The sequence below is a fragment of the Streptomyces roseus genome, assembly GCF_001044425.1.
Taxonomy (GTDB): domain Bacteria; phylum Actinomycetota; class Actinomycetes; order Streptomycetales; family Streptomycetaceae; genus Streptomyces; species Streptomyces roseus.
Genome location: NZ_LFML01000056.1, coordinates 1 through 57,294, shown reverse-complemented (window position 1 = coordinate 57,294; position 57,294 = coordinate 1). Strand labels below are relative to the sequence as shown.

Genomic DNA, 57,294 nt, shown 5'->3' with positions numbered 1-57,294 from the left:
GGTTGGACAGCACCCACGTGGTCGGCGCCCCGACCGGGCGCATCGAGTCGAGCGAGTCGTCGATCGCGGCGCGCAGCGCCTCGGCGTCCCACCCGGTGCTCAGGTAGTGGAAGTTGAACGCCTGGTGCAGCTCGTCGGGGCGCAGGTAGAGGGCCGTGCGGTCCGCGCTCGGGGTCCAGGCCTCGGCGACGCCGATGCGGTCGCCGGCGTACTCGTCGAGCACCTTGCGCCAGGAGCGGTAGATCTCGTGGACCCCGTCCTGGTCGAAGAAGGGCAGCACCTGGTTGCCGAGCAGCTTGAGCTGCTCGTCGCGGCCGAGGTCGGGCAGGCCGGGGGCCTTCACCAGGCCGTGGGCCACGTCGATGCGGAAGCCGTCGGCGCCCAGGTCGAGCCAGAAGCGCAGGATGGAGCGGAACTCGTCCTGGACGGCGGGGTGTTCCCAGTTGAAGTCGGGCTGCTCGGGGGCGAAGAGGTGCAGGTACCACTCGCCGTCCGCGACCCGCGTCCACGCCGGGCCGCCGAAGATCGACTCCCAGTCGTTCGGAGGCTCGGAGCCGTCGGCCCCCCGCCCCGGCCGGAAGTGGAAGCGCTCGCGCAGCGGGGTGCCGGGGCCCTCCCGGAGCGCCTGCTTGAACCATTCGTGCTGGTCGGAGCAGTGGTTGGGGACGAGGTCCACGATGATGCGCAGGCCCAGCCCGTGGGCTTCGCGGATCACGGCGTCGGCGTCGTGCAGGGTCCCGAACATCGGGTCGATGGCCCGGTAGTCGGCGACGTCGTATCCGGCGTCGGCCTGCGGGGAGGCGTAGAAGGGGCTGAGCCAGACGGCGTCGACGCCCAGCTCCTTGAGGTACGGCAGTCGGCTGCGGATGCCTTCGAGGTCCCCCATGCCGTCCCCGTTGGAGTCGGCGAAGCTGCGCGGATAGACCTGGTAGATCACCGCTTCTCTCCACCAGCCGGGCGCGGTGCCGGTGGTGGTGGGAAGGCCACTGTCCGAAGGCAGTGCGTCGGCGAGGTGCTGGGTCATGTCGTCCTTGGAGAGATCGGGCCGGGGGTGGGAGGGGGCAGGCAGGGTGGTCGGCCCTGGCTCGCGGAAGGGGGGTCAGCCCTTGGTCGCGCCTGCCGTCATCCCGGCGACGAGGTGACGCTGGGCGAAGAGGAAGAAGATGGCCGCCGGGATGGCGATGAGGACCGATGCGGCGCTCATCGCACCCCAGTTGGAGGTGTACTGCGTGACGAAGGTCTGCAGGCCTCCGGCGAGGGTGAGGTGTTCGTCGCCGACCATGAAGGCGGAGGCGTACGCGACCTCGCCCCAGGCGGTGATGAACGAGTAGAAGCCGGTGACGGCGAGGCCGGGCTTGGCCAGCGGCAGGATCAGGCGCCAGAAGGTGCCGAAGGGGTTGAGCCCGTCGACGCGCCCGGATTCGTCGATCTCGACCGGGATGTTGTCGAAGAACCCCTTCATCATCCAGGCGCAGAACGGCACGGCGATGGTGAGGTACGTGATGATCAGCCCGAGCGGCTGGTTGAGCAGTCCCAGGTCGCCCATGAGGTTGTAGAGCGGGACGATCAGGATGGCCATCGGGAACATCTGCGTGATGAGCAGGGTCCACATCAGCGGCTTCATGCCGGGGAACTTGAACCGGCTGACGGCGTAGCCGGTCGTGGCGGCGATGAACACGCCGAGGACGGTGGTGATGCCGGCCACGAGCACGGAGTTGCCGAACCAGGTGAAGAAGGAGGTCGACTCCACCAGGTAGCGGTAGTTCTCCAGGGTCGGTTCCTTGACGAAGTCCGTGGAGATGGCGTGCTTCGCGGGCTTGATCGAGGTCAGCAGGACCCACAGCACCGGGAAGACGGCGATCACGGACGCCACGATCAGGGTGGCGTGCAGTGCGGCGGAGGCGAGCGGGGAGCGCTGCCCCCTGATGCGTGTGCGCGGGGTCGTCACGGTCACCACACCTCTCCCTGCTTGCGCAGCGAGCGCCGGTAGACCAGCGCGAAGATCATGAGCAGGGCGAGGATGAGCACGCCCCAGGTGGCGGAGCCCGCGAAGTCGCGGGGGCTGGCCACGAACGCCTCCCGGAAGGCCTGGGTCACCAGGATCTCCGTGGAGTCGCCCGGTCCGCCCCGCGTCAGCAGGAAGATCACCGGGAACATGTTGAAGGTCCAGATGGTGGAGAGCAGGATCACGGTCATGCTCACCGCCCGCAGTCCGGGCAGGGTGATGTGCCTGAACCGCTGCCAGGCGGTGGCGCCGTCCATCTCGGCGGCCTCGTACAGCTCGCCGGGGATCGACTGCAGCCCGCCGAGCAGGGCGACCATCATGAAGGGGACGCCGAGCCAGACGTTGACGGCGACGACCGAGAACTTGGCCCACGTCGGGTCGTCGAGCCACGGGACCGCGGAAATGCCGCCCCCGTCGAGGATCTTGTTCAGGATGCCGCTGTCGCGGTTGAACAGGAACCGCCAGGCGAAGACGGAGACGAAGCCGGGGACGGCCCAGGGCAGGATGAGCGCCATCCGGTAGGCGGCGCGGCCCCGGAAGTCCCGGTTGAGCATGTTGGCCAGGGCCAGTCCGAGCGTGAAGGTGATCGACACGCACAGGACGGTCCACACCACCGTCCACACCAGCCGCTGCAGGAACACCGGGTCGGCCAGGACGTCGGCGTAGTTGTCGAGGCCGACGAACGTGTACGTGGCCTCAATGTGGTTGGCGCCGATCGTACGGCCGACGTTGCGCTCGTTGGCGTCGGTCAGCGACAGGTAGACGCCGCGGGCGAGCGGCCAGCCGATGATCACGCCGAGGACGAGCACCACCGGGGCGACCATGGCCCAGGCGTACCAGTGGGTGGCCAGGGCGCGCCCCAGGCCGCCCCGCTTCGCGCTGTCAGTCCTGCGGCTCCGGCCGCGGGCCGCGACGGAGTCTCCTCCGTCGCCGCCCGCGGCCTTCGCCACCGACTGGCTGGTGTCAGCAGCCATCGCTCCTACTACTTCCAGCCCTTGAGGATCTTGCGGAACTCGACGCCGGCCGCCTTGGCCGCGTCCTCCGGGCTCGACGCCCCGGTGATCGCCTTGGTGTACTCGACCTTCAGCGGCTCGAAGAGGGAGCCGTTCTCCGGGATCCAGGCGCGCTCGACGGCCTTGTCCACGGCCGGCTTGAAGAACTGGACCATCTCGCTGGACTTGACGTCCGGCTGCTCGTAGGCGGCGGTCCGGGTGGGGAGCAGGCTGAGCTCCTTGGTGGACTGCACCTGCACGTCCTGCGAGGTCATGTACTCGACGAAGGCGTGCGCGGCGGCGCGGTTCTTGGAACCGGCGTAGACGGCGAGGTCGTGGCCGCCCTGCGGGGCACCGGCCTTGGCGGAGCCGGCCGGGACGGCGGCGACGCCGAGGTTGGCCTTGTCCTTGAACTGGTCGCCGGCGTAGGTGTCGGCGACGGCCCACGGACCGTTGATCATCATCGCGGCCTCGCCCGACTTGAAGGCGGTCTGCATGTTGGTCCAGCCGTCGGTGGCGTTGGTGATCGCCGCGCCCGAGGTGACCAGGTCGCGGGCGGTCTTGAACGCCTTGACGCCGGCCGGGTTGTCGACGGTGACCGTCTTGGTCTTCGCGTCGACCAGGTCGCCGCCCTCACCGTAGATGAGCGGGAGGAACCAGTACGAGTCGTCGCCGCGCAGGTAGAGGCCGGCCTTGCCGGTCTTCGCCTTGATCGCGGCGGAGGCGGTCTTCAGCTCCTCCAGGGTCTTGGGGGGCTGGACGCCGGCGTCGGCGAGCATCTTCTTGTTGTAGAAGAGGCCGAGGGTGTCGATGACCTGCGGGACGGCGTAGGTCTTGCCCTCGTACTTGCCGCTGGCCGCGGCCTGGGGCAGGAACTCGGCGTCGACCTTCTTGGCCGTCTCGGCCGGCACCTCGTCGAGGTAGCCGAGCGAGGCGAAGTCGGCGACCCAGCCGACGTCGGCGCGGATCACGTCAGGGGCTTCGGAACCGCTGCTGAAGGCGTTCTTGACCTTGTTCTGCGCGTCGCCGTACGGGACGTTGACGTACTTGACGGTGACCTTCGGGTGCTTCGCGGTGAACGCCTCGGCGATCTTCTGGAAGCTGGCCTTCTCGGCGTCGTTCGAGGTGTCCCACCACGTGACCGTGCCGGAGAGCTCCCCGCCGGCCTTGGTCTCGTCGCCGCCCTTGTCGTCACCGCCGCAAGCCGTCGCCGCGAGCGCCAGGGTCGCGACCAGCGCGGTGGCCGCTATGCCACGCCGCATATGAACTCCTTCGATGATCCCGGCCGCGCCCTCGCGGTCCCGAGTTGCAGGGAACGTAACAAGCCTGAAAGCCGACCGAAAGAGCTTGCGGCAATTTTCTGCAAGCACGGCCGATCGTTACATCCGTGTGTCCTGACGGTTGCCGCCGCTTGCTGGATGTTCGAACTTCCTTCGGGGCATCAGGCCCGCAACCAGGGGGCATGTACGCGCGTTGACCCCGATATGACCCATGAGCTGACCGCCCCCCGGCTTGCAAGCGCTTCCAGCAAGGAGACCGCAAGCGGCGGCGGCTGGTGGCGCGATGCCGTCATCTACCAGGTGTACGTCCGGTCCTTCGCCGACAGCGACGGCGACGGCATCGGCGACCTCCAGGGGGTGCGCGCCCGCCTGCCCCACCTGGCCCGGCTCGGAGTCGACGCCGTGTGGCTCACCCCCTTCTACGTCTCCCCGCAGGCCGACGGCGGCTACGACGTCGCCGACTACCGGGCCGTCGACCCCCTCTTCGGGGACCTGTCCGACGCCGACGAGCTCGTCCGCTCCGCCCACGCCCTGGGCCTGCGGGTCATCGTGGACGTGGTGCCCAACCACACCTCCGAGCGGCACCCCTGGTTCCGGGAGGCCCTCGCCGACCCCGCGGCCGGGGCCCGCGACCGCTACCACTTCCGCCCCGGCCGCGGACCGGGCGGGGAGCTCCCGCCCAACGACTGGGAGTCCGTCTTCGGCGGCCCCGCCTGGTCCCGCACCTCCGACGGGGCCTGGTACCTGCACCTCTTCGCCCCCGAGCAGCCGGATCTGAACTGGGAGCACCCCGAGGTGGCCGAGGAGTTCTCCTCCGTCCTGCGCTTCTGGCTCGACCTCGGCGTCGACGGGTTCCGCATCGACGTGGCCCACGGCATGGTCAAGGCGCCCGGTATGCCCGACATCGGCCGCGGCGCCCAGGCCACCTTGATCGGCACCGAGCCGCTCCCCTTCTTCGACCAGGACGGCGTGCACGAGATCCACCGCTCCTGGCGGCGGCTGCTCGACTCCTACGAGGGCCCCCGCATCGGGGTCGCCGAGGCCTGGGCCCCGACCTCCGAGCGGCTCGCCCTGTACGTGCGGCCCGACGAGATGCACCAGGCCTTCAACTTCCGCTTCCTGAACTGCCCCTGGGACACCTCGGCGATGCGGACCGTGATCGACGAGTCCCTGGCGGCCACGGCCTCCGTCGGCGCCACCACCACCTGGGTGCTCTCCAACCACGACGTCGTACGCCAGGTGACCAGGTACGGGGGCGGCGCCCGGGGCCTGGCCCGCGCCCGGGCCGCCGCGCTGCTGATGCTCGCCCTGCCCGGGTCGGCGTACCTCTACCAGGGCGAGGAGCTCGGCCTGCCCGAGGTCGCCGACCTCCCCGACGGCCTGCGCCAGGACCCCGCTTTCCTGCGCTCCGCGGGGCAGGACGGGCTGCGCGACGGCTGCCGGATCCCGCTGCCCTGGTCCGGCGAGCGGCCCCCGTACGGGTTCGGGCCGGCCGGCAGCTGGCTCCCGCAGCCCGCCGACTGGGCCCCGCTCAGCGTGGCCGCCCAGACCGGCGACCCCCACTCGACGCTGGAGCTGTACCGCGCCGCCCTGGAGCTGCGCCGCGCGCTGCCCGGCCTCGGCTCCCCCGACGCCGGGCCGCTGACCTGGCTGCCCGCGCCCGAGGGCGTGCTCCTCTTCACCCGGCCCGGGTTCGCCTGCACCCTCAACAGCCGCTCCGAGCCGCTCGAACTCCCCGCGCCGGGGCGTCCCGTCCTGTCCAGCGCGCCGGTGGAGACCGACGGCCGGACCGTGCTGCTGCCGCCGGATTCGTGCACGTGGTGGGCGTTGTGAGCCGGGGACCGGTACAGTCCAATCCCGTGACCGCACGGCTAGCCGACATCGCAGCCCAGGCGGGGGTCAGCGAAGCCACAGTCAGCCGCGTGCTCAACGGCAAGCCCGGTGTGGCCGCCGGCACCCGTGAATCGGTGCTGGCCGCGCTCGACGTGCTCGGCTACGAGCGCCCGGTGAAGCTGCGCCAGCGCAGCGCCGGGCTCGTCGGACTGATAACCCCCGAGCTGGACAACCCCATCTTCCCGGCGCTCGCGCAGGTCATCGGCCAGGCGCTGACCCGGCAGGGGTACACCCCGGTCCTGGCCACGCAGACGCCCGGCGGGTCCACCGAGGACGAGCTGACCGAGATGCTGGTCGACCGCGGGGTCTCCGGGATCATCTTCGTCTCCGGGCTGCACGCCGACACCACCGCCGACATGGGCCGCTACGACCAACTCCGCGGGCAGGGCGTCCCGTACGTCCTCATCAACGGGTTCTCCGACAAGGTGCAGGCCCCCTTCGTCTCGCCCGACGACCGCGCCGCGATGCAGCTCGCCGTGACCCACCTGACCGCGCTCGGGCACACCCGCATCGGGCTCGCGGTCGGACCCAAGCGGTTCGTGCCCGTACTGCGCAAGATCGAGGGCTTCCGGCTCGGGATGAAGGAGCGGCTCGGTCTGGACGAGGCCGAGGTCGAGGAGCTCGTCCAGCACTCCCTGTACACCCTGGAGGGCGGGCAGGCCGCGGCGGCCGCGCTCATCGCGCGCGGCTGCACCGCCGTCGTCTGCGCGAGCGACATGATGGCGCTCGGGGCGATCCGGGCTGCCCGGCAGCGGGGCCTGCGGGTGCCGCAGGACGTCTCCGTCGTCGGCTTCGACGACTCTCCCCTCATAGCGTTCACCGATCCGCCGCTGACCACCATCCGGCAGCCGGTGCAGGCCATGGGGCAGGCGGCGGTCCGTACGCTCCTGGAGGAGATCGGCGGTACGCCCGCCCCGCACAGCGAGTTCGTCTTCCTCCCCGAGCTGGTGGTCCGCGGATCCACCGCCTCCGGTCCGCAGCAGCGCCGGGGAGCGTAGGGGAACGCAGGGGGACGTAGGGGAACGTAGGGGATCACCTACTCCCCAGGGGTGAGCGGCTGCGCCGGAGACCGTCCGGAGGGATGATCGGAGGCGGGGGCGCATCTGGCAGACTCTTTCCCCATGGGTGAATCGAGCGTGAAGACACTGGAAACCCGGACGGAAGTGTCGTCATCCCGCGTGGTCGGCGATGGGGCCCGTCCGGGCGATCAGCGCGCTCTCCTGCCCCGGCTGCGCGCTCCGCGCCGGCCACGCATCTGGTTCGAGATCCTGCTCATCGGGGTCAGCTACTGGACGTACTCGCTCATCCGCAACGCGGTGCCCGAGCAGAAGGCGGACGCCCTCGCGAATGCCGACTGGCTGTGGGACCTCGAACGCACCCTCGGCATCGCCGTCGAGCACTCGGTCAACCACGCCGTCAACTCGGTGACGTGGCTGGTCGTCGGCATGAACTACTACTACGCCACGCTCCACTTCGTCGTCACCATCGGCGTCCTGGTGTGGATCTACCGCTTCCACCCGGGTCGTTACGCGGCGACGCGGATGGTCCTCTTCGCGACCACGGGCGTGGCCCTGCTCGGCTACTACTTCTTCCCGCTCGCGCCGCCCCGGCTGATGAACGGGCAGGACTTCGTGGACACCGTGCTGGTCCACCACACCTGGGGCTCGATGGCCTCCGGCAACCTCAAGCACATGTCGAACCAGTACGCGGCCATGCCCTCGATGCACATAGGGTGGTCGCTCTGGTGCGGGCTGACGATCTTCGCGGTCGCCTCCGCCCCGTGGGCCCGGATCCTGGGGCTGCTCTACCCGGTCGCCACCCTCGTGGTCATCGTGGCCACCGCCAACCACTTCTGGCTGGACGCCGCGGGCGGCATGCTCTGCCTCGCGTTCGGCTACACCGTCTCGCGCGCCTGGTACGGCGCGCTCCCGCACCGGCTGCCGCGCGAGCCGCGGGCCACCGACGCGCATCCGGCCACGGCCGCGCTGCTGAACCGGTTCCGCGGGGCCTGAGCCGCCCCGGCGGGCCCGCCGCAGCGGATCGCGCGGCTCCCTGCGGCTCGCGATGTCAGTGGGTGTTGTTAGCGTGCGCCTCGCCAGCAGGAACGATCAAGGAGGCGGCGTGCGGGACGTGGAGCGGCACGAGGTCGGCGAGCACCGGATGACCGAGGCCCTGGAAGACGTCCCGGGACGTGCCTACGACCACTGGTACGAGCTGCGGTACGGCGGCGGGCTGTCCCTCAAGGGGCTCCACGAGACCCGTCAGGACCTCCTCGACCACGTCGGCGCGCGGTCGCTGGCGGACCCGGAGCTGACCGGAGCCGTCGCCCGCCGTGCGCTGCTGACGGCGGCCGAATGCGCGTTGGGGGAGCTCTCCCTCGGCTGCTTCCCGAACGGCGACTTCGAGGTGCCGTTCCCCCTCCTCCACGAGGAGCTCAGCAGCACGGACCTCTCCTTCGGCGGCGACGCCGTCGACCGGGCGCCTACGGCCCGCACCTGGCTGGACGCGTTCGCGCTGTGCGTGGCCTGCGGGGTGGTCCGGGAGCGGAACCGGGCGATCGGGCTGCTGCTGCGCAACGACTACGCCCCGGCGCTGCGCGACGGCGTGCCGTACTCGCCGCTCGACTCGCACTCCGACCCGGCCGAGCTCGCCGAGATGGACGCGCTGTGCCTCTACCTGACGCCGGCGGCCGGGCACCTGCCGCCGGACTGGCCGCAGGAGACCCTGCGCAAGCCCGACGCCGCCGAGCGCGCCGAGGCCGCCCGGCGGCTGGACGGCTTCGAGGTGCTCACCGCGGACCAGCGGCTGCTGCGCGTCCTGCTGGACGACGACCAGCCCGCCTTCGAGCGGGCCCTGGCCGGGATACTCGCCGGTTTCCGCGAGGGCGCGGCCGAGGACGCACCCGCCCGCTCCCTCCTCCCGGTCGCCACCATCGCGTTGGCCGCGCTGGCCGTCCAGGTCCACGGCTGGCGGCTCGGCGTCACCTCCGCCTACCTGCCGCAGAGCCTCCTGCACGCCTGACCGCCGCTACGCCTCCTCGCGGTGCGTGATCCGGCCGCCCGACATCGTGAGCCGGATCGGCGCCCCGGCCAGCTCGTCGGGGGCCGCGTCCACCGGGTCGAGGGCGAAGGCCGTCAGGTCCGCCCGGAAGCCGGGCGCGATACGGCCGGCCACCCGCTCCTCCCCCGCCGCGAGCGCCGCGTGCGAGGTCATTCCCTCCAGGGCCATCAGCCCGGTCAGGGCGGGCCCGGCGGCGGCCGCGCCGAGCGGGCTGCGGGCGGTGGCCAGGACCCGGCGGGCGTCGTGGTGGGCGATGGGCCAGTCCGAGCCCAGAGCCAGCACGGCTCCCGCCTCGCGCAGGTCCCGGCAGCGCCAGGCCCGCGCCGCCCGGTCCGGGCCCAGCCGCTTCGACCACTCGTCGCTGTGGTCGGCCCGGGTGTACGCGGTGTGCGGCGGCTGCATCGAGGCGATCACCCCGAGCTGCGCGAACCGTCCCAGCTGGTCGTCCGGGACGGTCTCGATGTGCTCGATCCGGTGCCGCATCCGGGCGCGGGCGCCCAGCGAGGCCACCGTGTCCAGGACGTGGCGGACGGCCGCGTCGCCGATGGCGTGGGTCGCGGTGCGCACCCCGGCCGCGTCCAGGGTCCGTACGGCCTGCGAGTAGGCCTCGGGATCGGGCCAGAAGGCGTCCGTGCCGCGGCCGTGGCAGTCGGCGTGCTCCAGCCAGGCCGTGCCGCCCTCGACGGTGCCGTCCATGAAGAACTTGACGCCGCCGACCTGCCAGTGGCGGCCGTGCAGCCCCTGGAGCCCGATCAGCTCCGCCAGGTCCTCGGGGGTGGCGCCCGGCATGCACCAGGGCGCCGGCCTCAGCCGCAGCGGCAGGTCGCCGTCGTACTCGACGCCCGCGAGCAGGGCCGGTACGTCGCCGTCGCCGAGGTCCATCACGTGGGCCCCGGTGAGTCCGGTGGCGGCCATCTCGCCGAGCAGGGCGGTGAGCCGGGCGCGCCGCTCGGCGGCCGAGGGCTTGGGGGCGAGGGCGCCGACCAGGGCCATCGCGGCGTGCTCGACGAGGTGCCCGGTCGGGCGGCCGTCCGGGCCGCAGACGATCTCCGAGCGCTGGTCGAAGGTGCGCGGGCCGGTGATGCCCGCGGCGGCCAGGGCCGCGCCGGAGGCGAGGGCGGAGTGGCCGTCGTACAGGCGCAGGAAGGCGGGGGCGCCGGCCAGGGCCTCCTCGACCAGGGTCTTGTCGACGGGGCGGCCGCCGAAGGCGTTGTGGTCGAGGCCGTGGCCGAGGACCCAGCCTCCGAGGCGGGGCGCGGTGCGCAGGGCCGACCGGAGCCGGTCGAGGTCGCGGACGGCCGAGAGGTCGGTGCCGGCGGCCATCTCGATGCCCCAGATGGGGTGGCTGTGGGCGTCGGTCAGGCCGGGGGTGAGGGTGGCGCCGCCGAGGTCGAGCACCGTCGTACCGGGGCCGCGCCAGTCGCGTACGTCGGCCTCGTCGCCCACGGCGAGGATCTCGCCGCCGAGGACGGCTACCGCGCGGGCCTCGGGCCGGGCGGGATCGAGGGTGCGGACGCGGGCTCCGGTGAGGACGGTGTCGGCAACGGGCACAGCGCTTCTCCTTGGGTGTCCGGCGCGGAGGTTCCGGCATCGGGCTCGGCGGCGAATCGGGCGTAGGTCTCGGGGCGGTGGGTCTTCAGGCGCTGCGCGAGCCCGAGCCCGGCCAGGAACACGGCGGGGACGAGGGCGACGAGCACGGTGTTCACGGTGGTGGAGGCCATGGTGAACAGGTCCACCTTGGAGACGACGAGGCAGATCGCGACGGCCAGCAGCACGGCGGCGGCGACCGGCGCGACCACGGTCCGCCAGGGGCCCTCGGTGTGCGCGGTGCGCCGGAAGTGGACGGGTACGGCGATCGCGGCGAGCAGCATCAGCGCCATGAGCCCGATCATGCCGGGCGTGTTCACCCAGAGCAGCAGTTGCTGGTAGGGATCCGCCCCGGCGAGCGCGAAGGCGAGGACGATGACGGCGCCGAGGCCGGTCTGGGCGAGTCCGGCGAGGTACGGGGAGCGGTGGCGCGGGTGGACCCGGCCGAGGGCGGCGGGCAGTACGCCCTCCTCGGCGAGGGCGAGCGCGTAGCGGTTGATGGCGTTGTGGAAGGCGAGGAGGGAGGCGACGACGCTGGTGACGATGAAGAGGTGCATGAGGTCGGCCGCCCAGGGGCCCACGTACGTGGTGATCGCGGCGAAGAAGAGGCCGCCGGGGTCCTCGGCGGCGGCCGCGAGGACTTCCCCGGCGCCGAAGGCCTGGATGACGGTCCAGACGATGAAGGCGTAGAAGAGGCCGAGGAAGGCGACGGCGATGTAGGTGGCGCGCGGGATGGTCCGGTCGGGGTCGCGGGCCTCACGGCGGTAGATGACGGTGGACTCGAAGCCGGTGAAGGCGGCGAAGGCGAAGGCCAGGACGGCGGCGGTGCCGGGGACGAGCACCGCGCCGGGGGCGAAGGAGCCGGCGGACAGTCCGTGGGCGCCGCCCTGGAGGAGGACGCCTCCCGCGAGGAGGACGAGTATCCCGGTCTCGGCGACGAGCAGGACGCCGAGCAGCTTGGCGCCGAAGTCGATGGAGCGGAAGCCTCCGTACCAGATGAGGGCGAGGCCGGCGAGGGAGACGGGCAGCCAGGGGACGTCGAGGCCGCCGAGGGCGTGGGCGGTGTCGGCCGTGGTGGTGCCGAGGAGGCCGTAGACCCCGATCTCCATGCCGTTGTAGCCGACGAGGGCGAGCAGGGCGGCGCCGATGCCGACGCGCTTGCCGAGGCCGCGGGTGATGTAGGCGTAGAAGGCGCCGCCGCTGCGGACGTGGCGGCTCATCGTGGTGAACCCGACGGCGAAAACGGCGAGGGTGAGGCCCGCGAGGAGGTACCCGGCGGGGGCGCCGATCCCGCCGAGGAGGATCGCGACGGGGGCCACGCCGGCCATGACGGTGAGGGGGGCGGCGGCGGAGACCACGAAGAAGGAGATGTCGGCGGTGCCGAGCGCGGCGCGGCGCAGGGCGGGTCTGTCTGCTGGCTGATCCGGCATTTCGGGCATACGGCAGTGCACCCTTCGGGGAGACCGGGGAGACCAAAACCTAAAGGCTTTAGGTTTGCGGCAATGTAGCCTCCGGTTTTGGCGTACGGGAAGACACACGGCGGGAGAAACCGATGGCACGGCCGCGCACCCCCCTCCTGGACCGGGAGCGGATCGCCGCGACCGCCCTGCAACTGCTGGCGGAGCACGGCGAGTTCAGCGTCCCGCAGATCGCGCGGGCGCTCGGCGTGCAGACCGGGTCGGTGTATCACCACGTGGACGGCCGGGCGGGGGTGGTGGAGCTGGTGCGGGAGCTCGTGTGCGACCGGATCGCGGACGGGACGCTGGACCTGGAGCCCTGGGACCGGGCCCTGGAGGCCTGGGCGCGTTCGTACCGGGCCGCCTTCGCCGCGTACCCGCGGGCGATCCCGCTGCTGATGACCACGCCGGTGCGGGCCCCGCGGGTGCTGGCGCAGTACGAGCGGGCGGTCGGCATGCTGCTGGCGGCGGGGTTCACCCGCGAGCGGGTGATGCCGCTGTTGACGGCGCTGGAGAACCTGGTCCTGGGCTCGGCCCTTGACCTGGCCGCCCCCGAGGCGATGTGGGAGCCCTCCCCCGACACCCCGCTGCTGGCCGACGCCTTGGAGGCCGTCGGCCCCGGCCGCGCGGAGGCGGCCTTCGACGTGGGCCTGGCCGCGTTCCTGACGTACGCGCGCGCCTTGCTGGGTGGGGCGGGCGGCCCGGCCTGAGGCGGCGGTCAGCGTGCCGCGCGCGGACCCCGCCCTCTCCGCAGCAGTCCCCGCTGGGCAGGGGTCAGGGGCTCCGGTACGGGCCGGTCCGTGCTCGCACCCGTCCGCGCCAAGGCCTGGATGAGGGTGCGTACATAGGCTTCGTCGCCCATCCCGGCGAGGGCGAGCGCGAGCTCCTAGACGTTCCCGAGCCGCGTGGCGAAAGCCTCGGCCAACCGATCGGCGTGCGTGGAAACGGCGGAGCCGGCCTGGGCCACCGCCCGGGCGGCGTCCCAACTGTCGTGCACGTGGGCGCAGACGGCCGTGACGACGACTTGCCAGCACTTCGGATCCGGCCGCCGGTAGCGGTACACGGCCTTGAAGGCCGGACCCACTGGTCTCACTTGGACGCGTACGTGACGAACCCGTCCCAGGCGGCGGGGGCGACGGCCAGCCGGCCGCCGCCGGGCCGCTTGGAGTCCCGGACGAGGACGGTCCCGGGGGTCTGGGCGACCTCGATGCAGTCGGCTCCATCAGCGGTGCTGTAGCTGCTCTTGGTCCAAGCCACTTCGACGCAGTCGGGTCCGTCGTTGGTGCTGTAGCTGCTCTTGACCCACGTCAGCGCGGAGACGCCCTCGGCCGACTGCTTGATGCTCATGTCTCCCCCAGTACCTTCTCGATGAACGTCAGAGATTCGCGAGGCGTCAGAGCCTGCGCTCGGATCATGCCATAGCGCATGTCCAGGACCTGGACCTCTTTGGGCTCGGTGATCAAGCGGCTGACCAGCTGAACTTCGTTGTGTCCGACCGTCGTTCCATCCTTGAGGCGCATGATCTTCAGTGATCCCGCGAGACCGGCGTGCTCCTCCACCGCAGTGGGCATCACCTGGATCTCTACGTTGCGCAACTGGCCGACCTCCAGCAGGTGCTCCAGTTGGCGGCGCAGCACCATCTTGCCCCCGACAGGCCGTCGGAGAACAGCCTCCTCCTGTACGACGGTCAGCAACGGGGCCGGATGTCGGCGGAGGATGTCGTGGCGCGCCACCCTCGCCGCCACCAGACGCTCGATCTGATCCTCCGAGTAGGCCGGACGCCTCACCGCGTAGAGGGCACGGATGTACTCCTCGGTCTGAAGCAAGCCCGGGACCACGCCGTTGTCGTACGACCCGATCTCCACCGCCTCGGACTCCAACTTGGCCAGATCCCGAACCTTCTTGGGATAGCGGGCCTTTTCGACGTCCACCTTCATCGCGGCGATCTTCCCACCCGCGCCGAGAACCGCGTCCGCCTTGTCCAGGTACTCCGGACGCGGAATTCGGATGCCGCTTTCGATCTTGCGGTTCAGGTCCGCCCCGTAGCCCATCCGTTCAGCGAATGCGGACCGGTCGAATCCGGCGGCCTCCCGCCACATTTTCAACTGGCGTCCCACCGCCGCGACGACCGCCCCGGATTCGTCCTCCGGATCGAGTGCCCAGCTCGACTCGTCGGTGCCCTCTGCGCTCACTGCCACCTCCGCCTGCCTGCAACTCCTCCCAGGCTAAGCACGGATGCACACGTCGAGGCACGGGAATCGGAAAGTCCGATTTCACCGGATCGAGGTTTCCACGGTCCGGTGGGGCGATAGCCGGTGACGCTCGACGTCTAAAGACAAACAACCGGGGGAAATGACCTCTCCCCACCTCCCCCACCCCTCTCACTCGGACGGGTGAATCACCCCAACCCGGCTGGCGCATATGCCAATCCGTCGGGCACGCTTGCCCCCGACAACCCCATAACGCAATTCGGCCCTCGCTCGGGACGCCAATCCCGCCGAGGGCCTGACCAAGAGAAGGCTAGAGCCCCTTCCCATGGCTGATCAGCAGTTTAGCGCGCCCTCGCGCGTCTCGTCGGGCATCCGGCACATCAATCAGGACCACCGCCGCGGTTACGTCAAGATCGGCAACCACCTCGCCCAGCACCGCGAGTTGAGCATGGGCGCGATCGGTCTGGCCACGCACATCCAGTCCCTCCCGGCGGGCGCGAAGGTCACCATCAAGGCCCTTGCCGAACGCTTCCCCGAGGGGGAAGTCCGCATCGCGGCCACCCTGCGCGAGCCGGAGGAGCACGGCTACCTGGCCCGCTACCACGAGCGGCTCCCCACCGGCCGGATCGTGACCTGCACGGTCTCGTACAACAACCCGCCCGCGATGGCGGCAGCGGCGCGCGAACGGCGCGCCGAGCCCATCGGCACCGAGCCGAAGCCGACTCCCGAACCGGACCCCGAACCCGAGCCCGAGCCCGAAGCGGAGCCGGACCCCGCCCCGGCCGCCGTCTCCGAAACAGAACTCCAGGCCCGCGAGTTGCTCGCCCGACTGCGGCTGCGCGACCCCCGGCTCGTGCTGTCCGAGCGGGACACCGTACGGCTGGCGCCCGCCGCAGGCGTCTGGCTGGAGCGGGGGCTGACGGCGAGCGCCGTCATCGACGCCCTGACCCGCTCGCTCCCCACGACACCCATCCACTCCCCGGCAGCGCTGACCGCCCACCGCCTGCGGGAACTCCTGCCACCCCGGCTGCCGGACCCCGGGCCGCCCCGCCCCGTACCGCCCGACCGCGAGATCCACCCGCTCCGCACCTGCGACGGCTGCGACCGCGCCTTCCACTCCCCCGTCCCGGGCCGCTGCCGCGACTGCCCACCCGCCGACGCGCACGCGGCGTAGCCCGGGCATTCAGCGCCCGGCAAGCCAGACGGCCGCGAGGGCGGCGGCGAGGCCGAGGTGGGAGGTCACAAGCAATCCCCAGTCCAGGGGACCCATGCGCCACCGGCTACGGGCCATGAGCCGCCACTCGTACACCAGGGAGCCGATGGCGAGGACCAGCAATGGAACCCACAGCAGGGCCCACCAGGACCAGACCTCGCCCAGACGGAGAACGGCGCATGTCACGCCGAAGAAGAGGGCGGTCAGAACCCATCCGGGCTTCTGCTGATCTTCGGCACGCGCTGGAACTGAGGGAGTGTCCACGTCGTGTGTCCTCTCGGGTTCGCGGGGGAGGGCAAGCCTGCGGGGCGTGCCGCAACCACGGCTGCGGCACGCCCCTTTGGGTCAGAGCTCAGCGCACATCAGTGGAAAAGCTGCCAGATGGTGAGTAGGTCACCGCCCAGGCCGGCAGCGGTCAAAGGAGCCTTCCAGTACCAGGCCAGACCGTCGTACCAGGCCTTGAATTCGCTGTACGTGCCGGCGACGGCCTTGGCGAAGCCGGGGATCTTCTTGAACAGCTTGACGATGCCGTCGAACTTGCCGGCCGCGGCGCTCTCCCCGTTCGCTATCTCGACCAGCTCGGCGCGCTCGGCCGCGCTGTACTCGATGGGGGAGTTCAGCAGGGCGGTGGCCATCGATCGGACCAACTGCTGCTGTTCCTGCGTTGCCGCGGTGAAGGTCGGGGCAGCCGAGGCGGTGCTCGCCTGCGCCACGGTACCGCCGAGGCCCAGGGTCAGCGCCGCAAGTACGGCGACGCCGCCGATGCGCATGGTGTTGCGATTCACGTAGTCTTCCCTTTGTGTCATGCACAAAGGGGTGCGGAGATCAGGTGCCTGTTCGTGAAGCCGTCGGCTTGGACACTTTCGGCCCGAACCGCGCCTGGCTCCGCTCCCCCGTGCGAATTGCCATGTATGCGCAGCCGGTTGGACTGGTCAGGTACGACCGGTGCACGTTCACGAACGTAATGCAGCTACCCGATCTTGCCCAAGGGCTTACGGGGCACGAGGCGGGTCACAGGCTGCATTTCGGTCATTCGTTCCACTTCGGAAGGCGCTTTCCCCGCCCCTCGAAAGCGGCCCCAAACAGCGGCGATCCGCTGAGCCTGAGCACCGCTGACGACTCGCGAGCCGCTCGACAGAAGGCTTGAAATACCGAGGCATCGGCGTGTCCCGGTTGGCAGGGGCGAACCTTGCCTCGCGCGGACCCGCTGACGATTCGCGGACCACTCATGCCGGAACAGCTCGACTACAGGCCTACGCCCCGTAGAACAGGTCGTCCACGACCGCGCGGGCGCGGCGCGTGATGCGGCGGTAGTCGTCCAGCAGTTCGCCGGCCGTGCCCTCCGCGTAGCCCAGGTAGCGGCCCACCGCCCCCAGTTCGCGGGCCTCCGAGGGGAAGGTGTCCCCGGCGCGGCCGCGGACCAGCATCACCGCGTTGCGGACCCGGGTGGCGAGCACCCAGGCCTCGTCGAGGATCTGCGCCTCCTCGGTCGGGATCAGCCCGGCCGCGTGCGCGGCGGCCAGGGCCTCGCGGGTCCGGGTGGTGCGCAGGCCCGGTTCGGCCCAGGCGTGCCGCATCTGGATCAGCTGCACGGTCCACTCGACGTCGCTCAGGCCGCCGCGGCCCAGCTTGGTGTGGAGCGTGGGGTCGGCGCCGCGCGGCAGGCGTTCGGACTCCATGCGTGCCTTCAGGCGGCGGATCTCCCGTACGGCGTCCTCGCCGAGACCCTCCATCGGGTAGCGCAGCGGGTCGATCAGCTCGATGAAGCGCGCCCCGAGCTCGATGTCGCCCGCGACCGGCTCGGCACGCAGCAGTGCCTGGCTCTCCCAGGTCAGCGACCAGCGCCGGTAGTACGCGGCGTACGAGGACAGCGTACGGACCAGGGGACCCGAGCGGCCCTCCGGACGCAGGTCGGCGTCGATGAGCAGCGGCGGGTCGGCGGTGGGGAGTTGGAGCAGGCGCCGCATTTCGGCGATGACGGTCTGGGCGGCCTTCGCGGCCACCTGTTCGTCGACGCCCCCGCGGGGTTCGTGGACGAACAGGACGTCGGCGTCGGATCCGTAGCCGAGCTCGTGGCCGCCGAAGCGTCCCACGCCGATGATCGCGAAGCGGGTGGGCAGCGTCTCACCCCAGTGGTGGCTGACGGCTGCGCGCAGCGCTCCGGCGACGGTGGCGGCGGTGAGGTCGGAGACGGCGCCGCCGACCCGGTCGACGAGGGCGCCGGTGTCCTCTTCGGCCGGGCTGTCCTCCGTACCGTAGGAGCGGATGATGTCGGCGGCGGCCGTACGGAACAGCTCGCGGCGGCGGACCCCGCGGGCGGCCACGACCCCGGCCTCCGCGCTGTCGGCGCGGCCGACGGCGGCGAGCACCTCCTGCGCCAGGGCCTCGTGCGTACGGGGCGCGAGCCCGCCGGGGTCACCGAGCAGGGCGACGGCCTCGGGGGCGCGCATCAGCAGGTCGGGGGCGAGCCGGCCCGCGGACAGCACGCGGGCGAGGTTCTCGGCGGCGGCGCCCTCGTCGCGCAGGAGCCGCAGGTACCAGGGGGTCTTGCCGAGGGCGTCGGAGACCTTGCGGAAGTTCAGCAGGCCGGCGTCCGGGTCGGCGGAGTCGGCGAACCAGCCGAGCATGACCGGGAGCAGGGTGCGCTGGATGGCGGCCTTGCGGGTGACGCCGGAGGCGAGGGCTTCGAGGTGGCGCAGGGCCGAGGCCGGGTCGGCGTAGCCGAGGGCTTCGAGGCGCTGGCCGGCGGCGCGCGGGGAGAGCCGGGTCTCGCCGGGGGCGAGCTGGGCGACGGCGTCGAGCAGCGGCCGGTAGAAGAGCTTCTCGTGCAGGCGCCGGACGACGGAGGCGTGTCGGCGCCAGGCCTTGTTGAGCTCCGCGACGGGTTCGGTGCGCAGGCCCAGCGAGCGGCCGAGGCGGCGCAGGTCGGCCTCGTCCTCGGGGACGAGGTGGGTGCGGCGCAACCGGTACAGCTGGATGCGGTGCTCCATGGCGCGCAGGAAGCGGTACGCGTCGTTCAGCTGGGCGGCGTCGGTGCGGCCGACGTAGCCGCCGGCGGCGAGGGCGTGCAGGGCGTCGAGGGTGGAGCCGGAGTGCAGGGTGGCGTCGCTGCGGCCGTGGACGAGCTGGAGCAGCTGGACGGCGAACTCGACGTCGCGCAGGCCGCCGGGGCCGAGTTTGAGCTCGCGGTCGACCTGGGCGGCGGGGATGTTGTCGACGACGCGGCGGCGCATCTTCTGGACGTCGGCGACGAAGTTCTCGCGCTCGGCGGCGTGCCAGACCAGCGGCGTTATGGCGTCGATGTACTGGGCGCCGAGGTCCGCGTCGCCGGCGACGGCACGGGCCTTGAGGAGGGCCTGGAACTCCCAGGTCTTGGCCCAGCGCTGGTAGTAGGCGAGGTGGGAGGCGAGGGTGCGCACCAGCGGGCCGTTGCGGCCCTCGGGGCGCAGGTTGGCGTCGACGGGCCAGATGGTGCCCTCGATGGTCGTCTCGGAGCAGATCCGCATGAGGTGGGAGGCGAGACGGGTGGCGGCCTGGATGCCCTTGCCCTCGTCGGTGCCGGGGGCGGTCTCGGCGACGAAGATGACATCGACGTCGGAGACGTAATTGAGCTCGTTGCCCCCGCACTTGCCCATGGCGATGACGGCGAGCCGGCAGGCGGCGGCGTCTTCCGGGGCCGCGGCGGACGCGATTCGCAGGGCGGCGCGCAGGGTGGCGGTGGCGAGGTCGGCGAGCTCGGCGGCGGTCTCGGCGACGTCGATGGTGCCGCAGACGTCGCGCGCGGCGATGGAGAGCAGGCAGCGGCGGTAGGCGACGCGCAGGGCGACGGGGTCGTGGGCCCGGGCGAGCCCCTGCTCGAACTCGGCGAGCCCCGGGTGCAGGTCGGCGGCCTCGTACGTGACGAGCGCGTGCCAGTCGCGGGGGTGGCGGGCGAGGTGGTCGCCGAGCGCTTCGGAGGCGCCGAGCACGCCGAGGAGGCGGTCGCGCAGCGGCTTGGCGCTGACGAGGGTGTCGAGGAGCGCGGGCCGTTCGTCCTCGCTCTGCGCCTCGGCGAGCCGGACGAGCCCGAGGAGGGCGAGGTCGGGATCGGCGGTGGCCCCGAGGGCGTCGAGGAGCACCGGATCGGTGCGTACGGAGGCCAGCGCGTCGGAGTCGAGCAGCCGGGCGGCGGCCGAGGGGTCGGTGAAGCCGCTGCGCAGCAGCCGCATGAAGGTACTGCTCCTGCGTCCCGGGACTGTCATCCCGCCGCCTCCCGCGTACGTCGCCGTCGCTGTTGTTGCCGCTGCCGCTGCCGCTGCCATTGCCTCGGCCATTGCCATTGCCATTGCCCCGGCCACGGCCACGGCCCGTGCGGGCCTGGGGCGAGCCTAGCCGGAGCAGGCGTTCGACTCACCTGCCCGACCGGGCACGTACCATGATCCCGATTATCGGATTATCTGCATAAATACGGACGCTTTACCTCCGCTCCGGCCCGACACCCGAAGGACCTCCATGCCCGAACGACCCCCCTCCCAGGGTCACACCCCCTGGCCGGGAGGACCGGGCGGAGACCCCCTTGCCGATCCGGCCCCGGGCGCCGCACCGGCCGCCGCACCGGGCGGCCGGCGCGCGGCGAGGCGGGCCCGGGCGGCCGAGGCCGCGGGGCAGGCCCGGGCGGCCGAGGGCGCGGGGCGGCGCCGGGACGAGCGCCGGGACGCGGCGGGGTCCGCACCCGCCGGCCGGCGCGCGGCGAGGCGGGCCCGGGCCGCCGAGGCCGCGGGGCAGGCCCGGGCCCGCGCCCGGGCCCGGGTGGTCAAGGGGATCGCCGCGGCCGCCGCGGTCGCTGCGGGCTGCATGCTCCTGCTCCGCGGCGGCGAGGCCCTCGGCGGCCTCGGCAAGACGGGCGGCACCGCCGGCATCAGCGGCCTCGGCGGCGACCGGCGCGGCCCCGCCCCGGCGGGCGCCGTCGACGCACCCGATCCCGGCCGCGTCCTCCAGATCGTCGCCCACCCCGACGACGACCTGTACTTCATGAACCCCGACCTGCGGTACTCCATAGCCGCCGGCCACCCCGTCACCACCGTCTACCTCACCGCCGGCGAGGCGGACGGCATCAACGCCACCGAGGGCAGGCAGAGCACCACCGCGCCCAACAAGCCCGCCTACGCCGAAGCCCGCCAGAACGGCATCCGCGCCGCCTACGCCAAGATGGCCACCGGTGACCGCACCAGCGCCTGGAAGCGCACCGTCGTCCCCACCAAGGGCGGCGGGCAGGCCGAGGTCGACATCCTCGTCGCCAAGCCCGAGGTCAACCTCATCTGGCTGCAACTGCGCGAAGCCGGCACCGTCTACGACAGCGCCCCCGACAGCCTCCACGGCCTGTGGGACGGCAAGATCCCGGCGCTCGGCGCCCAGCTCTCCTCCGCCACACCCGTCAAGCAGCGCTTCTCGTACTCCAAGGACCAGGTCGTCCGCACCCTCGTCGGCGTCCTGGAGCAGTACGGGCCGACCACCGTCCGCGCCCAGGACCCCACCCCCGGCCGGTTCCCCGACACCAGGAAGTACACCGACCACCAGGACCACTTCTACGGCGCCCGCTTCGTACAGGCCGCCCTCGCCGCGTACGCGAAGGACGTCGACGCCAAGGACCGCCCGCACTTCGCGGTGCAGAACTACGTCGGCTACTTCAACGGCTCCCTGCCCAGCGCCCTGGACCCCGACGAGGCCAAGGAGAAGCTGGACATACTCGGCACGTACGCCTGGCTCGACAAGCAGAACCACTGCGGCAGCGACGCCGGCTGCGGCGACCTCAAGGTCGCCGACCACCCCGCCGGCAACGGCTGGACCTCCACCGTCAACTACGCCCGCGGCACCGGCACCTCCTGGCTGACCTCCGACAAGGAGCACGGCCTGTGGGCCTTCAAGGTGCTCGACGGCCAGGTCGCGCTCTGGCACCGCTCCGGCCCCATCGGCGCCTGGAGCGGTCCGCTGCTGCTGCCCGGCACCGGCATGGACCCGGGCGTGGCCACCGTCACCCTTCCGGACGGGCGGATCGCCGTCTTCGGCACCCGTACGTCGTTCGGCGCGCGGCCCGCCGAGTACCGGCGCGAGGTCGTGTACGGCGTCCAGAAGGGACCCGGGGCGCAGGAGTTCGGGGACTGGCAGTCGCTCGGCACGCCCGAGACCGCCGACGAGATCTGGACCTCCGACATCAGCGCCCCGGCCGTCGCGGTCGACGGCTCCGGGCAGCTGGCGGCGTACGTCCGCGACGGCGCGGGCTCGCTGCGCGGCCGGGTGCAGTCGGCGAACGGCGGCTGGGGGCCGTGGGCCTCGTACGGCGGCTCCGGCCTGCACGGCACCCCGGTCACCGCGACGGACGGCGCCGGGCGGCGCATGGTGTTCGCGGCGACGACCAAGTCGGTGGTGGGCTGGGTGCAGCCGGCGCCGGGCGCCCCGCTGGGGCGGGCCACCCCCACCGGGCTGCCGGACACCACCCTCCCGCTCACCGCGGAGGGGCGCGAGGGCGGGGTGCGGCTGTGGTTCCGCAAGCCGGGCTCGGGCAACGTCCGTACCGCCCTGGTGACGGGCGAGGGCGGGCTGAAGGTCAACCACCTCACCGACCTCGGCGGCCTCCAGGGCTTCGGCTCGGTGACGGCGAGCGGGCACGTGCTGGCCGGCCGCTCGGCGGGCGGACTGCTGGGCTCGGGCCTGGGGCCCGGGCGGCCGTGGGAGCGCTCGCCGCTGATGTTCGTCGGGGCGCCGTCGTCCACGACGACCGGCCGGAACCTGGTCAGCCTGGCGGTGGTGGGGCTCGACGCGCGGCTGTACGTGACCTCGTCGGCGGACGACGCGGACGCGCACCTGGCGCCGTGGCTGCCGGTGGGTCCGCGCAACGCGGGGCGCTGAGCGCGTCGTCCGGGATTCGGGCCTCGGGCTCCGGACTCCGGGCGCCGGGCCTCGGGCCGCGCGCGACCGCGCGTCCACATCCCGGGCGCGTGCACCGATCCGAAACGCACCCGGCACAATCACATCCGGTCGTTTCCGGAAAGCAGGAGTCATCGAGCACATCGGTGAACCAAGTCCCCCGATTTGGCCTCTCTCTGACTGAGCTGCTTGAGCCGAACCGACCGAACTGCCGTTCTTCCCGCCCGGAACGACCCAAGGCGTAACCGATGCCGATTGCCCGTCGCCGCTTCCTCCTCGCTGCCCTCCTTCCCGTCCTCACCGTCGGGGCCACCGGCGTGCTCGCCGTCGCGACCGGCCAGCAGACGTCGGCGGAGGCCACCGCCACCCCGGAGCGCAACCCGGACGCCGCGGTCGTCGCGAGCACCACGTCCGGATCGGTCGTCCAGGTCGTCGCCCACCCCGACGACGACCTGTTCTTCATGAACCCGGACCTCAGCCGCTCGCTGACCGCGGGGCTCGCGCTCACCACCGTCTACCTGACCTCCGGCGAAGCCGACGGCCGCAACGAGGCCAACGGCTCCGGCCTCAAGGACCCGGAGCAGCCCGCCGATCGCGCCCACTACGCGGAGGCCCGGCAGAACGGCATCCGCGCCGCCTACGCCGAGATGGCCACCGGCGACCGCACCGGCACCTGGAAGCGCACCGTCATATCCACCGCGGGCGGCGGGCGGGCCGAGCTCGACGTCCTCATGGCCCGTCCGCAGGTCAACCTCGTCTGGCTGCAGATACGCGAGGCCCGCAATCCCACCGCCGAGAACCCGGACAGCCTGCGCGGCCTGTGGAACGGCAAGATACCCGCGCTCGGCGCCCAGTTGACCTCCGGAACCCCGGTCAAGCAGCAGTACTCGTACACCAAGGACCAGGTGGTCCAGTCGATAGCCGGGCTGCTCGCGCTGTACAAGCCGACGACGAGACGCATGCAGGACCCGACGCCGGGCCGCTACCACGACACCGGCAAGTACACCGACCACCAGGACCACATGTACGGCGCGCGGTTCGTCCAGGCCGCCACCGCCGCTTACGCCGCCCAGGTCACCGACCGGCCGCGGTTCTCGGTGCAGAACTACCTCGGCTACCACAACGGCACCCTGCCCCACGCGCTGGACCCGCAGACGGCCGAGACGAAGACCGGCTTCCTCAAGACGTACGCCTGGCTCGACCACCAGAACTACTGCGGCAGCCCCTCCGGCTGCGGCGACCGCAAGGTGGCCGGCAGCCCCACCGGCCGCAACTGGGCCCAGTCGCTGCGCTACGCCCGCGCCGACAACACCTCCTGGCTGGTACCGGGGACCGGCGGCCGGCTCTACGCCTTCGCCGCCCTGGACGGGCAGATGGCCTTCTGGACCCGGCCGGGCGCGAACGGCCCGGCGGCCGGTGCCTGGACCGGCCCGACCCTCCTCCCCGGCACCGGCATCGACCCGGGCGCGAGCACGGCCCGCCTCCCGGACGGCCGCGTCGCGGTCCTCGCCACCCGCACGGTCCTGGGCCACGGGCCGGCGGACTACCTGCGCGAGATCGTGTACGCCGTCCAGGCCGCGCCCGACGGGCCTTTCGGGCCCTGGCAGTCCCTCGGCACCCCCGAGGGCGCCGACGACGAGGGCACCTCCGCGATCAGCGCGCCCGCGGCGGCCGTCGCCCCCGACGGGCGCCTGACCGTCTACGTCCGCGACTCCCGCCGCACCCTGCGCGCCCGCGAGCAGCAGCCGGACGGGGTCTTCGGCTCCTGGCAGCGCCTGGGCGGCGAGGACCTGCAGAGCGACCCGGTGACGGCGGTGGACGCCGCGGGGCGCCACCAGGTGTACGCCGCCACCACCAAGTCGGTACTGGCCTGGACGCAGCCCGCCCCGGGCGCCCCGCTCCAGGGGCCGTTCCCGACGGGCCTGCCGGCCACCACGGTCCCGCTGTCGGCGGCTGCCGAGGGCACGGGCGTCCGGCTCTACTTCCGGCGCCCCGACTCGGGGGTCGTCCGTACGGCCCTGGTCACCGCGGGCTCCGGCAAGCCGCAGGTCTCCAGCGTCACGGAGGCCGGCGGCCGGGCGGGCTACGGCGCGGTCGGGGTCGCGGGCCGCCTCCTGTCGGGCCGCGCGGACACGGGCACGATCGGCACGACGGGCCTGGGCGGCCCGCCGGCATGGACGGAGTCGCAGATGCTGTACGCGGGCGCCCCGGCAGGGGTCCTGGAACCGGCGGGCTCGACGACGACGGCGGTCCTCGGCCTGGACGCGCAACTCCACATCACGACCACCCTGCCCACCACCCCCACCCCCCGCACCCCGTGGCACAAGGCGGTCCCCCCGAAGTGACCGGGCGGCCACTCAGGGCGCGGCCGAACGGGTTCTACTCAGTCAGGTCGTCAAGAAGGCCGCCACCCCTGTACAGGGGTGGCGGCCCTTAGCTTGACGTCGCGTTCACCAACAGTGACCTGCCGGTACGTCACGGACAGCGGCTAGTCGGCTTGGGCCGCTGCCCCAGCCCCTTTCACAACGCCAGCGATCATCACGACTCACTCCGGCAATACACTACTTACCAGTACCGAGTTCGACGACGATCGAGCCCTTCGCCGGAAGGCTGGTCGGCGGGCTGTCTCCATACCAGGCGTATTCAATACCGGACAGATAGCCGCTAGCGACCCAGACCAAGATTTCCCCGAAGAGCTCCCCGTAACCGTCATACACCGTCGCCTCTACCGGGACGATACCGGAGAACGCTGACGGGGCTGGCGCCACACCGCCCTGCACCCGAAGATCGATACTGGCGGAGTTTTCTCCCCACTTCCCCACGACCTCCACGAAGGAGATCTGCTCCCTCAACTCAGGGGAACCTGGAAATTCCAGTGCCAGAATCTCTTCCAGAACTTCCCTTTCAGTCCGACTCAAAGGGCGAGGCCCGAAGATTGCACCCATGGAACTCCTCTTCTCCAAACAGAGACGACCGAATTAACGCTCGGAGGCATCGTTGGATCACTTAGGGAATTTTGCCTGAATGAAAGCCGTTCCCAATCTCGGAACCCCCTTCACCACAGCCCCTCTAATTGTCACAATTTCTCCAGCTATTTCTCGATCCACTTCATATTTTCCTGCACTGGGTAGATCCGTGGCGCCCTTCAGGCTGTCCAATATGGCGCGCAGCGCTTGCTCACGCCCACCAGTTTTCGCCACGATATCGCTGAAGCCATGTTTTCCCGGGTCGATCACATGTTCAAGGTTCGCTGCAGTATTCCAGCTCGACCATGCCTCATCCAGGATTTCCGGTGTAATGCAACCCGGGTCCGTGTTGTGAACAAGCACCGGCGTGCTGCCGGCCATCACGTAGTAGGTGTGGAGGTCGTCGACCGTGAGGTCGTAAGCGGATTGCAGACCAGTCCAATGGCTCGTCTTGTCGACCCGAATTGCAGCACCAACGGGTGTCCGGAGGGAGTCGCCGACTCGGAGGTCCCTCGCATCGACCCACTGTCGACGATCCTCCACCCAGTAGGGGTGGCTGTCGGTCGAGGTTACAACCGATCCGTCGGTCAACGTGACATCGGTGAAGTTCCGGTCGTCCGGGGTGTGGATGGTGCGGGCCACAGCGCGAGGGCCGGATTCACCAGTCGTTGGGTCGGCCGCGGCGAGAAGATCGCCTGCCTGAATCCGCTCAATGGGTCGAGTGGATCCGTCGGCCAAGAGGATGTTGGTGCCGGCCGGGAAGCTGTGGGGAACTGCCGCGACCAGGCAGGCCACGTTGCGGCGCGCCTTACGGGCGTCCCGCAGGAAGTCAACACCGTCGTCGATCTTGGTGAGCAGTTTGAGTCGGCCGACGGGGAGCGCGCTTGCCGCGGCCATGATGCAGTTCAGGCCGGTGGGGTTCTGAATGCAATCCTTGATGTCGTTGGCGCCGGTGAGTTCCCAGACGATCGCGTTGATCGTGGGGTCGATCGGGATCTGGATCGTGGAGTTGTCCGGGTCTCGGACACAGGCCATGATCGGAGCCATGGTTTCGCGGGTGGGGTGTGGGACGCAGATCCGCTTGGGCTTGGCTTGCTGCTGCCGCTTGCGTTCCTCTTCGGCTTGGCGTCGGGCTTCGGCTTCTTCTTTCTCCCTGAGGACTAGGACGGCCTTCCAGGCTTCCTTGGCCTCGCCTTCAGCCGCTTCCTTGCTCTTGCCTGCGGCGAGCGCCGAATCGCGTGCGGCCTTGGCGGAGGAATTGGCCTCATCGGCGGACCGTCGGGCGTAGGCGGCGGAGAAGGCGGCCTCTGCCGCACTGTTCTCTGCTGCGGTGGCGTCCTGGTCGGCCTGGTTGGCGGCGGTGCGGGCGGTGGCGGCGGACTTGGCCGCGTTGGTCGCGGATGCGGTGGCTGCGTCGGCGGAGGCCTGCGCGTTGACCGCGTACTGGCCGGCGGTAATGGCTGACTTCTTGGCCTCGCCCGCGGCGGTGTCGGCCTCCTCCTTGGCCGCCCTGGCTCGGGCGGCCGCTTCGGCTGCGAGCCAGCGGTTCTCCATCGCCTTCTCGGCCACCTGCCGGCCCTCGGCCAGGAGGCGTTCCACGAGGTTGATGTGGTTGCCGGCGAGGTCGTCCTTGCGCTGGGCCATGAACTGCCCCGTGGCGACGAACTCGTGGAGTAGCTCGGGGGATCCCGCCAGGGCGATCTTCGCCGCGGCCTTGACCTCGGGACCACCGGTGCTGGTCAGGGTGGCGGCGATGACCTTCTCGTCGGTGACGCGTTCGCCGTACTGGGTGATCTGGAGGAAGGTGGCGAGTGCCTTCGGATTGCCGTTTGCGAGGGCCTTCTTGGCCGCGTCCTTGACGCTGGGGCCGCCGGTGCCGGCGAAACGGGCGACATCCACCTTCATGTCATCGAGGCCGGCAGTGTACTGGCCCTCGGCCTGGAAGGCCTCGATCTGTGCGGGGGTGCCCTTCAGGGCCTCGGCAGCAGCAGTCCGCACCGAGGCGTAGGGGCTCTGGCTGCTCAACTGAACGACGCGCTGACGGACGTCCTGGTAGGCGGCCTCTTTCCAGCGGGTGCGCAGGTAGTCCAGAACGTCCTGGTCCGTGCCTGCGAGCGCGCGGGCGGCGGCTTCCTTGTGCCAGGAGCCCAGCAGTTTCATCGCCTGCATGGCCAGCCGACGGCCCTTGGCCGCGGTCGCCTTGGCGTCCACGTCCGGGCGGGCCGCTTCCTGGGCCAGCGCGGTCGCGGTCTCGTTCAGAGCCAGCGCCTGGACCTGAGCGGATGCCGAGGCGGAGATCTGCGCGTCACTGCCGGCCTTGATCGACCGGGCACGCTCGATGGCAGCATCGGTGCGGGTCTGCAGGTCCGCGGCTTCGGCTTCGCGGGCGAGGTCGAAGGTTTCCTTCGCCTTATTCACCGCCGCCGCCGCTGCCTCGGCGGCGGTCTTCGCCGCGTCCGCGCTCTTTTGCGCTTGCGCCGCGTAGAGGGCGGCGACCCCCGCCTGACGGGCGGCTTCTTCCGCATAGTTGGCCGCGTTGTTGGCATGGGTGGCGGCACTGTTGGCCGCGTCACGCGCTTCGTAGGCTGCCTTCGCCGCGCGCTGCGCCAAGGCGGCGGAACGGTCTGCCGCCGCGTCGGCGGCGTTCGCGTGACGGCGGGCCTCGGCCGCGGCTTGGCGGGCCTCGTCCGAGTGCCCCCCTGCCTCATCCGCGTAACGGTTGGCTTCGTCCGCCGCGTCGGCGGCTTCCTTGGCATCGGCCGAGGCGCCCTTGGCGGCGGTCGATGCCTGACCGGCTGCTGCCGAGGCCTTGCCAGCCTGGTCAGCGGCCTTCGCCGACTCGGTCGCGGCCTGGGCCGCGGCCCGCGCGTTCGCTGCGGCCTTGCGTGCCGTCTCCGCGTCACCCGCGTTCCCGGCAGCCGCGATCGCGGCGTTGTAGGCCTTGTTCGCCGCGTCTGAGGCAGCCGCAGCAGCCGAAGCGGTCTGCGTCGCGGCCAGGGCTGCACGACGCGCGGCACGATTGGCCGCGTTCGCCGAACCGATGGCCTGCTGCGCCGCCGAAGCCGCCGCACGAGCGGCATCCGCGGCCTGCTTGGCCTTCACTGCCGCCCGCTGCGAATCACTCTTCGCTGACTGTGTCTCGGCCGCGGCCTTCCTCGCGAGCTCCTTCGCCTTGTCCGCGGCGTCCACCGCACTCTTCGACGCCTGCTCGGCCTGCGTCTTAGCGTCGTCCGCCTGCTTACCGGCTTCCTTCGCCCGCTCCATCAACTCCGCGATGGTGGCATATTCCTGGTCCCTGTTCCGGGCGACGAACTGCCCGATTTCCAGGAACTCGACGATGTCGTCCGGCGAACCCTTCAGCGCGACCTTCGCCGCCGCCTTCACATTCGGGCCACCCGTATTGGTCAACCGGGCCACATCCACCCGATTGTCATCCTTGCGCGCCTCATACTGCCCCGACGCGAGGAACTGCTCACGATCGTCCGGAGTCCCGAGTAGAGCAGCCTTTCCAGCATCGCGGACCCCGGGCCCACCCATGCCCACGATTCGAGCTATGTCGACCTTGCGATCTTCGTCCAGTGGAGCTTCGTAGCCGTAGGCGAGGAACTGCTCTAGATCAGCGGGGGACTTGGTCCAGACAGTCTTTGTGGCCTCCCGAACCCCCGGCCCACTGACGGACATCAGTCGAGCAGCATCGACCCGGTTGTCGTCATACTGGATAGCGGGAGCCTCATCCAGGAATTTACGGATCGCGTCGTCGCCGCCCAGAAGAGCCTGCTCGGCAGCCTCCTTGACCCCTACACCGCCGGTCTCCCAGTAGCCGACGATCTGCCGCCGCACATCGACTGACGGCAGCGGAGCATCAACTGCCAACGCAGTGGGCGCACCAAGAAGCCCCGACAGTAGACCGGCAGCCAGAAGCGTATTCAACACACGCCTTTGCTGCGAAATACGTTTGAATACTCCCGGACCAGACATCCGAGAGGCACTTTGCCGTTTCACGGCAACCCCCCATTATTTTTGGTGACCGAGCAGCCCGAAGAGAAACCTCGGCCAAAGAGACTCGACATCTCACCACACTGACACTCCAGCATATGCCCCGAGTTGGAGCCGGACGATCGTACATGCACGGTCAACTACCCGGCAATCACGGGGTGCCTGTCAAACCGCCACCCACCGCTTGGATCGCAGCGCCTCGCCTACCGGAAGGCCACCACTCGCGAGAAGACCAACCCCGGCCGGAAATGGCGCTGATCAGTTGGATGGTTGTACGGACGAAGGGGTTTGCCAGTGAGACATGAACCACTCTCGGCGGAGGCAGAGGGTGATCCATAATGTGATTCAATCTGAATGAAACTGACGGGGCTTTACGTCCTGTCCTCTGGCATGTTTTGAAAGGGCCATAATGGCTATATCCCTTCCACGTAAGGCCCTGTTCGTGGGCCTGGCCTCGGTGCTCGCGGTGCCCACGGCGGCCGTCGGCGTCGCGTACGCCGCGACCGGTGGCGACATGGCTTACGCCGTCGAGGACTTCAGCTACCCGGACGCGGCGAAGATCCAGGCCGAGAAGGGCATCGTCCTCAAGCGCGGTGACGGCAACATCGTCCTTACCTCCTGTGACGGCAGCCAGGACCTGATGGTCAACACCCGCTCGGGACAGAAGGACTACTGCTTCGACGTCAAGGGCAAGCCGGCTACCTGAGCCTGTCCGTCCCCGACGCCTTCGGTATCTGGACTGCGGCGTACCCGGTGAAGAACACCATCTCGGCCCCCGACGGCACGAAGACCGTGGTCGACGCCCCCGCCAACGACTTCACCAGCTTCGGCGAGGCCACGAGCGCCTCGGTCCGCTCCACGCTCATTGAAATTCGCGCCACGGGCGAGGGAGTCAACCCGCCTGCGCCCTCCGGGGACATGAGTCTCGCCTTCACCGGCAAGCTCACCATCGGCGACAGCGCACGCTCGTGCACCGCCGCGTTGGTCGACCCGTACTGGGTCCTCACCGCCAAGCACTGCTTCGCCGACAACCCGGCGGACACCAGCACCGTCACCGCCGGCGCGCCCAAGGACAAGACCACCGTCACCGTGGGCCGCACCGACCTGGCGACCTCGGGTGGTCACACCACCGAGATCACCGAGCTCGTCCCCCACGCCGACCGTGACCTCGTGATGGCCCGCCTGTCCAAGCCGGCCACCACCGTCACGCCTGTCGCGCTCTCTGCCACGGCGCCCACCGCCGGGGAGACCCTCACCGCCGTCGGCTTCGGACGCACCAAGACCGAGTGGGTCCCCTCCAAGCTCCACTCGGCCGGCTTCACCGTCGGGACCCTCACCCCCACCGACTTCCCGATCACGGCCAAGACCCCCACCGACGCCACCATCTGCCAGGGCGACGCCGGCGGCCCCGCCGTGCGCACCGAGAACGGCAAGCCCGCGCTCGTGGCCATCACCGGCCGCTCCACCCAGAAGGGATGCCTCGACAGCGCATCCACCACGGCCGGCGCATCCGACGTTCGCGTCGACGGCGCCCAGAACTGGGTCAAGCAGGTCCGCCTCACCACTGCCTCGATCAAGAACGGCACGAGCAACCGCTGCCTGTGGGTTCCGTGGCAGACCGCAGGTAACGACGCGGTCGTGAAGCAGTACGACTGCACTCCGGAGTACGTCGACCAGCTCTGGAAGGTCGAGCCGGTCACCGGCGGGAACTACCAGATCCGCAACGTCAACAGCAACCGCTGCCTCTGGGTCCCCTGGCAGACCCCCGACAACGGCGCCGTGCTGAAGCAGATCGACTGCGACTCCAAGTTCGCCGACCAGCTCTGGAAGCTCTGACACCACACCCCGGTGGCTGCCCCGGTTTCAAGCCGGGGTAGCCACCGGGGCAGCGCAGCACGCCGGCCCCCGCGGCGAGAGCGAGACGCTCCTCTACGCGGACGTCTCCTGCGAACTACGGTGCAGCGGATTCATCAGCCGGCGCAGCAGAGGGACGAGTGGGCGTTCCACGAGGCGGTGGAGGAGCCAGGCGATCAGCACGACGCCCGCGATGAGACCCAGCAGCGTGGGCCACGCGCCCCACTGCTCGTTCCAGTGCCAGATCACCCGGACGCCCAGGGAATGGTGGACGAGGTAGAGCGGGTAGGTGATCGCGCCCGCGACGGGCAGCCAGCGCCACTGGATCCAGTCCAGTTTGCCGAGTGCGATCAAGCCCATCAGCAGGTACATCACGGTGATCGCGGCGAGGCAGACCTTCCAGTTGATGCCGTGCCCCTCGCCCTCCATGATCGCGGGCAGGCGGTGCTGTACCAGCAGCCAGGACAGGGCCAGGATGCCCAGGGTCTCGCCCTCGAGCCGGCCCGCGCGGCGTACCAGGTAGAAGGCCATGCCGGCGATGAAGAACGGCGCCCACTTGGGGACCAGGAGCTGGTCCAAAAGCGCGATGCCCGACGCTGGTGCCAGGACCGACCCCAGGGCCCAAATCCAGCAGAAGGTGGCGACCCGGCGATGGGTGGTGCCGCGCAGGACGACGAACGAGAAGATCAAGTAGAAGCAGAGCTCGATCCAAAGCGTCCAGTAGACGTTGTCCACGCTGTTCACGCGGAGCGGCTCCTGGAGCATCGTGAGGTTGGTGAGCATCTGGCCCACGGTCACCCTCGGCTCACCCGGAACGTGCGGGCCCAGGCGGGCGGCGGCTGAAGAGAGCACGACCGCGGCCCAGTAGAGAGGGAACAGCCGCAGGATCCGGCCCTGCCAGAACTGCTGGAGTGACTTGCCCCAGGCGGACATGCAGATGACGAAGCCGCTGATCATGAAGAAGAAGACCACGCCCAGCCAGCCGAACTCGGCGACCTTGTGGAGCGTGGGGAACAGCTCGACGGCGGTCCGCTGCCAGGGGAACCGTGCCCGAGCCGGCCAGGTAGTGGAACAGGACCACCGCCAGCGCCGCGAGCAACCGCAGACCGTCCAGCACGGCTATTCGCGGCGCCCGCGCGCCAGTGGCTCCGGGCAGCGGCAGGGAGTGGGCACCCCTCGGGAGCAGCCGACGGCGGACAGGGCTGGGCACCCCCAGCGGAGCATGGCCCGGCACCAGTACACGGTCCCCGTCGAGGACGGGTTTGTCCGACATGACACCTGTGAGAGTTCCTGCGGTGTCGCGACACCGGTACGTATCGGGCGCACAGAGCCCCCGGAATGTTACCAATGCCGCTCACACTCGCCGGACCGGAGCGTCATACGGCCCCGAAGGGGCCCTGCTCCCGGTTAGAGGACCGGGAGGTTCTTGCGGAGTTCGAAGGCCGTGACCTCCGAGCGGTATTCCTCCCACTCCTGCTTCTTGTTGCGCAGGAAGTCATGTCCGCCCCAGCCCGCCAGGCCAACTCTCCGCCAACGCCTTCCCAACCAGCATCTGCGGGCCGTCAGCGGCCATTGCTAGTCACCTCCGGCCGCCCTTCGACGGCCCACGGACGGCCCCATAATTGCCGACCACGCGTCACACGCAGAGATGAAGAGTCCCTGTCAGGCGGCCCGGTCATTTGCAATCGTCCAGGTGATCGCGGGCCGCATCGAGCAGGATTAAGGCTGGGGCATGGTGCGGACCACGGACAGCCAGTCACGACGGCGAGCGCGACGGCTGATCACGCACGCGTAAGTCTCGCTGCGCCCCACCAGCCTCAGCCACGCTACTGGTTTACGGTGTTGACCAGAGCCACCCAACCGCGGCCGCTCCGTGGCAGCCTGGACCCCACCAGTGGGAAGGACTCCCACTGGTGGGGGCGATGATCACTTACGGAGGGCCCTTACTTCGTCGCGCACGGCGCGAACGGACCGGATCGCAGTGATCAACTTTTGGGAGAGCGCCGGGACCTGGTCGAAGAGGTGTCCCACGACAGTGAACCCCCCGACAACCGTTGCAGTCCCGACCGTCACCCATCCCGCCAGTTCCATGTAGCCCCTTTCGAAGCGGAGATCGGTCTAGGCACCAGGGGCTACTGGCGCCCTCGCTCGCAGCACCTGGCATTACCTAGGCAGCACCGATCCCGCTTCCGAACTACACGGAGTTGCAGGTGACTTGAGTCTACCTACTGCGACTACATCTGTCTCTGGAGGGCCACAGCCCGCCACCGTGCAGCGTCATCGCGTGAGGGCGAGGCGAGGTGTACGTTCCGAGCAGGTGCAGCGCGAGGAGGATGACCAATGTCCCAATATACGGATGATGATGTTGAAGGGGATGGCTTCTATACAATTATGAGGAGCCTTGAAGATTCCTGTGATGCGCAGTCAAGCGAGGCGCTACCCACCCTGGGCGAAAAAGCACCCAAGTTGCACACCACCCTCGGGACCTTGCTTTCTCTTTTGGATAGAGCGTCCAGCTGCTATTGGGGGTGCCAGGGCGGCGATCACGCAGTTGAATACCTGACTGGCGGGGTATGTAATTCTGCCCGTGCCGCTCTCCGCCTAATGTGCATGGGTTTTTACGACGAGGCCCTTACCGTATCTCGCTCGATCGCGGAGAGGGTGAACTTGGTATCCCTGTTTCTCTATGACCCAGACACACTGACTGAATGGCGAAGCGCCGACGAGAGGGTTCGTCGTCGCAAATACTCCGCTGTACAGGTCCGGCTGCGTCTGGAGCAGGGAGATTGGAGCGTGCCAACCGACCAGGACAGATACTCAAAGTTGAGTGGATACGGAGCTCACCCTGGCCACAGCCCGCAACATTTTATTCCTCATGGCCCACCCGCGGCTGGCGGACTCTACAGCGAAATCGGCCTATTGGTCTCTCTAAATGAGATCGGTCGCAGCGTGATTCTGTACGCTGGAATCTGCAATGGCTCAATGAATCTTCCCAAAGAAGTCTCGCAGCGCTTGCGTGACGTAGCCGTAGAAGCCGCTCACCAGCTTGGAGGAGCCAACCTTGACGGAATGGACGAGTACTGGGAGAAAAATGTGCCTAAATAGACTCCGCCATGCGGCGCAACCGCCCCCTCCCGGCCCAGCACACTACGCAGCCTGCCTACCTACTGGTGTACGAATCGTGGATTTAAGGCTGCCCGCACGGGGTGGAATTCGGTCAGCCGCGGCTCGGGCCCGTTGGCGAGGCAGACGGCCGAACCTTCAGAGTCCACGGCTCTCCATTTCCTTCCACTTTCTCCTAACAGGAATCAAGGTGTTCATTACACCTCCAGAGTCAATTCCCGATATTTCACCGCATCTAGCTTCTCCACTTGACCCCCGTTCCACGAAGCAGACCGTTTCCGCTTGACGGCCGTCGCGAGTGACAGCGAAAACCGACAGCACCTCCATTCGGTCCAACCGGTCCCGCGCAGGGAATAGAACTGTGCCGAGCTCCTTTTCGCGGTCAGTCTGCAGTGCCATCCACATCTCACCGATAACTAGGACGCCATCGGCTCTCGTGGACTCAACTAGGTCGGCCAGCCTCTCAAATGAGAGGATCTTCACCCTCTGGCTATCAAATCGCATCGCCTGAATGGTCAGGAGAGATTCACCCTTGAAGCAGAAAGCGAATGTTCCGTGTTCGCCATCCCTTTCCATCACCTTGCGTGCAACAGCCATCATCCCCGGCACGCGCGCGATGGCGTCCCCGTCGGGAAATTCTGGAATCTTGTATCGCTCGATAGACGCTTGAATTTTCGCCTCATCGATCTCAAGCTCTTCTGAAACACCATCCAAAATCACTCCATCAGGCACTGAGAAGTGACTGGCCAGTTCAGACTGCGCAGTGTGCATGCAGTTGAGCTTTCCCGATGCGTCGGTGAGACTGGAGTCTACGCACTCCTCGTAGCTTCCTTCGACATCACAACGGGGAACTCCAGCCGCCAAGTGGCCTGCGCGCAGCAAGTCGTTTAGGTGCATGTAGCATGCAGCGGCTGCGTCCAATACCTCCCAAGCATTGAGTGCTCCGTCTACCCAGCGCCTCCTAATCGTGATGGTCCCGAAGGGAGGCATGCCGCGCGAATTTTTGATTGCTTCAATAATCTCGCTCACGCTCATACGAGGCGGGAAAGTGGCTTTAACTTCCTGCCGATTATGCCAGTTTCCGATCCACGTCACATGGCATGAACTATTGAGATCGAGGTCGGATTCATGAACGATCCGATTGCGCGACTTTTTAGCCCAACGCATCACATCGGTTTTGGCGGCCTGGTCGTCGTATTCCGAAAACCAATCTTGAAATTTCGGAAGATTCGACTTGTGCTTGAGGAGTAGGCTGGTCACGCTTCGATGTGTTTGCAGGAAGGTATTCAGAGCCAGCCTGAAACTATCCGGGCAAAAATAGGATTCCTGCAATGCATGCCATTGAGCATGGCAGTCCATCAGGCGCTTATGTGCCTGGGGCATCGGACAGGGCGGAAGCAAGTTTGACGGCATAATTGAAGTAACCTATCTGCGGCGAAGCAGTGGATCGATTATCGTGGAGTGGTCCAATATCAGGTATACGACCAGGTTGGCCTAGGTTCTCAGTGGCTTCCGCGGCGGCCTCGCCATCCTCAGAACAATCGCGGTGCGTCATTTCCGGCACGCCGTGCGCGATTGTCGCAATCATCCCGCCTCCACTTGCCCACTGAGATGCTCCGGCTCCCCTGCCGGCACTACCAGTTACCGCGCAGGGTAGACGACTAGCGTCCGGGTGATGCTGACTTTGCGGGCCCTTCGCACACTGAGGCCGTACGGCCGCTCCGGGAGCGACCGTTCGTAGTACAGCCGTCTGCTTGATGTCTCGACGCCCGCGCCGGTGTGGCTCCGTACAGGTGTGGAGCCGACCATCCCGACTACGACGTAGCCTTCCTCTGAGTTTGGGCTGCTGCTATGCGGGACGGCCCCCAGGCCGGGCTGGAGCGGGGCGGAAAGGGACCGGAGACCCCCAGGGACCGTCCCGCGTGCGGTGAACCGGAGCGAACCGCCTTGCTGAGGTGGGGGGACCCGGCATCAGCCCTCTTTCGCCAGGCAACCACGTGCGAAGCTGGAGCGCGCGGACGTCGACAGGCACCACCGCGCACGAGGCGGAAGAAAGAGGAGGAGGCGTGTCGAACCCGAGCCCACGCGGGACGTTCTTGACGATCGCGGAAGTCTTGCGGGCGAGAATCGCGGAGGGGGCCTACCCAAACGGCCTTCCATCCGAGGCTGAAATCGGGAGCGAGTTCGGCGTGGCACGCACGACGGTCCGTCGCGCTCTTCGCGCTCTGGAGAAGGCTGGCGCGGTAGCCACCGTCGCTGGCGTTGGTCGGCAGGCAGCTGGCGGCTCACAGGTAGCTCCGTACAAACAGATCATGACGGACCTGTTGGACCGCATCCGGACGGGCGAACTGCCCGCAGGCGCTCGTCTCCCCAGCGAGGCAGAACTCGCCGAGTCGTACGGAGTCGCGCGGGGAACTGTCCGTCGCGCCCTGCACGAGCTGGAGGCTGCAGGGCATGTTCAGGCTCAACACGGGGTCGGGCGGTTCGTGCGTCCGGCGTCCTAGACCGCGACATCTTCGGAGGTACTCAGATGCACTTGGCCAAGTGGGCTCACGACCTCGCAGAGGCCTTGCTCGCCGAAAGTTTGCCGACGCGTTGGGCCCACTCCCAGCGCGTCTACTCGCAAGCGCTGACGCTGGCCCCGGCTCTGGGGGCGGATGCTGAGCTGCTGGCCGCAGCGGCCATCGCGCACGATGTCGGATACGCGCAGGTCGCCATTGACACTGGACAGCACATGATCGATGGGGCTCGGTACCTCCGCGACGTGGTTGGTGCCGACCCGCGACTGTGCAGTGTCGTGGCCTTCCACACCTCCTCCCCGTGGGAAGCCGCGGAGCTGGGGCTTGATGAGGCACTCGCGGAGTTCGGGCCCGCAGAGCCAGCCCTCGTCGATGCCATCACCTACTGCGACCTGACCAGCAGTCCAGTGGGTGCACTTGTCGACCCGGCCGAGCGGCTGAAAGAAGTGCTGGACCGGTACGGTCCCGATCACGTCGTATTCCGGGCTGTATCCGCTGCTCGACCGGAGCTTCTGGCTCGGGTTGCTCGGATCCGCGAGCGTAGCCATGGTGTCCAGCCGTCACTCATCAGCTGATCGTCGTCACCGGGGAGCCTCGGAATCCCTCCTCCAAGCGTCGGCGCGTGGTGGGCGATACGTCCAGCGTGTCGAGCTCCGCCCTGGGGACCCATCGAACCTCCAGGGATTCCGAACTCACCTTGATCTCCCCGCTGACGGGGCGAGCACGGAAGCAGAGGGAGAATTCCTGTCGGACCTCACCGTCCGCGAACGCGATGACGTGTCCCGGGTCGGTGAAGATGCCGACCAGGCCGACGACTTCCGTCAAGATTCCCGTTTCTTCCAGGACCTCGCGGACCACCGTGCCGGCGATGTTCTCACCGATCTCCTGGACACCGCCCGGCATACCCCAGCGCCCGTTGTCAGACCGGCGCTCCATCAGCACGTCTCCGGCATCGTTGACGACGAACGCCGTCACGGCGGGCACGATGCTGTTGGCTTTCGGCGCGTCGGGGTCGTTGAAGTAGTCAGTGCGGTTGCCCATGGTCACCTCTCGGCGGGAACGGCTTCGGACCAGACCTTGTCGAAGCTCTGCTGATACGTGGAGACCAACTCGGCGCCGGCCACCTTACGCAAGTGGAGAACTGGGGTAAGTGGGGCGCTCACCCCGTACACCTGCGTGTTCACCAGCCACTCGTCATCGGACCGGTAGAGCGAGTTGTGCAATGTCGACCGGTGCAGGCGGAACTCGATGCCAGGAACTGAGTACAGAGGGCGATAGAGCTTCATGACCTCTCGAACCTTGTAGGCCACGCCCTCACCGATCTCTTCTTCCTCCCCTCGGCGCCGAATCTCCGGGCTTTCAGGGTCGCCGAGCAGGATGCGAGCACGCACCCCGCTGGCTGCTTTCAGTCGGAGCAACTGGGCCCAACGGGGATTCTCGGCGAGGAACACCCCCGCGTGCACCAGCACGCCGATCTCGCGCTCCGCGCGCCCGAAGAGCTGCAGCCAGAGGTCGGCCGGCACGTAGGAGCGATGCGGATAGACCTTGAGGACCTCGGCGTCCGCGGCGTCCTGGCGTTGGCCATCGGGGAGGCCGTCAGGCCAGAGGTAGCCCTCGTCCTCCCGGAGCAACGCCGAGATGGCAAGACGATGGCGACGGTAGGGCGCTCGGCCTTTGGTGATCCATCGCTCCACCGTCTTCGGGTCCACCCCAAGACGCTCAGCCAAGGCATCCGTCGTCACGCCTTGCGTCAGCATCGCGGACCTTAACCGCTCGTTCGCCATGTCTCCCCCGGGGGACGTCTAGGGACGCGCTCGCCCACCAGGACGGTACTCAGGACGTCCCAAGTCGTCCAGTGACGTGGTGACTTCGTCCCACCCTTCGGCGGCACTCTGATGACACATCGCACGGCGGATCGGCTGGAGCCCGGAGCTTGACAGCCCCAACCAGAACCGCCACTGTGAGATACACGTTCAAGCATGTATCTCATGCGGGATGGGCGGTACTTCGCGCTGACCTGCATGGATTCCTGCTCTGAGCTGTGTGCACGGATGCGGCCTGCCTTGGTACGGGGCCGCTGCCGAGGGCGGGGACGCTGCAATCCCGCTAAAGGCCAGGGGACAGAGCTTCGGCTCGACTGGCGAGGTGGCCCGGTGACCGCGAGCAACGGCCGGCGTGTGGGGACGTGGTCCCCCTTGCAGTGCAAGACCTGTGCCCATGAGATCCGGAGGTTCGAAGTGATCCGCTTAAGACCCTTGGCCGCTGCCGCGCTGGACCGGTGTGGCGGCTTTGCCCTCCGCGTCACCTGACCCGCCGCACGTGCTGCGGCCGGCTGCCTCCCCCGCCCGTCCACCGTCGCCCTCGGCGTACGGGCGGGGTCGCAGGGAGCCGGAGTCCTTCCGGCTTCACCAACGACGTGCAGCCCCGGCGCGGGAACGCCGGGGCTGCTGTTCGGGCCCGTTCCTGTGTGAGAGGAGCAAGACCCAATGAAGTTCATCGTTGCACGTCAGAACCCCGTTACCGTCCTGCCGTCGGATCTGGAGCCGACCGACGCCGAACTGGCAGCGATCGAAGTGGAGATGCCCGTCGTCTCGGCCGAGGTCGAACTGCTGGACGCGCTCATTGCGCTGCTGGACCGTCCGGCCTCGGAGTTCGACGCTCGCCGCATCCGTCGAGCGCACAACCGGGTGCTGTCCGCCCGCCGGGACCTGGCCAACTGGCAGGGTCCGAAGGAAGCGGCATGAGCGCCGGCCGGGCTCTGACCCGAGCGCAGAAGGTCGTACTCAGCGCCGCGTTCGTGCCGATGCTCGCCACCGGTGGAGCCGGTGGGGTGGGCACCTTCTCCAACATCAAGGGCGCCTACGGCTCCGGAACCGCGCTGGGCGCGGTCGCCGCCGGGGAAGGCGCGACTGCTGTCTTGGCCTTGGTCCTGCTCGGGCTGACGATGCTCGGGCAGGCTTCCCCGGCCGTGGTCCGGATCGGGCTGTGGCTGCTGCCGGCGGCCGCCGCGGTTATGGCCGCAATGGCGGCCGACGGTACGGGCCGCACTGTGATCTACGCGGTCACGCCGATGGGCATGTGCGTGGCGGCCGAGGGCATGGCGTTCCTCGCTCGGCGGATCGTTGTCCACACCGACGGGCGAGACGCCGAGGCCGAGCACAGGGCCGCCACCGTGATCCGGTCGCTGGCCTATCACCGGGCTCGGGCCGGGAACCACCCTGACGAGAAGATCCGCGCCCGCTCCGAGCGCACGTCTTGGAGGCTCGCGCGCCGGATCGGCACCGGCGATGCCGCGCTCGGCACGAGCCTGCTGGACGTGCAGCGCGAGCGTGTCACCGACGGAGCCGACGCCGCCTTGGCCGACATGTTCACGGCACCCGTCACGCCGGACCGTCACGCCGTCACGGCCCCCGTGACGACCGCCCTCGCCGCCGCTCCCGAACCCCGCAGCAGCTCCTCCGCGGAGACTGCTGAGAGCGAGGCCGTCACGGCCGCCCGTGACGGGGAAGACACGCAGGTCAGCTCAGCAGAGTCGGAGGCCGAGGTGACGACCGTCCGGGCACCCGTCACGCCCGTGACGCTGGAAGAGGTCGCGGCCGTCACAGGGGTACCCACTCCGCGCCCGGCGGAGGCACTCTCCGACGAACAGCTCGTCGTCGTCCTCCGGCACCTGCGCTACTCCGCCGACCCCCCGCTCTCGTATCGACAGGCCGTGACGGCCTTCCGCGACGCCGGGTTCGTCGGGGGCGAGCAGCGCGTACGCAAGGCCTGGGGTGTGCTGATGTCCCAGGAAGAGTCCACATCGTGAGCGGGCTGCCCGTCTACCCGTGGCGCCTTGCCCCTGACGGTCTGGCCACGCGCCGACAGCTCCGCGCCGCCGGTCTGCGGCCGGGAGGTCAGGACGTGGTCGCGCAGGTAGAGCGGCCCCGCCGTCGGCGAGGGCCGCTGGTTGCTTTCCTCTACCGGCTCGACCTGGCGTTGCCGGTCCGGCCGATGACCGCAGCTCGCTGGGCAGCGCTGGAGCGGGCGAACACGGCCCGCCGCATCTGCCCGGCCTGCCGCCGCGATGCCGGGTACGTCATCCCGATCTCGCTCGGCGCGTGCGTTGCGTGCCACGACCGAACCGAGCAGCACGTCGCCTAAGCCCTGCCCTCTGCCTCGAAGGAGTTCTGCTGTGTCTCGCCGTACACGCTCGCAGGCCGCTCAGGCGGCTGTTCCCACCACCGTCCACATTCCGCGGCAGCGGGGCCGGCGCCGTCAGGTTCCGCCGGTGATCGTCGTCGTCTCCGAACAGCCCACCCTCACCGCCCGCGCCACCATGGCGACGGGCCGGTTCATGTGGCGCCACCGCCGCGCCTGGGCCCCGACCGGCATCGCCGTGACGCTGCTCGTGCTGGCCACGATCCTGCACCTGTTCGTGCCTTGGACGGGCGCTATCACCGCTGCGGCCTGTCTCGTCCCGCCGGGGCACCTGGTCTGGCTGGCCAAGACCAGGCCGGCCGGTCGCACCGCGTGGGCGTGGCGGTTTACCCTCGCGATCCTTGCCCTGGCCGGGCTCGGCTGGCTGTCGCTGGCCCTGTGGTTCGGGCCCGCGAACGCGGCACTGATGGGCCTGTGGTCGCTGACCACCCTCACCATGCAGACCCTGTGGCTGACCGCTGGCCGCACCACCTCGAAGGGGCAGCGCTGATGGCCACCAACTCGTGGATGCCGACCAGCGGCAACGGCGCACAGCGCCCCGGCAACCCGCCGACTGGCGGGCAGCGCCGGACCACGCCGCAGGGCGGCGGACAGCAGAACGCCGGTGGGCAGGGTGGTGCGAGCCGGTCGCGGACGACCAACCGGAGCAAGTCGCGGGAGTACCACTTCCACATCAACGACAACAACGGCGGCGCCGGTGGCCAGCAGGGCGGCCGTGCTGGTCAGGGCCGCGGCCAGCGCGGCGGAGGCCGGGTACACAGCCCGCTCGGTGACCCGGAGTTCTTCTCCAACGTCGACATCCGCAACTACTGCGAGAGCGGCCGGGGTCTGTTCCTGCAGATGTCGTTCGAGCTGGCCAACGCCGCCGAGCTGCTGAACGCGGTGCTGAAGGAGGTCCCCGACCCCGAGGGACGTCCCTTCGGATCGCGGATGCGGGCCCGCCGGGTCTCCAAGCGGCTCCAGAAGGCCGCCGAGGACGCCCGGGACACCGCAAAGAACCTGGCCGCCACGTACGCAGCGTTCCAGCGGGAGTTCGACCCCGAACTCGCCCCCTACCAGTCGAAGCGCCCCCGTCAGGGCGGCCGGCGCTTCGACTTCGGCTCCTAACCCACCGACCGGCAAGGAGGTCAGGCCATGTCCCGAGCCACCGCACCGACGGAGGATCAGCAGTACGAAGCGCAACTGCGCGCCGCTCACGGCGACGGGGGTGGGGTCGGTGAGTACCTGCTCCACCGAGCGAAGCCGCACCTTCCCCCGTGGCTGGCCAGCGCCGGCGTCGGCCTGGCCTCCCTGCCCGCTCACTACTTCTGGTCCGGCCAGCCCGGCGTCACCGCCGGGCTCACCCTCGCCTCGGTAGCCCTGACCGGGCTCACCTGGTGGGCAGGACGCAACACCACACAGCAGCGTCGCTTGCACTCCGCCGTCACCGTCGCTGCGGCCTCCACCTGGTTCACCGCCGCATCCATCGCCGGCCCCGCAGCGGGCCCGCTCGGGGAGCTGTACTTCATCGGTGCCCCGACGCTGGCCCTGTCGTGGAACATCCGCCAGATCCTCCGCCGCAACGTCGACGGACCCACGGCAAGTGCCGATGGCGGGTTCCTGGAAAAGGTCGGGCTGGCCAAGACACAGGTGGTCCGCTCCGAGGTCGGCCCCAACAAGGCCTCCTTCGAGCTGCAGCTTCCGCGCGGGGAACTGACCAGCACCGACGTCTCCAAGAACCTGGAGCGGATCGCCGGCGCTCTGGACGTACCCAAGACCGCGGTCCGCATGATGGAGAGCCCGGACTCGGCATCGCGCGTCACACTCACGGTGGTGCCGCTGGATCTGCTCAAGAACACCGTCCCCTGCCCCGGACCGTCCAATCCGGGTGGTTCCATCGCGGACCCGGTCGTCGTCGGCATCTACGAGGACGGCACCGAAGCTGTCGTCTACTTCCCCGGTGACCCGGCCGCGGCGCGGAACGCGGCGCACTTCCTGGTCATGGGGATGACGGGCTCCGGCAAATCCGAGGGCGGTCTGACCGCCCTCGCCGAGGTCCTCACCCGATCCGACGTGATCGTGTGGGCGTCTGACCCGGCCAAGGCCGATCAGACGCTCGGCCCCCTGCTGCCGGCGATCGACTGGGCCGCCCTCGACATGCCCTCCACCAGGGCCATGGTTGAGGCGATCAAGGCTGCGATCCCCGTCCGTACCGCGTGGCTGGCCAAGTACGGATACAAGCAGTGGGAACCTGCCTGCGCCGAGGTCCAGGCCGACGGATCACCCGGCATGCCCTACCTGATCGGCTGGTTCGAAGAGGCCGCCAAGACCATCCGTGAGACCGACGACGACGTCTTCACCGGCATCGCCCAGGAAGCACGCTCCGCCGGTGTCTCGCTCGTGATCTCCATGCAGCGTGCATCCGGCAACCAGGTCTCCACCGACACCCGCGCCTCGTTCGGTTCCTCCTGGTGTCACGGCGTCCGTACCGAGCAGGACGCCCGCTTCGCCCTCGACGACGACGTCCTCGACGCGGGCGCGTCGCCGCACACGTGGAAGGACAAGAAGCCCGGTTACTCGTACCTCGTCGCCAACGGCGTCCCCGAGACCTTCTGGGCGACCCCGCTGCGCGACTACCTCAGCAGCACCGACTACCTGACGTGGGTCGTGCTCGCCTTCGCAGAAGCGCGTGCCGGAATCGATCCGGTCACGGCCGGCGTCGCGGCGCGGACGGTCGACCGGGCGTTCACCGCCCGCACCCGCTATCCCCTGCCCGGCACCACACCCGAGCCGGAGACACTCGTGGACGAGTACGAGGTCCAGGACATCGAGCCGTACGACGAGGGCACCGACGACGAGGAGTTCACCGACCCCGAGGCAGAACTGCCCGAGATCGTAAGCGTCGTCGAGTTCGCGCAGCCCACTGTAGAGCCGCCACGCGTGAAGCTCACCGCTGCACAAGCACGTGCCGCTATGGAGGAACTCCTCGACGAGTTCGAGGAGGAGGAGCGGCTGGTCGTCGGTCCATCGGACTTCATGGAGCACTGCGACCGTCACGGCCGGTCCCGCTCCTGGGTCTCCGGACAGGTCTCCGCGTTCGTCATGGCCGGCCGTCTGGCCGAGACGAACGAGATCGGCCGCTACCGGATCGTCCCGTACCGAATGGCGGCCTGACACGTCAGACGCGTCTGACACCCCTGACAGCGAACAGCGCCAAAACACAGGTCATACGCGTGCGCGAGGGGTGTCAGACGGGTGTCTGACACGTCTGACACCCCCCATGTGGCACCTCTGACACCCACACCCGAGCGGGGCCCGAGCCACCTGGCACGGGCCCCGCCCTCTTCCCCAGGGAGCCCTGCCATGTCCCACGAGACTCCGCCCGTACCCCTCCGGTACGGGGAAGCCGTCCTCTACCCGCCCGCCGTTCCCGAGCCGCAGATGCTGCCTGCCGAGATGCCGCCCGGCGTCCAGGTCGTCACCCTCCCCAGCGGCGCCCGCACCCTCGCCTACACCTCCACCGCCCCCACCGAGCCGGCCCCGGTTCTGGTCCAGCGGATCCCGATGTGGGCAAAGACCACCGCCCTGCTCGCCCCGACCGTCGGGGGAGGCATCGGCGCCGCATCCGTAGGCCTCGCCTACGCCGCCCCGGGCCTGATCGCCCTGACCGAAGCCCTCTGGGCCGCCGTCGCGCTGATCGCCGCTGGCGGCGCTGCCCTCTTCCTGGGCCGGACTCGTCGTGCTTCGGCGTCCACGCACATCACGCAGCACATCACCGCGACCGGCCTGTTCGGCCGCGCTACCGGCAGCGTCGGCCGCCGGTAGCCGGGCGTGGCCGCGTACCAGTACCTGAACTGGGGCGACGCCAGCCACTACGACCGGACCCGGGACCTGCCGTGCGTGCTCTGCGGCGGGCCCACCCCGCTCCGCTCCCACGCGAGCGAGCCCGTCCACAAGGTGTGCGCCGAGGACCGGAACGCGGGCAACCCCGACCAGCCCCGCCGCTACACCCTTCCCGCCAGGGACAAGCCCCAGTACGACGTCGGGACTTGGCGCTTCCACAACGACGGGCCCAACACCGCGGCCCCGCGCCGGACTGCGGTCACCGAGCTGCGCCCGCCCGGACCGCAGGACGGGCCTCTCGACCTCTTCGCCGCCTGACCGTAACCCCACTGAGGAGAAGCCCTATGGGCCGCACCACCCTGCCCTTGAGCGAGCGCATCGCGGACGCCGCCGCGCTGCTCGTCGGCAAGCGCACCGTCCGTTGCCCGCACCCGGGATGCCGCGTGAGCGTTCGCTACCGCGCCATCACCCCGGAGGAAGCCCAGCGCCTCACGGGCCTGGCCACCGACCACACCCGTCACTGACAGGCCGAAGGCGGCCCCGTCTCGCCAAAGTCCGGGCCGCCTTCTTCCAGCACCTACTGGAGGACTCCAGCATGACCCATCCCATCCACGTTCCGCCGGAGGGCGGCAACATCAGCCTGTGCACCGGGTCCGGTGCGCTGGACCTGGCCGTGGAATCCGTCACCGGCCTGCCCACGGTCATGGTCGGCGAGAAGGACCCGGCCGCGTCCCGGCTCCTCGCCGCCCGTATGCCCGGCGCCGTCAACCTGGGTGATCTCACCGAGGTGGACTGGGCGGCGCTGGCCGCTTCGCTGCCGCACCCGGTATCGCTGACGGCCGGGTTTCCCTGCCAGGACATCTCCAACGCCGGACCTCGGGGAGGAATCGCCGGTGACCGCTCGGGACTGTGGAAAACCATCGCCCACGCCATTCGCCACCTTCGACCCCGCCTCGTGTTCCTGGAAAACGTCGCCGCCATCCGAAGCCGCGGACTCGACACCGTCGCCGCCGACATGGCCGCGATCGGGTACGACGCGCGGTGGATGTGCCTTCGAGCTGGAGATCCCGAGGTCGGAGCCTGCCACCGGCGCGACCGCTGGTTCGCCGTCGCCTATCCCGCTGCTGAAGACCCCCACCTCACAGCTCGGACGGAACGGGGGACCGCAGCACCCGGACAAACGCAAGGCCGGCGGGCACGGGCCCACGCTGGAGGACGAAGTGGTCTTCTTGCTACCCCCGAGGGAAACCTGACCCTGCTGCCCACTCCGGCCGCCGCCGACGGCACCGGCGGCCCCGGCACCTCCCCCAAGCGCAGGGGCGGGATGAACCTGCGCACGGCGGTGACGCTTCTGCCCACCCCGGCGGCCCGGGACTGGAAGTCCGGCGCCTCCAACCTCCTGGACACCAACTCCCGCCCGCTGAACGAGGTGGTGGTCAACCTGCTGCCCACGCCGAAGGCGTCGGACGGGCCGCACGGCGGGCCGAATCAGCGCGACCGGGCCGGGAACTACTACCTGCCCGGCCAGGCCGTCCGCCTCGACGGCGCGTGGCTGGCGACCAACGGCACCGACTACGGCCCTGCCATCCACCGATGGGAAGCCGTCCTCGGACGACCCGCGCCGGAGCCGACCGAGGCGGGCACCAAGGGCAACCGCCGGCTGTCCCCGGCCTTCGTCGAATGGATGATGGGCGCCGCCCCCGGCTGGGTCACCAGTCCGGACCTGGGCCTGTCCCGCTCCGACCAGCTCAAGATCCTCGGAAACGGCGTCGTCATCCACCAGGCCGCACACGCCTACCACGCCCTGCTCGCCACCCTCACCACCGTGACCGCGAGCCCGGCTGCGGCCCAGCTCGCCCTGGACGTCGCCTAGATGCGCCGAGAGCGGCCCCCGTCTCGCCAAAGTCCGGGGCCGCCCTCATCTCCCGATCCACTCAAGACCCGGAGGCACCCAGCATGACCCAACCCACCCCCAACCCGCGAGAGCCCCAGCCCTCGCTGTTAGCGGCGGCCCTCACCGCCGCCGCCCACGGCTGGCCCGTCTTCCCCCTCCGCCCCAAAGACAAGCGCCCCGCCCTCCACCGCGAGCAGCAGTGCCCCCTGACCGGCCCCTGCTCGGGTGGGCACGTGAAGTGGGAGCAGCGGGCCACCACCGACCGGGCCGCGATCGTCCGGTGCTGGACGCATAAGCCCTACAACGTCGGCATCGCGACCGGCCCGGCCGGGCTGGTCGTGGTGGACCTGGACCAGCCCAAGGCGAACAGCAGAAGCGACGCGCCTGACGGCGCGGCGACCTTCAAGGCGCTCTGCGAGCGCGCCGGACAGGCCGCCCCCGCCACCTACCGAGTGCGGACCCCCAGCGGCGGACAACACCTGTACTTCACCGCCCCGGCCGGACTCCGGCTCGGGAACACGGCCGGCAGGCTCGGCCCGCTCATCGACACCCGCGCCCACGGCGGATACGTCGTCGCACCCGGCAGCACCACCCCCGCTGGAACGTACGAGGTCATCGACCCCGCGCCCATGGCGGAGCTGCCCACCTGGATCCCCGACCTGCTCGATCCGCCGAAGCCCACCGCGCCGGTGCTGCCGCTGCGGCTCCCGGCCGTCAGCGGCAGCCTCGCCGCGAACACAGCACTGGAGCGGGAATGCGACGCCGTACGGGCCGCTCCGCCGAAGCAGGCGAACAACACCCTCAACCGCAGCGCCTTCAAGGTGGGGCGCTTCGTCGCATGGGGCGACCTCCCCCGCCACCAGGTAGAGGAGGCCTTCCAAGCGGCAGGGGAGGGGCGCGGACTCACCGCCGCCGAGTGCCGCGCCACCATCCGCAGCGCCCTCGACAGCTCCGCCCGCACGGTCCGCGCCCGGGAGACGGCATGAGCCCCCCACCCCCATGCCCGCTGGGAAGGCCCCGCCCGTACCCCAGACGGCATCAGCTCCGCCGAACCGGCGCCCGCCGCCGTCGGCAGTGGTGCGCCGAAGGTCGTCGCCCGTCAGGGCGTCCCTTCAGCTCTTCGCCCGAACCCGCACCCCGCCGTGCCCCCGCGGCACGCCCTGAACGACAGGAGGAACGCCGCATGACCGAGCAGCGCACCATCGACGGCGCCGCCCTGCTGAACGAGGTGGAGGCCTTCCACCGACGCTTCAACGTCTTTCCCAGCGAGGCCGCCTACGTCGCCGTGACGCTCTGGGACGCGCACGCACACCTCCTCGACTGCTTCGACGCGACTCCACGCCTGGCGTTCCTCTCCCCGGAGCCGGGGTCCGGCAAGTCCCGCGCGCTGGAGATCGTCGAGACCCTGGTGCCCACGCCGATGGTGGCCGTCAACGCCTCCGCCGCCGCGCTCTTCCGCGCGGTCTCCATGGGGGACGGTCGCCCGACCGTCCTCTTCGACGAGATCGACACCGTCTTCGGCCCCAAGGCCGGAGACAACGAGGAACTCCGCGGCTTCATCAACGCAGGACACCGGCGCAGCGGGGTCATGTACCGGTGCGTCGGCGATGGAGGCAACCAGACCGTTGTGCCCTTCCCCTCGTACTGCGCCGTTGCCGTCGCGGGGCTGGGCTCGCTCCCCGACACGATCTTGACCCGGTCCGTCATCGTCCGGATGCGCCGACGTGCGCGCAACGAGCACGCCGAACCCTTCAGGGCGCGGCTCCACACCACCGAGGGACACGCCCTGCGCGAGCGGCTCGCCGCTTGGGCCGACGCCGTACGCGAGCGCGTCGGTGGGGCCTTCCCCGTCATGCCGGACGGAGTCACCGACCGGCCGGCCGACGTCTGGGAGCCCTTGCTCGCCGTCGCGGACGCCGCCGGAGGCAACTGGCCCGAGCGGGCCCGCTCGGCGTGCGTCGAGATGGTGACCGCCGCGCAGAGCGACGACAAAGCCAGCCTCGGAGTCCGCCTGTTGACCGATCTCCGCGACCAGGTCTTCGGCGACATGCCCCGGCTGCCCACCTCGGCCGTGCTGGAGCAGCTCCGAGCACTCGACGAGGCGCCGTGGGGCGACATCAACGGCCGTCCGTTGGACGCCCGCGGGCTCGGTCAGATGCTGCGCGAGTACACCACCGCCGACAGTCGCCCCGTGGTCGCTCGCAACATCAAGATGGGCGGCGCCGTACTGAAGGGCTACTACGCCGCCGATCTGCTGGACGCATGGACCCGGTACTGCCCGCCCCCGGCTCCCCTCTCCTGAGGAGCGCTACCAGCGCTACCGCCGCTACCCCGCAGGTCAGTGCGCCCGCCAGCGGTAGCAGCGCCACATGAGGTAGCGGGAGAGACCCGCTACCCGCGCCGCCAGCCCGTCCCGCCGAGCGGCTCACTGATCCGCTACCGCTACCCGATCCGCTACCCGAAACAGGCCCCTGACCTGCGCGGTAGCGGAGTAGCGGCGGTAGCGGGCATCTCGGAGGGGTCTCCGACCCAACCTGAACGGAGGGGATCGACCTGCACGCCATTCCGCCCCGATTCTTCAAGCCCGAGACTCTCGCCGAGCTCTTCGACGTGCCCGTCGAGACGGTCTATCAGTGGCGCAAGAAGCGCACCGGACCGCCCGGATTCCGTGTGGGCAGGCACGTGCGCTACCACCCCGACGCCGTACAGGCCTGGATCGACCAGCAGATGACCGCTGACCTCAGCCAGGCCGCCTAGAACCGACCACAGGAGGGCGGGCCCGCGATGGGCCCGCCCTCCCTCGCATCTCCAGAGAGGCCGTACGTGGCTGGACACATCCAAGACCGCTGGTTCAAGACGGAGGACGGGGCCGACGGAAAGCCCAAGCGGGTCAAAACCGAGCGTTACGGTAGCGGCCTGCGCTACCGGGCCCGCTACATCGGCCCCGACGGTACCGAGAAGTCCAAGAGCTTCCCGGACAAGCAGAAGCGCCTTGCCGAGCAGTGGCTGAACCACATCGAAGTCGACATGTCACGGCAGCAGTACATTGACCCCGCCGCCGGCCGGACCACGTTCCGGGAGTACGGCGAGAAGTGGCTCGCCAGTCAGACGACCGACCCCACGACCCGCGTACCCGTTGAAGTACAGCTCCGGAAGCACGCTTTCCCCTACATGGGGACCCGGCCGCTCGACTCGTTCCGGCCGGAGCACATTCGCGACTGGCTGAGCAAGTTGGAGGTCGCGGTTCCGGCGTCCTCGTACCGCCGGGTCATCTTCGCCAGCGTCTCGTCGGTACTTTCCGCGGCGGTGGACGACGAATATCTGGCCCGGAATCCGTGCCGAGCGCGCAGTGTCCGGCCGCCGGCTCCCGCGGCGCCGCGGGTCACACCGTGGACGCGCGAGCGGCTCTTCGCCGTACGGGCCGCGCTGCCGAAGCAGTACCAGGCGATGGCCGATGCCGGCGGGGGCTGCGGTCTGCGGCAGGGGGAGATCTTCGGGCTTCCCGACGACCCCGACGACTTCGAGGGCGAGTGGCTGCACGTGGTCAACCAGGTCAAGGTCGTCAACGGCCATCTGGTCTTCGCGCCGCCGAAGCGCGGCAAGGAGCGCAAGGTGCCACTCCCCCGCCGCGTGGCTGAGGCGTTCCGCGACCACCGAGAAGAGTTCCCGCCGGTCGACGTGACGCTTCCCTGGCTTCGGCCGGACGGGCCGCCTGTGACGAAGCGACTGCTGTTCTCACTGTCGGGTGGCGGGGCCGTGCGCCGGACCGACTTCAACACCCGGGTCTGGAAGGTGGCGCTCGTCCAGGCCGGCGTTATCCCGCAGCCGCGGGCGGGCGAGCGCCACCAGGCCGCCCGGGAGCACGGGATGCACGCACTGCGGCACTTTTACGCGTCTGTCCTGTTGCACAGCGGGGAGAACGTCAAGGCGCTCAGTACCTACCTCGGGCATACCGACCCCGGGTTCACGCTCCGCGTCTACACCCACCTGATGGAGGGGGCCGACGGACGGGCCCGAAAGGCAGTCGACGGCCTCTACGGCGATGTCGATTCCGCGCCTGACGGCCCACAGACGGCCCAGGACGAATGAGACGGCTCCGGGCCGGCGGTCGGTGACCGTCGGCCCGGAGTGTCGGGCTTCTCTGGCAGGTGCGCTGACCTGCGGTTACAGCACCGGGAGGTTCTTGCGGAGTTCGAAGGCGGTGACCTCCGAGCGGTATTCCTCCCATTCCTGCTTCTTGTTGCGCAGGAAGAAGTCGAAGACGTGCTCGCCGAGGGTTTCCGCCACCAGTTCGCTGCGTTCCATCAGGGAGATGGCCTCGCCGAGGTTCTGCGGGAGGGGTTCGATGCCCATCGCGCGGCGTTCGGCGTCAGAGAGGGCCCAGACGTCGTCGTCGGCGCCCGCCGGGAGTTCGTAGCCCTCCTCGATGCCCTTGAGGCCGGCCGCCAGGAGGACCGCGTACGTCAGGTACGGGTTGGCGCCCGAGTCGATCGAGCGGACCTCGACGCGCGAGGAGCCCGTCTTGCCCGGCTTGTACATCGGGACGCGGATCAGGGCCGAGCGGTTGTTGTGGCCCCAGCAGATGTACGAGGGGGCCTCGCCGCCGGAGCCGGCCGTGCGGGAGGAGCCGCCCCAGATGCGCTTGTAGGAGTTCACCCACTGGTTCGTGACCGCCGCCGTTTCCGCGGCGTGGCGCAGCAGGCCCGCGATGAAGGAGCGGCCGACCTTCGAGAGCTGGTACTCGGCGCCCGACTCGTAGAAGGCGTTGCGGTCCCCCTCGAAGAGCGAGAGGTGGGTGTGCATGCCCGAGCCGGGATACTCCGAGAACGGCTTCGGCATGAAGGTGGCCTGGACGCCCTGCTCCAGCGCCACCTGCTTCATCACCAGGCGGAACGTCATGATGTTGTCGGCCGTCGAGAGGGCGTCGGCGTAGCGGAGGTCGATCTCCTGCTGGCCCGGGGCGCCCTCGTGGTGGCTGAACTCGACCGAGATGCCCATCGATTCGAGCATCGTGATCGCCTGGCGGCGGAAGTCCATGCCGACGTTCTGCGGAGTGTGGTCGAAATAGCCGGAGTTGTCCGCGGGCACCGGGCGGGTTCCGTCCAGCGGCTTGTCCTTCAGCAGGAAGAACTCGATCTCCGGGTGGGTGTAGAAGGTGAAGCCCAGGTCGGAGGTCTTGTTCAGGATGCGCTTGAGGACGAAGCGCGGGTCCGCGAAGGAGGGAGAGCCGTCCGGCATCAGGATGTCGCAGAACATCCGGGCGGTCCCGGGGGCCTCCGCGCGCCACGGCAGTATCTGGAACGTGCTGGGGTCCGGCTTGGCGATCATGTCGGACTCGTAGACCCGGGCGAAGCCCTCGATGGCCGAGCCGTCGAAGCCGATGCCCTCGTCGAAGGCCTGCTCCAGCTCGGCGGGGGCGACCGCGACGGACTTCAGGAAGCCCAGTACGTCGGTGAACCACAGGCGCACGAACCGGATGTCTCGCTCCTCGAGCGTCCGGAGGACGAATTCCTGCTGCTTGTCCATGCCTTCATCCTCGCAGTTCAGACGGCCTGTGCACCACTGCCCCGAGTGGTGGGGGCACAGTCGGGCGGGCCAAGTATCGCCAGCCGCGGTTTCCGCCACATTACGCATCCTCGACAGCTCGTGGCACCCCCGCACTGACCTCAGGGCCGCCGTGAGCATTACCATCTGCGCCCATGGGGGGCCGGGAGCACATACGACGCGGGCGGATCGGGCGCCACGTACGTCGGCGTGCCGTCATCGTCGTCGCCCTGTCGGTGCTGTTCGGAGCCCTGTTCCTGTGCGTACGGCCGGGCGAGCCGCACGCCGTGCAGGTCAGCGGGGCGGCGGCCGGTACGGCCACCCCGGCCACCCCGGCCACCCCGGCCACCCCGGCCACCCCGGCCACCCTGGCCGCCCTGGCCGCCCCGGCCGCCGACCCCGGGGCGCGCGCCGTCTGCGTCGCGCCCGACGAGCCGCCGGGCTGCTCCCCCTTCTCGCACGTGGCCCCCGGCGTGCTGCCCGCCCCGCCGCCCGCCCAGGCCGTGCCCGGCTCCGCCCCGGATCCGGTCGCGCGCGCCGCCGGCGGCGGGCCCGCCCGGCCGCACGGGACGCTCGCCCGCGCCCCCGATCTCCACGCCCTCCAAGTGCTGCGGACCTGACGGGTCCGGGCGCCGTACCGCGCTCCACCGGATCCATCCCTCCACCCCCCTCCGCAGAAGGATTCAGGGCACATGGCCAGCAGGACCTCGCACGACAACAACTCCCGCCAGGCGCGCATAGCCGAGATGCGCCGCGCCGAGCAGTCCCGCGACCGGCGCAACAAGGCCCTCGCGATCACCGCCTCCGTTGCCGTCGTCGCCGCGCTCGTCGGTTTCGGCGCGTGGGTGATGATCGACAAGAAGGAGAAGAAGGACGCCGCGGTGGCCGCCGCCAAGGCCCCGGTCAACGGCGAGCAGACCTGGGACGCGAAGACCCTGGGCCGCAACCACGTCGAGACCCCGGTGAAGTACCCGATGAACCCGCCGGTCGGCGGGGACCACAGCCCGCGCTGGATGAACTGCAACGGTGACGTCTACAAGAACGCGATCCCCGAGGTCAACGCCGTTCACTCGCTGGAGCACGGCGCCGTCTGGGTGACGTACGGCGAGAAGGCCGCCAAGGGCGACGTCGACGCGCTCGCCGCGACCGTGGCCAAGACCCCGTACACGCTGATGAGCCCGGTCAAGGAGCAGGCCGGCACGATCATGCTGAGCGCCTGGGGCAAGCAGCTGACGGTGGACAAGGCGGACGACCCCCGGGTCGCGCAGTTCTTCACCAAGTACGTGCAGGGCCCGCAGACGCCCGAGCCGGGCGCGGCCTGCACCAACGGGCTGGCCGAGAAGTGACCCGTACATACTGGGCGGCCGGCACGGCCGTCCTGCTGGCGCTGCTGTTCGCCGTGGCGGCCACGGTCGCCTCGGCGAGCGGCGGGGACGGGCACGGCGACGGCTCCGGTACGCCGGCCCGCGCGCCGGGGCTCCACTCCCCGGACGCCGGCTTCGCCCGGGACATGGCCGTGCACCACCAGCAGGCGGTGGAGATGTCGTTCATCGTGCGGGACCGCACCAAGGACGAGCCGGTGCGCGGCCTCGCGTACGACATCGCCAACACCCAGGCCAACCAGCGGGGCATGCTGCTGGGCTGGCTGGACCTGTGGGGGCTGCCGAAGGTGGTGGCCGGCGAGCCGCCGATGTCCTGGATGGGGTCCGCGGACGGCCACGCCGGGCACGACATGGGCGGATCCGACATGTCCGGGCACGACATGGCCGGCCACGACATGGGCGGGGCCACCACCAAGCCCGGCGCGCTCATGCCCGGCATGGCCACCAAGGAGGAGCTCGCGCAGCTCGGCGCCGCCGAGGGCCGGGACGCGGAGGTGCTCTACCTCCAGCTGATGACCGACCACCACAAGGGCGGGGTCGCGATGGCCCAGGGCTGCGCGCAGCAGTGCGAGACCCCCGCCGAGCGGGCGCTGGCCCGGGGCATGGTCGAGGCGCAGCAGTCGGAGCTCACCCTCATGGCGGACATGCTGAAACAGCGCGGGGCCGCGCCGCGCGGGTGACGGGACGCGCTCGTACGGTGGGGGGAGGCGTCCTCTCACCCGTACGGGCGTGTGCTCGGCCGCGTGGGAACGCCCGGGACGGGCGCGACCGCGACCGGCCCGGTACGCAGTAGGGCATGGGGCACGACCCGGCGAAGGTCACCTGCGGTGACATGGCCCGCGGCACGCCGCGCTGGATCGACGCGGGCGCGGACGTCACCGACGTCCTGGAGGAGATGGAGAGCCACCAGATCAAGCGGCTGCCCGTCATCAGGAACAAGAAGCCGGTCGGCATGATCAGCGAGGCCGACCTGGCCCAGCACCTCTTCGAGGAGCAACCGGCCGGCTTCGTGGAGAAGGTCTACGCCCGCCGCTGATCCGCGTCCAGGACCGCGCGCGCCACCAGGTCCGGTCGGTCCAGCATGACCAGGTGCCCCGCGGGCTCGGCCACCTCGAAGCGGGCGCCGAGCCGGGCGGCCAGCTCCGCCTGGCGCGTGAGCCAGCGCAGGGCTCCCCGCCGCGACGAGCCGTCGTACCCCGCGAGGACGGTGGTGGGGGCGGCCAGCGGGTGCCCGGTCCGCAGCGCGAGCACCTCGGCGGCGGTGTCGGGGTAGCGGGCGTTCTCCAGCAGGGCGCCGCGCCAGACCCGGCCGGTGCGGTAGACGCGCCGTACGAGGTCCCGCGCGGCCGGGTCCGGGCCCGCGGTGCGGGAGGCCCGTACGCACGCGCGCCGCGCGAGCGGACCCAGCGCCGCGGGCAGCCCCGCGGGGGTCAGGGCCCGGCCGAGCACGCGCGCGGCGCCGGTGCGCGCCCCGGCGGGCAACGCCGTACGGGGGTGCTCCTCGATGCTGGTGTCGACCAGGACCAAGGCGGCGGTGCGCTCCGAGTACAGCCGGGCGAAGGCCTCGGCGTGGAACCCGGCGATCGAGTGCCCGGCGACGGTGACCGGGCGGGCGCCGAGACCGAGCGCGTCGAGCAGCCCGGCGATCCGGCGGGCCTCCCCGGCGGCGGTCGGCGGGGCGGTGGCCGGGCCGCTCAGCCCGTGCCCGGGGCGGTCGAAGCGGATCACGGTACGGCCCTGCGCGACGAGCAGCGCGGCGACGGGATCCCAGTCGAACCAGGCCATCGCGAGCCCGGCGCTCAGCACCACGGGCGGTCCGCTCCCCTCGACGACGACGTGCAGGGGCATCTCGTCCACCCGGACGAAACGGCCGGTCGTCATGTGCGCCGCTCCTCGTGGACGGAGTACGCGAGCAGGCCCAGCCAGAACGCCACCAGCAGCACCTGCGTCCGCTGCCCGGCGCCGAGCGCCCAGGTACCGCGCCCGGCGGTGAACAGGGCGATGGCGGTCAGGGTCCAGACGGTGGCCAGCAGTTCCAGTACGACGAGGGCGGGACCGTAGCGGGCGAGCGGGGCGAGCCGGCGGTAGCGGCGGGCCGCGATGGTGAGGGCGACGATCCCGACGAGGGCGCCGGTCATGGCGAGGCTGCTGCTGACGGCGTGCGCCTGGTGGGTGGCCGGGACCAGGCCGGCGGTCTCCCGGGCGGCGCACACGGGGTCCGCGGTGGGCGTGCAGCTGAGCGGGAGCCAGGCGTCGGCGGCGGTGGCCGCGCCGAACAGGGTGACGCCGGCCCAGCCGGCCACGGACCAGGGGCGCCGGGATCCGTCCCGCAGCTGCCGGGCGAGGCCCAGCAGACCGCCCGCGAAGGCGAGCAGGCCCGCGGTGAAGTCGGTGGCCCGGAACAGCCCGCCGAGCGGCTGGTCCTGGGCCGCCAGCTCGCTGACGTACGTCTCGATCGGGTTCAGGCCGGTGGAGAGCACGACTTCGAGCACCCAGGCGGTGTACGCGGCGGCGCCCAAGCCGATGAGGAGGGCGACCGGCCACGGGTTCCTGGCGGAAAGACCCTTTTCGGGACGTTTGGCCATACTGCGCATCATCCTCAACACGGCGGACCCGGTCCTACGATCGCATACCCACCCGGGGTAGGGTTCCCGGCATGAGGCGCCCTGCCCAGCGCACCGCACAGCGAGCCGCCCGGTGGCCCCGGCTGCTGCTGTTCGCTGCGCTGCTCCTGGGCATCGTCACCATGCACACCCTGGGCCATCCGAGTCGGTCCCACGCCATGGAGGACGCGACCGCGGTCGCCTCCGTTGCCTCGGCCCGGCATGCGGCCGGCCACACCGCCGACCACCCCCCGGGCCACACCGCCGAGCACCCCCCGGGCCACGCGGTCCGCACCCCCGGCGACCGGAGCCCGGCGGCCGAGACCCCGCCCGCGGGCACCGGCATGGACCCGATGTCGGTGTGCCTGGCCGTGCTCGGCGGGCTCACGCTGCTGTTCCTGGGCGCCGGACCGGCCGGTTCCCGCGACGCCGCGCCGCTCGGGGGCGCGGCCCGCGCGCCGGGCCGGTCCGGCGGACCCGATCCGCCCTCACCCCGCGAACTCCTCACACGGCTGGCGGTCCTGCGCGTATAGCGGCGGGCCCGCTGCCGCCCCCGCCCGCCCTGGCATGCCCTCGCGCGGCCCTGGTCGGCCCCGGCCGGCCCCGGCCGGCGGCAGCAGACGGCGTCCATCGGCTCGTACGACACATCACGAGGTGCTTCCATGCGCTCTCTTCCCCACCCCACCAGCGCCACCGACCCCACCGGCCGGCTCGCGTACGTGGCCTGCGTCGCCTCCTCCACCGTCGACATCGTCGACCTGGACGCGCTGCGGGTCCTGAACCGGCTGGAC

General features: G+C 70.2%; 52 protein-coding genes and 2 pseudogenes (1 of these 54 only partly in view). 32 read left to right on the top strand and 22 right to left on the bottom strand.

The genetic code is table 11. From position 1 onward, the window contains the following. From ACS04_RS15155 to ACS04_RS15140, 4 genes are all read right to left on the bottom strand, one after another. Positions 1–1,024: the 5' portion of a glycoside hydrolase family 13 protein gene (locus tag ACS04_RS15155; protein ID WP_048477115.1), read on the bottom strand. 584 nt of this gene lie to the left of the window's left edge; the window shows 1,024 of its 1,608 coding nt (coding positions 1–1,024); its start codon is at positions 1,022–1,024; the stop codon falls past the left edge of the window. A 75-nt stretch (positions 1,025–1,099) separates the two neighbouring features. After that, positions 1,100–1,948, bottom strand: a complete 849-nt coding sequence (locus ACS04_RS15150) for a sugar ABC transporter permease (protein WP_048477144.1) — start codon at positions 1,946–1,948, stop codon at positions 1,100–1,102. A gap of 2 nt (positions 1,949–1,950) precedes the next feature. Then, a complete protein-coding gene (locus tag ACS04_RS15145; protein ID WP_048477114.1) occupies positions 1,951–2,979 on the bottom strand; it encodes a carbohydrate ABC transporter permease in 1,029 nt (342 codons plus the stop codon). 8 nt (positions 2,980–2,987) lie between these two features. Then, entirely contained in the window at positions 2,988–4,259 is a 1,272-nt protein-coding gene (locus ACS04_RS15140) for an extracellular solute-binding protein (protein WP_048477113.1), read from the bottom strand. Positions 4,260–4,481: 222 nt separating this feature from the next. Here ACS04_RS15140 and ACS04_RS15135 point away from each other — a divergent pair, with 222 nt between their 5' ends. From ACS04_RS15135 to ACS04_RS15120, 4 genes are all read left to right on the top strand, one after another. Continuing rightward, positions 4,482–6,110 (top strand): glycoside hydrolase family 13 protein, encoded by a 1,629-nt coding sequence (locus ACS04_RS15135; protein WP_048477112.1) that lies wholly within the window; start codon positions 4,482–4,484, stop codon positions 6,108–6,110. A 26-nt stretch (positions 6,111–6,136) separates the two neighbouring features. After that, positions 6,137–7,168, top strand: a complete 1,032-nt coding sequence (locus ACS04_RS15130) for a LacI family DNA-binding transcriptional regulator (RefSeq protein ID WP_048477143.1) — start codon at positions 6,137–6,139, stop codon at positions 7,166–7,168. Between the two features lie 123 nt (positions 7,169–7,291). Continuing rightward, entirely contained in the window at positions 7,292–8,182 is an 891-nt protein-coding gene (locus tag ACS04_RS15125; protein WP_078864782.1) for a phosphatase PAP2 family protein, read from the top strand. A 109-nt stretch (positions 8,183–8,291) separates the two neighbouring features. After that, complete coding sequence (locus tag ACS04_RS15120) at positions 8,292–9,191, top strand: immunity 49 family protein (protein WP_048477110.1); 900 nt, start codon at positions 8,292–8,294, stop codon at positions 9,189–9,191. Positions 9,192–9,197: 6 nt separating this feature from the next. On the opposite strand, the gene ACS04_RS15115 is transcribed toward ACS04_RS15120, so the two are convergent. After that, complete coding sequence (locus ACS04_RS15115; RefSeq protein WP_048477109.1) at positions 9,198–10,781, bottom strand: amidohydrolase; 1,584 nt, start codon at positions 10,779–10,781, stop codon at positions 9,198–9,200. Beyond that, entirely contained in the window at positions 10,703–12,256 is a 1,554-nt protein-coding gene (locus ACS04_RS15110) for an APC family permease (protein WP_107438610.1), read from the bottom strand. Before ACS04_RS15110 ends, ACS04_RS15115 begins: the two co-directional genes overlap by 79 nt. Positions 12,257–12,369: 113 nt before the next feature. Between ACS04_RS15110 and ACS04_RS15105 the strand changes: the two genes are divergently transcribed. Next, positions 12,370–12,984: a TetR/AcrR family transcriptional regulator gene (locus tag ACS04_RS15105; protein WP_048477107.1), complete on the top strand. Its 615-nt coding sequence runs from the start codon at positions 12,370–12,372 to the stop codon at positions 12,982–12,984. 176 nt (positions 12,985–13,160) lie between these two features. On the opposite strand, the gene ACS04_RS15100 is transcribed toward ACS04_RS15105, so the two are convergent. Genes ACS04_RS15100 through ACS04_RS15090 form a run of 3 tightly spaced genes read right to left on the bottom strand, consistent with a single transcriptional unit; the run spans position 13,161 to position 14,466 of the window. Next, the gene (locus ACS04_RS15100) at positions 13,161–13,358 is read right to left on the bottom strand and encodes a hypothetical protein (RefSeq protein WP_048477106.1); all 198 of its coding nucleotides are present in this window, start codon (positions 13,356–13,358) and stop codon (positions 13,161–13,163) included. A 5-nt stretch (positions 13,359–13,363) separates the two neighbouring features. Then, complete coding sequence (locus tag ACS04_RS15095) at positions 13,364–13,621, bottom strand: DUF397 domain-containing protein (protein ID WP_048477105.1); 258 nt, start codon at positions 13,619–13,621, stop codon at positions 13,364–13,366. Next, positions 13,618–14,466, bottom strand: coding sequence for a helix-turn-helix domain-containing protein (locus tag ACS04_RS15090; RefSeq protein WP_048477104.1), 849 nt, complete (start codon positions 14,464–14,466; stop codon positions 13,618–13,620). Before ACS04_RS15090 ends, ACS04_RS15095 begins: the two co-directional genes overlap by 4 nt. Positions 14,467–14,809: 343 nt before the next feature. Between ACS04_RS15090 and ACS04_RS15085 the strand changes: the two genes are divergently transcribed. Next, on the top strand, positions 14,810–15,658 hold the full coding sequence (locus ACS04_RS15085; RefSeq protein WP_048477103.1) for a hypothetical protein: 849 nt from the start codon (positions 14,810–14,812) through the stop codon (positions 15,656–15,658). Positions 15,659–15,667: 9 nt separating this feature from the next. Here the strand turns inward: ACS04_RS15085 and ACS04_RS15080 are convergent, their stop codons facing one another. From ACS04_RS15080 to ACS04_RS15070, 3 genes are all read right to left on the bottom strand, one after another. Further along, positions 15,668–15,883: a hypothetical protein gene (locus ACS04_RS15080; RefSeq protein ID WP_158977275.1), complete on the bottom strand. Its 216-nt coding sequence runs from the start codon at positions 15,881–15,883 to the stop codon at positions 15,668–15,670. A gap of 176 nt (positions 15,884–16,059) precedes the next feature. Next, a complete protein-coding gene (locus ACS04_RS15075; RefSeq protein WP_048477101.1) occupies positions 16,060–16,482 on the bottom strand; it encodes a hypothetical protein in 423 nt (140 codons plus the stop codon). 468 nt (positions 16,483–16,950) lie between these two features. Further along, positions 16,951–19,938: a bifunctional [glutamine synthetase] adenylyltransferase/[glutamine synthetase]-adenylyl-L-tyrosine phosphorylase gene (locus ACS04_RS15070; protein ID WP_048477100.1), complete on the bottom strand. Its 2,988-nt coding sequence runs from the start codon at positions 19,936–19,938 to the stop codon at positions 16,951–16,953. Positions 19,939–20,188: 250 nt separating this feature from the next. On the opposite strand from ACS04_RS15070, the gene ACS04_RS15065 reads away from it, so the two are divergent. Both ACS04_RS15065 and ACS04_RS15060 read left to right on the top strand, forming a co-directional pair. Next, positions 20,189–22,582, top strand: a complete 2,394-nt coding sequence (locus ACS04_RS15065; RefSeq protein ID WP_053080777.1) for a PIG-L family deacetylase — start codon at positions 20,189–20,191, stop codon at positions 22,580–22,582. 266 nt (positions 22,583–22,848) lie between these two features. Beyond that, a complete protein-coding gene (locus ACS04_RS15060; protein ID WP_048477099.1) occupies positions 22,849–24,945 on the top strand; it encodes a PIG-L family deacetylase in 2,097 nt (698 codons plus the stop codon). Between the two features lie 216 nt (positions 24,946–25,161). On the opposite strand, the gene ACS04_RS15055 is transcribed toward ACS04_RS15060, so the two are convergent. Both ACS04_RS15055 and ACS04_RS15050 read right to left on the bottom strand, forming a co-directional pair. Beyond that, positions 25,162–25,545 (bottom strand): hypothetical protein, encoded by a 384-nt coding sequence (locus tag ACS04_RS15055; protein WP_158977272.1) that lies wholly within the window; start codon positions 25,543–25,545, stop codon positions 25,162–25,164. 57 nt (positions 25,546–25,602) lie between these two features. Beyond that, positions 25,603–29,499, bottom strand: coding sequence for a polymorphic toxin-type HINT domain-containing protein (locus ACS04_RS15050; RefSeq protein WP_245236397.1), 3,897 nt, complete (start codon positions 29,497–29,499; stop codon positions 25,603–25,605). Positions 29,500–29,971: 472 nt separating this feature from the next. Here ACS04_RS15050 and ACS04_RS38885 point away from each other — a divergent pair, with 472 nt between their 5' ends. Together ACS04_RS38885 and ACS04_RS37470 are read left to right on the top strand one after the other, a co-directional pair. Further along, complete coding sequence (locus ACS04_RS38885; RefSeq protein ID WP_209441700.1) at positions 29,972–30,268, top strand: hypothetical protein; 297 nt, start codon at positions 29,972–29,974, stop codon at positions 30,266–30,268. 47 nt (positions 30,269–30,315) lie between these two features. Next, positions 30,316–31,398: a trypsin-like serine protease gene (locus ACS04_RS37470; protein WP_063839268.1), complete on the top strand. Its 1,083-nt coding sequence runs from the start codon at positions 30,316–30,318 to the stop codon at positions 31,396–31,398. Between the two features lie 93 nt (positions 31,399–31,491). Here ACS04_RS37470 and ACS04_RS15035 read toward each other — a convergent pair whose 3' ends face one another. Continuing rightward, positions 31,492–32,394, bottom strand: a complete 903-nt coding sequence (locus ACS04_RS15035; RefSeq protein ID WP_398023572.1) for an acyltransferase family protein — start codon at positions 32,392–32,394, stop codon at positions 31,492–31,494. Between the two features lie 429 nt (positions 32,395–32,823). Beyond that, positions 32,824–32,910, bottom strand: a pseudogene (locus tag ACS04_RS40415) (glutamine synthetase); the annotation flags it as partial. A gap of 846 nt (positions 32,911–33,756) precedes the next feature. Between ACS04_RS40415 and ACS04_RS38170 the strand changes: the two are divergent. Beyond that, the gene (locus ACS04_RS38170) at positions 33,757–34,521 is read left to right on the top strand and encodes a hypothetical protein (RefSeq protein ID WP_158977269.1); all 765 of its coding nucleotides are present in this window, start codon (positions 33,757–33,759) and stop codon (positions 34,519–34,521) included. Positions 34,522–34,677: 156 nt separating this feature from the next. Here the strand turns inward: ACS04_RS38170 and ACS04_RS38165 are convergent, their stop codons facing one another. Then, a complete protein-coding gene (locus tag ACS04_RS38165; protein WP_158977265.1) occupies positions 34,678–35,799 on the bottom strand; it encodes a hypothetical protein in 1,122 nt (373 codons plus the stop codon). A gap of 695 nt (positions 35,800–36,494) precedes the next feature. Here ACS04_RS38165 and ACS04_RS40410 point away from each other — a divergent pair. Both ACS04_RS40410 and ACS04_RS15025 read left to right on the top strand, forming a co-directional pair. Continuing rightward, positions 36,495–37,043 carry a GntR family transcriptional regulator gene (locus ACS04_RS40410; protein WP_398023557.1) on the top strand — a complete coding sequence of 183 codons (549 nt, stop codon included), beginning with the start codon at positions 36,495–36,497 and terminating at the stop codon, positions 37,041–37,043. 26 nt (positions 37,044–37,069) lie between these two features. Beyond that, positions 37,070–37,633, top strand: a complete 564-nt coding sequence (locus ACS04_RS15025; RefSeq protein ID WP_048477097.1) for an HD domain-containing protein — start codon at positions 37,070–37,072, stop codon at positions 37,631–37,633. On the opposite strand, the gene ACS04_RS15020 is transcribed toward ACS04_RS15025, so the two are convergent. Both ACS04_RS15020 and ACS04_RS15015 read right to left on the bottom strand, forming a co-directional pair. Then, entirely contained in the window at positions 37,626–38,099 is a 474-nt protein-coding gene (locus tag ACS04_RS15020) for an NUDIX domain-containing protein (protein ID WP_048477096.1), read from the bottom strand. The two genes, ACS04_RS15025 and ACS04_RS15020, sit on opposite strands and share 8 nt — an antisense overlap. A 2-nt stretch (positions 38,100–38,101) precedes the next feature. Next, entirely contained in the window at positions 38,102–38,842 is a 741-nt protein-coding gene (locus tag ACS04_RS15015) for a helix-turn-helix domain-containing protein (RefSeq protein ID WP_048477095.1), read from the bottom strand. A 702-nt stretch (positions 38,843–39,544) separates the two neighbouring features. Between ACS04_RS15015 and ACS04_RS15010 the strand changes: the two genes are divergently transcribed. From ACS04_RS15010 to ACS04_RS14945, 14 genes are all read left to right on the top strand, one after another. Further along, positions 39,545–39,802 carry a DUF6284 family protein gene (locus tag ACS04_RS15010; protein WP_048477094.1) on the top strand — a complete coding sequence of 86 codons (258 nt, stop codon included), beginning with the start codon at positions 39,545–39,547 and terminating at the stop codon, positions 39,800–39,802. Beyond that, complete coding sequence (locus ACS04_RS15005; RefSeq protein ID WP_048477093.1) at positions 39,799–40,866, top strand: hypothetical protein; 1,068 nt, start codon at positions 39,799–39,801, stop codon at positions 40,864–40,866. Before ACS04_RS15010 ends, ACS04_RS15005 begins: the two co-directional genes overlap by 4 nt. Beyond that, complete coding sequence (locus ACS04_RS15000) at positions 40,863–41,201, top strand: RRQRL motif-containing zinc-binding protein (protein ID WP_048477092.1); 339 nt, start codon at positions 40,863–40,865, stop codon at positions 41,199–41,201. Before ACS04_RS15005 ends, ACS04_RS15000 begins: the two co-directional genes overlap by 4 nt. A 31-nt stretch (positions 41,202–41,232) precedes the next feature. Then, a complete protein-coding gene (locus ACS04_RS14995) occupies positions 41,233–41,748 on the top strand; it encodes a hypothetical protein (RefSeq protein WP_048477091.1) in 516 nt (171 codons plus the stop codon). Then, on the top strand, positions 41,748–42,365 hold the full coding sequence (gene traA, locus ACS04_RS35280; protein ID WP_053080772.1) for a plasmid transfer protein TraA: 618 nt from the start codon (positions 41,748–41,750) through the stop codon (positions 42,363–42,365). Before ACS04_RS14995 ends, traA begins: the two co-directional genes overlap by 1 nt. Before the next feature lie 27 nt (positions 42,366–42,392). Beyond that, the gene (traB, locus tag ACS04_RS14985; protein ID WP_053080771.1) at positions 42,393–44,411 is read left to right on the top strand and encodes a plasmid transfer protein TraB; all 2,019 of its coding nucleotides are present in this window, start codon (positions 42,393–42,395) and stop codon (positions 44,409–44,411) included. 189 nt (positions 44,412–44,600) lie between these two features. Next, positions 44,601–45,062, top strand: coding sequence for a hypothetical protein (locus ACS04_RS14980; RefSeq protein WP_048477090.1), 462 nt, complete (start codon positions 44,601–44,603; stop codon positions 45,060–45,062). A 6-nt stretch (positions 45,063–45,068) separates the two neighbouring features. Continuing rightward, positions 45,069–45,398, top strand: coding sequence for a hypothetical protein (locus ACS04_RS14975; protein ID WP_048477089.1), 330 nt, complete (start codon positions 45,069–45,071; stop codon positions 45,396–45,398). Positions 45,399–45,424: 26 nt separating this feature from the next. Next, complete coding sequence (locus tag ACS04_RS14970) at positions 45,425–45,604, top strand: hypothetical protein (protein WP_048477088.1); 180 nt, start codon at positions 45,425–45,427, stop codon at positions 45,602–45,604. Between the two features lie 71 nt (positions 45,605–45,675). Next, positions 45,676–46,953: a DNA cytosine methyltransferase gene (locus ACS04_RS14965; protein ID WP_048477087.1), complete on the top strand. Its 1,278-nt coding sequence runs from the start codon at positions 45,676–45,678 to the stop codon at positions 46,951–46,953. An 83-nt stretch (positions 46,954–47,036) separates the two neighbouring features. Continuing rightward, on the top strand, positions 47,037–47,960 hold the full coding sequence (locus tag ACS04_RS14960; RefSeq protein WP_048477086.1) for a bifunctional DNA primase/polymerase: 924 nt from the start codon (positions 47,037–47,039) through the stop codon (positions 47,958–47,960). 197 nt (positions 47,961–48,157) lie between these two features. Continuing rightward, entirely contained in the window at positions 48,158–49,276 is a 1,119-nt protein-coding gene (locus ACS04_RS14955; RefSeq protein ID WP_048477085.1) for a DUF3631 domain-containing protein, read from the top strand. A gap of 245 nt (positions 49,277–49,521) precedes the next feature. Beyond that, positions 49,522–49,731, top strand: coding sequence for a helix-turn-helix transcriptional regulator (locus ACS04_RS14950; RefSeq protein ID WP_048477084.1), 210 nt, complete (start codon positions 49,522–49,524; stop codon positions 49,729–49,731). 66 nt (positions 49,732–49,797) lie between these two features. Further along, positions 49,798–51,063 (top strand): tyrosine-type recombinase/integrase, encoded by a 1,266-nt coding sequence (locus tag ACS04_RS14945; protein WP_048477083.1) that lies wholly within the window; start codon positions 49,798–49,800, stop codon positions 51,061–51,063. Between the two features lie 75 nt (positions 51,064–51,138). Here ACS04_RS14945 and ACS04_RS14940 read toward each other — a convergent pair whose 3' ends face one another. Then, a complete protein-coding gene (locus tag ACS04_RS14940) occupies positions 51,139–52,500 on the bottom strand; it encodes a glutamine synthetase family protein (protein ID WP_030156261.1) in 1,362 nt (453 codons plus the stop codon). Between the two features lie 173 nt (positions 52,501–52,673). Between ACS04_RS14940 and ACS04_RS14935 the strand changes: the two genes are divergently transcribed. The 4 genes and pseudogenes from ACS04_RS14935 to ACS04_RS14920 all read left to right on the top strand — a co-directional run. Then, complete coding sequence (locus ACS04_RS14935; protein WP_048477082.1) at positions 52,674–53,138, top strand: hypothetical protein; 465 nt, start codon at positions 52,674–52,676, stop codon at positions 53,136–53,138. Between the two features lie 72 nt (positions 53,139–53,210). Then, positions 53,211–53,864, top strand: coding sequence for a thioredoxin-like domain-containing protein (locus tag ACS04_RS14930; protein ID WP_048477081.1), 654 nt, complete (start codon positions 53,211–53,213; stop codon positions 53,862–53,864). Further along, complete coding sequence (locus ACS04_RS14925) at positions 53,861–54,580, top strand: DUF305 domain-containing protein (RefSeq protein ID WP_048477080.1); 720 nt, start codon at positions 53,861–53,863, stop codon at positions 54,578–54,580. The genes ACS04_RS14930 and ACS04_RS14925 overlap by 4 nt, the downstream gene beginning before the upstream one ends. A gap of 119 nt (positions 54,581–54,699) precedes the next feature. Beyond that, a pseudogene (locus ACS04_RS14920) lies at positions 54,700–54,936 on the top strand (CBS domain-containing protein); the annotation flags it as partial. Here ACS04_RS14920 and ACS04_RS14915 read toward each other — a convergent pair. Continuing rightward, on the bottom strand, positions 54,921–55,781 hold the full coding sequence (locus ACS04_RS14915) for an alpha/beta fold hydrolase (protein WP_048477078.1): 861 nt from the start codon (positions 55,779–55,781) through the stop codon (positions 54,921–54,923). The pseudogene ACS04_RS14920 and the gene ACS04_RS14915 sit on opposite strands and share 16 nt — an antisense overlap. Beyond that, positions 55,778–56,485 (bottom strand): DUF998 domain-containing protein, encoded by a 708-nt coding sequence (locus ACS04_RS14910; RefSeq protein ID WP_048477077.1) that lies wholly within the window; start codon positions 56,483–56,485, stop codon positions 55,778–55,780. The genes ACS04_RS14915 and ACS04_RS14910 overlap by 4 nt, the downstream gene beginning before the upstream one ends. A gap of 71 nt (positions 56,486–56,556) precedes the next feature. On the opposite strand from ACS04_RS14910, the gene ACS04_RS14905 reads away from it, so the two are divergent. Then, on the top strand, positions 56,557–57,036 hold the full coding sequence (locus tag ACS04_RS14905; protein WP_048477076.1) for a hypothetical protein: 480 nt from the start codon (positions 56,557–56,559) through the stop codon (positions 57,034–57,036). Positions 57,037–57,294 lie beyond the last annotated feature (258 nt).

Coding starts and splice junctions, on each gene's coding strand:
- ACS04_RS15145 (WP_048477114.1), bottom strand. CDS start 2,979: ATGGCTGCTGACACCAGCCAGTCGGTGGCGAAGGCCGCGGGCGGCGAC.
- ACS04_RS15140 (WP_048477113.1), bottom strand. CDS start 4,259: ATGCGGCGTGGCATAGCGGCCACCGCGCTGGTCGCGACCCTGGCGCTC.
- ACS04_RS15135 (WP_048477112.1), top strand. CDS start 4,482: ATGACCCATGAGCTGACCGCCCCCCGGCTTGCAAGCGCTTCCAGCAAG.
- ACS04_RS15125 (WP_078864782.1), top strand. CDS start 7,292: ATGGGTGAATCGAGCGTGAAGACACTGGAAACCCGGACGGAAGTGTCG.
- ACS04_RS15110 (WP_107438610.1), bottom strand. CDS start 12,256: ATGCCCGAAATGCCGGATCAGCCAGCAGACAGACCCGCCCTGCGCCGC.
- ACS04_RS15105 (WP_048477107.1), top strand. CDS start 12,370: ATGGCACGGCCGCGCACCCCCCTCCTGGACCGGGAGCGGATCGCCGCG.
- ACS04_RS15095 (WP_048477105.1), bottom strand. CDS start 13,621: ATGAGCATCAAGCAGTCGGCCGAGGGCGTCTCCGCGCTGACGTGGGTC.
- ACS04_RS15085 (WP_048477103.1), top strand. CDS start 14,810: ATGGCTGATCAGCAGTTTAGCGCGCCCTCGCGCGTCTCGTCGGGCATC.
- ACS04_RS15070 (WP_048477100.1), bottom strand. CDS start 19,938: ATGACAGTCCCGGGACGCAGGAGCAGTACCTTCATGCGGCTGCTGCGC.
- ACS04_RS15065 (WP_053080777.1), top strand. CDS start 20,189: ATGCCCGAACGACCCCCCTCCCAGGGTCACACCCCCTGGCCGGGAGGA.
- ACS04_RS15060 (WP_048477099.1), top strand. CDS start 22,849: ATGCCGATTGCCCGTCGCCGCTTCCTCCTCGCTGCCCTCCTTCCCGTC.
- ACS04_RS15055 (WP_158977272.1), bottom strand. CDS start 25,545: ATGGGTGCAATCTTCGGGCCTCGCCCTTTGAGTCGGACTGAAAGGGAA.
- ACS04_RS38885 (WP_209441700.1), top strand. CDS start 29,972: ATGGCTATATCCCTTCCACGTAAGGCCCTGTTCGTGGGCCTGGCCTCG.
- ACS04_RS38170 (WP_158977269.1), top strand. CDS start 33,757: ATGTCCCAATATACGGATGATGATGTTGAAGGGGATGGCTTCTATACA.
- ACS04_RS15025 (WP_048477097.1), top strand. CDS start 37,070: ATGCACTTGGCCAAGTGGGCTCACGACCTCGCAGAGGCCTTGCTCGCC.
- ACS04_RS15020 (WP_048477096.1), bottom strand. CDS start 38,099: ATGGGCAACCGCACTGACTACTTCAACGACCCCGACGCGCCGAAAGCC.
- ACS04_RS15015 (WP_048477095.1), bottom strand. CDS start 38,842: ATGGCGAACGAGCGGTTAAGGTCCGCGATGCTGACGCAAGGCGTGACG.
- ACS04_RS15010 (WP_048477094.1), top strand. CDS start 39,545: ATGAAGTTCATCGTTGCACGTCAGAACCCCGTTACCGTCCTGCCGTCG.
- ACS04_RS15005 (WP_048477093.1), top strand. CDS start 39,799: ATGAGCGCCGGCCGGGCTCTGACCCGAGCGCAGAAGGTCGTACTCAGC.
- traA (WP_053080772.1), top strand. CDS start 41,748: ATGGCCACCAACTCGTGGATGCCGACCAGCGGCAACGGCGCACAGCGC.
- traB (WP_053080771.1), top strand. CDS start 42,393: ATGTCCCGAGCCACCGCACCGACGGAGGATCAGCAGTACGAAGCGCAA.
- ACS04_RS14980 (WP_048477090.1), top strand. CDS start 44,601: ATGTCCCACGAGACTCCGCCCGTACCCCTCCGGTACGGGGAAGCCGTC.
- ACS04_RS14970 (WP_048477088.1), top strand. CDS start 45,425: ATGGGCCGCACCACCCTGCCCTTGAGCGAGCGCATCGCGGACGCCGCC.
- ACS04_RS14965 (WP_048477087.1), top strand. CDS start 45,676: ATGACCCATCCCATCCACGTTCCGCCGGAGGGCGGCAACATCAGCCTG.
- ACS04_RS14960 (WP_048477086.1), top strand. CDS start 47,037: ATGACCCAACCCACCCCCAACCCGCGAGAGCCCCAGCCCTCGCTGTTA.
- ACS04_RS14955 (WP_048477085.1), top strand. CDS start 48,158: ATGACCGAGCAGCGCACCATCGACGGCGCCGCCCTGCTGAACGAGGTG.
- ACS04_RS14940 (WP_030156261.1), bottom strand. CDS start 52,500: ATGGACAAGCAGCAGGAATTCGTCCTCCGGACGCTCGAGGAGCGAGAC.
- ACS04_RS14935 (WP_048477082.1), top strand. CDS start 52,674: ATGGGGGGCCGGGAGCACATACGACGCGGGCGGATCGGGCGCCACGTA.
- ACS04_RS14930 (WP_048477081.1), top strand. CDS start 53,211: ATGGCCAGCAGGACCTCGCACGACAACAACTCCCGCCAGGCGCGCATA.
- ACS04_RS14915 (WP_048477078.1), bottom strand. CDS start 55,781: ATGACGACCGGCCGTTTCGTCCGGGTGGACGAGATGCCCCTGCACGTC.
- ACS04_RS14910 (WP_048477077.1), bottom strand. CDS start 56,485: ATGGCCAAACGTCCCGAAAAGGGTCTTTCCGCCAGGAACCCGTGGCCG.
- ACS04_RS14905 (WP_048477076.1), top strand. CDS start 56,557: ATGAGGCGCCCTGCCCAGCGCACCGCACAGCGAGCCGCCCGGTGGCCC.